Annotated in this window: 54 protein-coding genes, 1 other RNA gene, 2 pseudogenes and 1 riboswitch (1 of these 58 cut by a window edge); of the genes and pseudogenes, 37 read left to right on the top strand and 20 right to left on the bottom strand. The window is 59.0% G+C overall.

The window, feature by feature from the left end; genetic code table 11:
• Positions 1-158: 158 nt before the first annotated feature.
• Together WLY71_RS09170 and hemH are read left to right on the top strand one after the other, a co-directional pair.
• Positions 159-1061 (top strand): TIGR01777 family oxidoreductase, encoded by a 903-nt coding sequence (locus WLY71_RS09170; protein WP_347803317.1) that lies wholly within the window; start codon positions 159-161, stop codon positions 1059-1061.
• Between the two features lie 13 nt (positions 1062-1074).
• The gene (hemH, locus tag WLY71_RS09175; protein ID WP_347803318.1) at positions 1075-2100 is read left to right on the top strand and encodes a ferrochelatase; all 1026 of its coding nucleotides are present in this window, start codon (positions 1075-1077) and stop codon (positions 2098-2100) included.
• Between the two features lie 129 nt (positions 2101-2229).
• On the opposite strand, the gene WLY71_RS09180 is transcribed toward hemH, so the two are convergent.
• Together WLY71_RS09180 and upp are read right to left on the bottom strand one after the other, a co-directional pair.
• Positions 2230-3504, bottom strand: coding sequence for a uracil-xanthine permease family protein (locus tag WLY71_RS09180; protein WP_347803319.1), 1275 nt, complete (start codon positions 3502-3504; stop codon positions 2230-2232).
• 2 nt (positions 3505-3506) lie between these two features.
• Positions 3507-4145 carry a uracil phosphoribosyltransferase gene (upp, locus tag WLY71_RS09185; RefSeq protein ID WP_131059473.1) on the bottom strand — a complete coding sequence of 213 codons (639 nt, stop codon included), beginning with the start codon at positions 4143-4145 and terminating at the stop codon, positions 3507-3509.
• Positions 4146-4308: 163 nt separating this feature from the next.
• On the opposite strand from upp, the gene WLY71_RS09190 reads away from it, so the two are divergent.
• The 3 genes from WLY71_RS09190 to WLY71_RS09200 all read left to right on the top strand — a co-directional run bounded on the left by WLY71_RS09190 (position 4309) and on the right by WLY71_RS09200 (position 5867).
• A complete protein-coding gene (locus WLY71_RS09190; protein WP_347803320.1) occupies positions 4309-4866 on the top strand; it encodes a hypoxanthine-guanine phosphoribosyltransferase in 558 nt (185 codons plus the stop codon).
• 165 nt (positions 4867-5031) lie between these two features.
• Positions 5032-5517, top strand: coding sequence for a hypothetical protein (locus tag WLY71_RS09195; RefSeq protein WP_347803321.1), 486 nt, complete (start codon positions 5032-5034; stop codon positions 5515-5517).
• Between the two features lie 62 nt (positions 5518-5579).
• Complete coding sequence (locus WLY71_RS09200) at positions 5580-5867, top strand: PA4642 family protein (protein ID WP_008153397.1); 288 nt, start codon at positions 5580-5582, stop codon at positions 5865-5867.
• Between the two features lie 156 nt (positions 5868-6023).
• Here the strand turns inward: WLY71_RS09200 and mqo are convergent, their stop codons facing one another.
• Complete coding sequence (gene mqo, locus WLY71_RS09205; RefSeq protein ID WP_347803322.1) at positions 6024-7532, bottom strand: malate dehydrogenase (quinone); 1509 nt, start codon at positions 7530-7532, stop codon at positions 6024-6026.
• Between the two features lie 739 nt (positions 7533-8271).
• Positions 8272-8505 (bottom strand): hypothetical protein, encoded by a 234-nt coding sequence (locus tag WLY71_RS09210; protein WP_347803323.1) that lies wholly within the window; start codon positions 8503-8505, stop codon positions 8272-8274.
• Positions 8506-8699: 194 nt separating this feature from the next.
• Here WLY71_RS09210 and WLY71_RS09215 point away from each other — a divergent pair, with 194 nt between their 5' ends.
• Positions 8700-9284, top strand: a complete 585-nt coding sequence (locus WLY71_RS09215) for a YajG family lipoprotein (protein WP_033061281.1) — start codon at positions 8700-8702, stop codon at positions 9282-9284.
• Positions 9285-9335: 51 nt separating this feature from the next.
• On the opposite strand, the gene WLY71_RS09220 is transcribed toward WLY71_RS09215, so the two are convergent.
• Entirely contained in the window at positions 9336-9542 is a 207-nt protein-coding gene (locus WLY71_RS09220; protein WP_347803324.1) for a hypothetical protein, read from the bottom strand.
• Between the two features lie 190 nt (positions 9543-9732).
• Between WLY71_RS09220 and WLY71_RS09225 the strand changes: the two genes are divergently transcribed.
• Positions 9733-10017 (top strand): hypothetical protein, encoded by a 285-nt coding sequence (locus WLY71_RS09225; protein WP_347803325.1) that lies wholly within the window; start codon positions 9733-9735, stop codon positions 10015-10017.
• Positions 10018-10143: 126 nt separating this feature from the next.
• On the opposite strand, the gene WLY71_RS09230 is transcribed toward WLY71_RS09225, so the two are convergent.
• Complete coding sequence (locus WLY71_RS09230) at positions 10144-11307, bottom strand: 1-acyl-sn-glycerol-3-phosphate acyltransferase (protein WP_347803326.1); 1164 nt, start codon at positions 11305-11307, stop codon at positions 10144-10146.
• Positions 11308-11449: 142 nt separating this feature from the next.
• On the opposite strand from WLY71_RS09230, the gene WLY71_RS09235 reads away from it, so the two are divergent.
• From WLY71_RS09235 to WLY71_RS09245, 3 genes are read left to right on the top strand one after another with little or no spacing between them, the layout of a single operon-like run.
• Positions 11450-11632: a CPXCG motif-containing cysteine-rich protein gene (locus tag WLY71_RS09235; protein WP_008153387.1), complete on the top strand. Its 183-nt coding sequence runs from the start codon at positions 11450-11452 to the stop codon at positions 11630-11632.
• Positions 11633-11644: 12 nt separating this feature from the next.
• Complete coding sequence (locus tag WLY71_RS09240) at positions 11645-11905, top strand: putative signal transducing protein (protein ID WP_347803327.1); 261 nt, start codon at positions 11645-11647, stop codon at positions 11903-11905.
• 35 nt (positions 11906-11940) lie between these two features.
• Positions 11941-12564, top strand: a complete 624-nt coding sequence (locus WLY71_RS09245) for an SOS response-associated peptidase (protein ID WP_347803328.1) — start codon at positions 11941-11943, stop codon at positions 12562-12564.
• 106 nt (positions 12565-12670) lie between these two features.
• Here WLY71_RS09245 and WLY71_RS31305 read toward each other — a convergent pair whose 3' ends face one another.
• Positions 12671-13513, bottom strand: a complete 843-nt coding sequence (locus WLY71_RS31305) for a methyl-accepting chemotaxis protein (RefSeq protein WP_425589918.1) — start codon at positions 13511-13513, stop codon at positions 12671-12673.
• 15 nt (positions 13514-13528) lie between these two features.
• Positions 13529-14929: pseudogene (locus WLY71_RS31310) on the bottom strand (methyl-accepting chemotaxis protein); the annotation flags it as partial.
• A gap of 156 nt (positions 14930-15085) precedes the next feature.
• On the opposite strand from WLY71_RS31310, the gene WLY71_RS09255 reads away from it, so the two are divergent.
• Positions 15086-15904 carry a M48 family metallopeptidase gene (locus tag WLY71_RS09255; protein ID WP_347803330.1) on the top strand — a complete coding sequence of 273 codons (819 nt, stop codon included), beginning with the start codon at positions 15086-15088 and terminating at the stop codon, positions 15902-15904.
• A gap of 123 nt (positions 15905-16027) precedes the next feature.
• Here the strand turns inward: WLY71_RS09255 and WLY71_RS09260 are convergent, their stop codons facing one another.
• The 3 genes from WLY71_RS09260 to WLY71_RS09270 form a co-directional block, all read right to left on the bottom strand.
• Entirely contained in the window at positions 16028-16612 is a 585-nt protein-coding gene (locus tag WLY71_RS09260) for a TMEM165/GDT1 family protein (RefSeq protein ID WP_102615272.1), read from the bottom strand.
• 88 nt (positions 16613-16700) lie between these two features.
• A riboswitch (yybP-ykoY riboswitch) is annotated at positions 16701-16825 on the bottom strand.
• A gap of 49 nt (positions 16826-16874) precedes the next feature.
• On the bottom strand, positions 16875-17873 hold the full coding sequence (locus tag WLY71_RS09265; RefSeq protein ID WP_347803331.1) for a methyltransferase: 999 nt from the start codon (positions 17871-17873) through the stop codon (positions 16875-16877).
• A gap of 34 nt (positions 17874-17907) precedes the next feature.
• Positions 17908-18873 (bottom strand): 2-hydroxyacid dehydrogenase, encoded by a 966-nt coding sequence (locus WLY71_RS09270; protein WP_347803332.1) that lies wholly within the window; start codon positions 18871-18873, stop codon positions 17908-17910.
• Between the two features lie 91 nt (positions 18874-18964).
• Between WLY71_RS09270 and WLY71_RS09275 the strand changes: the two genes are divergently transcribed.
• Positions 18965-19594, top strand: a complete 630-nt coding sequence (locus tag WLY71_RS09275) for a LysE family translocator (protein ID WP_046048281.1) — start codon at positions 18965-18967, stop codon at positions 19592-19594.
• A 41-nt stretch (positions 19595-19635) separates the two neighbouring features.
• Here WLY71_RS09275 and WLY71_RS09280 read toward each other — a convergent pair.
• A pseudogene (locus tag WLY71_RS09280) lies at positions 19636-20502 on the bottom strand (glycosyltransferase family 2 protein); the annotation flags it as partial.
• Positions 20503-20837: 335 nt separating this feature from the next.
• Here WLY71_RS09280 and WLY71_RS09285 point away from each other — a divergent pair.
• The 4 genes from WLY71_RS09285 (at position 20838) to WLY71_RS09300 (ending at position 29304) form a co-directional block, all read left to right on the top strand.
• Positions 20838-22520, top strand: a complete 1683-nt coding sequence (locus tag WLY71_RS09285) for a fatty acid--CoA ligase (RefSeq protein ID WP_347803333.1) — start codon at positions 20838-20840, stop codon at positions 22518-22520.
• A gap of 337 nt (positions 22521-22857) precedes the next feature.
• On the top strand, positions 22858-24795 hold the full coding sequence (locus tag WLY71_RS09290; protein ID WP_347803334.1) for a DUF1302 domain-containing protein: 1938 nt from the start codon (positions 22858-22860) through the stop codon (positions 24793-24795).
• 27 nt (positions 24796-24822) lie between these two features.
• Positions 24823-26187 (top strand): DUF1329 domain-containing protein, encoded by a 1365-nt coding sequence (locus WLY71_RS09295; RefSeq protein ID WP_347803335.1) that lies wholly within the window; start codon positions 24823-24825, stop codon positions 26185-26187.
• A gap of 378 nt (positions 26188-26565) precedes the next feature.
• On the top strand, positions 26566-29304 hold the full coding sequence (locus WLY71_RS09300; RefSeq protein WP_347803336.1) for a winged helix-turn-helix domain-containing protein: 2739 nt from the start codon (positions 26566-26568) through the stop codon (positions 29302-29304).
• Between the two features lie 54 nt (positions 29305-29358).
• Here WLY71_RS09300 and WLY71_RS09305 read toward each other — a convergent pair whose 3' ends face one another.
• The gene (locus tag WLY71_RS09305; RefSeq protein WP_347803337.1) at positions 29359-30177 is read right to left on the bottom strand and encodes a PP2C family serine/threonine-protein phosphatase; all 819 of its coding nucleotides are present in this window, start codon (positions 30175-30177) and stop codon (positions 29359-29361) included.
• Positions 30178-30410: 233 nt separating this feature from the next.
• Here WLY71_RS09305 and WLY71_RS09310 point away from each other — a divergent pair, with 233 nt between their 5' ends.
• Together WLY71_RS09310 and WLY71_RS09315 are read left to right on the top strand one after the other, a co-directional pair.
• Complete coding sequence (locus tag WLY71_RS09310; protein WP_347803338.1) at positions 30411-31055, top strand: MBL fold metallo-hydrolase; 645 nt, start codon at positions 30411-30413, stop codon at positions 31053-31055.
• A gap of 117 nt (positions 31056-31172) precedes the next feature.
• Positions 31173-31901, top strand: coding sequence for a YiaD family glycine zipper/OmpA-like lipoprotein (locus WLY71_RS09315; protein WP_347803339.1), 729 nt, complete (start codon positions 31173-31175; stop codon positions 31899-31901).
• An 81-nt stretch (positions 31902-31982) separates the two neighbouring features.
• Here the strand turns inward: WLY71_RS09315 and WLY71_RS09320 are convergent, their stop codons facing one another.
• Positions 31983-32417 carry a Z-ring associated ZapG family protein gene (locus WLY71_RS09320; RefSeq protein ID WP_123365671.1) on the bottom strand — a complete coding sequence of 145 codons (435 nt, stop codon included), beginning with the start codon at positions 32415-32417 and terminating at the stop codon, positions 31983-31985.
• Positions 32418-32561: 144 nt separating this feature from the next.
• Between WLY71_RS09320 and WLY71_RS09325 the strand changes: the two genes are divergently transcribed.
• The 3 genes from WLY71_RS09325 (at position 32562) to zapE (ending at position 35772) form a co-directional block, all read left to right on the top strand.
• Complete coding sequence (locus WLY71_RS09325; RefSeq protein ID WP_347803340.1) at positions 32562-33206, top strand: alpha/beta hydrolase; 645 nt, start codon at positions 32562-32564, stop codon at positions 33204-33206.
• A gap of 24 nt (positions 33207-33230) precedes the next feature.
• Positions 33231-34586: a tryptophan--tRNA ligase gene (locus WLY71_RS09330; protein WP_347803341.1), complete on the top strand. Its 1356-nt coding sequence runs from the start codon at positions 33231-33233 to the stop codon at positions 34584-34586.
• A gap of 91 nt (positions 34587-34677) precedes the next feature.
• Positions 34678-35772, top strand: a complete 1095-nt coding sequence (gene zapE / locus WLY71_RS09335) for a cell division protein ZapE (protein WP_347803342.1) — start codon at positions 34678-34680, stop codon at positions 35770-35772.
• Between the two features lie 171 nt (positions 35773-35943).
• Here the strand turns inward: zapE and WLY71_RS09340 are convergent, their stop codons facing one another.
• Positions 35944-36840, bottom strand: coding sequence for a GlxA family transcriptional regulator (locus WLY71_RS09340; RefSeq protein WP_173860460.1), 897 nt, complete (start codon positions 36838-36840; stop codon positions 35944-35946).
• Between the two features lie 244 nt (positions 36841-37084).
• Here WLY71_RS09340 and WLY71_RS09345 point away from each other — a divergent pair, with 244 nt between their 5' ends.
• The gene (locus tag WLY71_RS09345) at positions 37085-38221 is read left to right on the top strand and encodes an acyl-CoA dehydrogenase family protein (protein WP_347803343.1); all 1137 of its coding nucleotides are present in this window, start codon (positions 37085-37087) and stop codon (positions 38219-38221) included.
• A 103-nt stretch (positions 38222-38324) separates the two neighbouring features.
• Here WLY71_RS09345 and WLY71_RS09350 read toward each other — a convergent pair whose 3' ends face one another.
• Complete coding sequence (locus WLY71_RS09350; RefSeq protein WP_347803344.1) at positions 38325-39365, bottom strand: NADP(H)-dependent aldo-keto reductase; 1041 nt, start codon at positions 39363-39365, stop codon at positions 38325-38327.
• A 245-nt stretch (positions 39366-39610) separates the two neighbouring features.
• Here WLY71_RS09350 and rplM point away from each other — a divergent pair, with 245 nt between their 5' ends.
• The 7 genes from rplM to WLY71_RS09385 all read left to right on the top strand — a co-directional run bounded on the left by rplM (position 39611) and on the right by WLY71_RS09385 (position 44496).
• A complete protein-coding gene (rplM, locus tag WLY71_RS09355; protein ID WP_007905295.1) occupies positions 39611-40039 on the top strand; it encodes a 50S ribosomal protein L13 in 429 nt (142 codons plus the stop codon).
• Positions 40040-40053: 14 nt separating this feature from the next.
• Positions 40054-40446 carry a 30S ribosomal protein S9 gene (gene rpsI / locus WLY71_RS09360; protein WP_003216038.1) on the top strand — a complete coding sequence of 131 codons (393 nt, stop codon included), beginning with the start codon at positions 40054-40056 and terminating at the stop codon, positions 40444-40446.
• Between the two features lie 267 nt (positions 40447-40713).
• Positions 40714-41307, top strand: a complete 594-nt coding sequence (gene petA, locus WLY71_RS09365; protein WP_008060255.1) for a ubiquinol-cytochrome c reductase iron-sulfur subunit — start codon at positions 40714-40716, stop codon at positions 41305-41307.
• Entirely contained in the window at positions 41307-42518 is a 1212-nt protein-coding gene (locus WLY71_RS09370; RefSeq protein WP_347803345.1) for a cytochrome b, read from the top strand. The genes petA and WLY71_RS09370 overlap by 1 nt, the downstream gene beginning before the upstream one ends.
• Positions 42518-43300, top strand: a complete 783-nt coding sequence (locus WLY71_RS09375; protein WP_347803346.1) for a cytochrome c1 — start codon at positions 42518-42520, stop codon at positions 43298-43300. The genes WLY71_RS09370 and WLY71_RS09375 overlap by 1 nt, the downstream gene beginning before the upstream one ends.
• Positions 43301-43448: 148 nt before the next feature.
• Complete coding sequence (locus tag WLY71_RS09380) at positions 43449-44066, top strand: glutathione S-transferase N-terminal domain-containing protein (RefSeq protein WP_008155978.1); 618 nt, start codon at positions 43449-43451, stop codon at positions 44064-44066.
• A 16-nt stretch (positions 44067-44082) separates the two neighbouring features.
• Positions 44083-44496 (top strand): ClpXP protease specificity-enhancing factor, encoded by a 414-nt coding sequence (locus tag WLY71_RS09385; RefSeq protein WP_008155980.1) that lies wholly within the window; start codon positions 44083-44085, stop codon positions 44494-44496.
• A gap of 106 nt (positions 44497-44602) precedes the next feature.
• On the opposite strand, the gene WLY71_RS09390 is transcribed toward WLY71_RS09385, so the two are convergent.
• From WLY71_RS09390 to WLY71_RS09405, 4 genes are all read right to left on the bottom strand, one after another.
• A complete protein-coding gene (locus WLY71_RS09390) occupies positions 44603-45181 on the bottom strand; it encodes a BON domain-containing protein (RefSeq protein ID WP_008147477.1) in 579 nt (192 codons plus the stop codon).
• Positions 45178-45771 carry a phosphoheptose isomerase gene (locus tag WLY71_RS09395; protein WP_008025961.1) on the bottom strand — a complete coding sequence of 198 codons (594 nt, stop codon included), beginning with the start codon at positions 45769-45771 and terminating at the stop codon, positions 45178-45180. The genes WLY71_RS09390 and WLY71_RS09395 overlap by 4 nt, the downstream gene beginning before the upstream one ends.
• 104 nt (positions 45772-45875) lie before the next feature.
• Positions 45876-46238 (bottom strand): YraN family protein, encoded by a 363-nt coding sequence (locus WLY71_RS09400; RefSeq protein WP_347803350.1) that lies wholly within the window; start codon positions 46236-46238, stop codon positions 45876-45878.
• Positions 46238-48049, bottom strand: coding sequence for a penicillin-binding protein activator (locus tag WLY71_RS09405; RefSeq protein ID WP_347803347.1), 1812 nt, complete (start codon positions 48047-48049; stop codon positions 46238-46240). Before WLY71_RS09405 ends, WLY71_RS09400 begins: the two co-directional genes overlap by 1 nt.
• Before the next feature lie 177 nt (positions 48050-48226).
• Between WLY71_RS09405 and rsmI the strand changes: the two genes are divergently transcribed.
• The 8 genes from rsmI to WLY71_RS09445 all read left to right on the top strand — a co-directional run.
• Positions 48227-49132: a 16S rRNA (cytidine(1402)-2'-O)-methyltransferase gene (gene rsmI / locus WLY71_RS09410; protein ID WP_161990822.1), complete on the top strand. Its 906-nt coding sequence runs from the start codon at positions 48227-48229 to the stop codon at positions 49130-49132.
• A 75-nt stretch (positions 49133-49207) separates the two neighbouring features.
• An RNA gene (gene rnpB, locus WLY71_RS09415) (RNase P RNA component class A) lies at positions 49208-49561 on the top strand.
• A gap of 357 nt (positions 49562-49918) precedes the next feature.
• Positions 49919-50374 (top strand): division/cell wall cluster transcriptional repressor MraZ, encoded by a 456-nt coding sequence (mraZ, locus tag WLY71_RS09420; protein WP_008147486.1) that lies wholly within the window; start codon positions 49919-49921, stop codon positions 50372-50374.
• Positions 50371-51318 (top strand): 16S rRNA (cytosine(1402)-N(4))-methyltransferase RsmH, encoded by a 948-nt coding sequence (rsmH, locus tag WLY71_RS09425; RefSeq protein ID WP_046048256.1) that lies wholly within the window; start codon positions 50371-50373, stop codon positions 51316-51318. Before mraZ ends, rsmH begins: the two co-directional genes overlap by 4 nt.
• Positions 51315-51608, top strand: a complete 294-nt coding sequence (gene ftsL / locus WLY71_RS09430) for a cell division protein FtsL (RefSeq protein ID WP_033053422.1) — start codon at positions 51315-51317, stop codon at positions 51606-51608. The genes rsmH and ftsL overlap by 4 nt, the downstream gene beginning before the upstream one ends.
• Complete coding sequence (locus WLY71_RS09435; protein ID WP_347803351.1) at positions 51608-53347, top strand: peptidoglycan D,D-transpeptidase FtsI family protein; 1740 nt, start codon at positions 51608-51610, stop codon at positions 53345-53347. The genes ftsL and WLY71_RS09435 overlap by 1 nt, the downstream gene beginning before the upstream one ends.
• A complete protein-coding gene (locus WLY71_RS09440) occupies positions 53347-54810 on the top strand; it encodes a UDP-N-acetylmuramoyl-L-alanyl-D-glutamate--2,6-diaminopimelate ligase (RefSeq protein WP_347803348.1) in 1464 nt (487 codons plus the stop codon). Before WLY71_RS09435 ends, WLY71_RS09440 begins: the two co-directional genes overlap by 1 nt.
• The coding region annotated (locus WLY71_RS09445) for a UDP-N-acetylmuramoyl-tripeptide--D-alanyl-D-alanine ligase (RefSeq protein ID WP_347803349.1) crosses the window boundary (this coding region is incomplete at its 3' end): on the top strand, positions 54803-55642 show 840 of its 1010 nt. The annotated region continues 170 nt past the right edge of the window. The genes WLY71_RS09440 and WLY71_RS09445, both read left to right, overlap by 8 nt.

The raw sequence follows: 55642 nt of genomic DNA on the forward strand, positions 1-55642 counted from the left end.
GTTTAAACCTGTACAATATTGTTTTTTGGTATAACTTTTAGCGTTCTCGTTCTGACAGCTTGGCCTATTGTTAATCACAGAGCCTGCCCGATACCAAAGATCCCTGCTTATAAAAATAGACTAGTGATCAGGGTAAAACGCTACGCGAGGAAGTAGTCATGCACATATTGCTGACCGGCGGTACTGGTTTGATAGGACGTCAACTCTGCCGCCTCTGGTTGAGTCAGGGTCATCGCCTGACGGTCTGGAGTCGCAAGCCTGAAAAAGTCGCGAAAATCTGCGGTGCCCAAGTGCGCGCAGTGGCCCGCCTCGAGGACATCGGCCAGGAGCCGGTGGATGCGATTATCAACCTCGCAGGTGCACCGATTGCCGACCGCCCCTGGACAACCAGACGCAAAGCGCTGTTGTGGAGCAGCCGCATCACCCTGACCGAAACCCTGCTGGCCTGGCTCGAAACCCGTGAACAAAAACCGCAGGTGTTGATTTCGGGGTCTGCGGTCGGTTGGTACGGTGACGGGGGCGAGCGGGAATTGACCGAGACGTCTCCACCGGTCATCGATGATTTCGCCAGCCAGTTGTGCATCGCCTGGGAAGAAACCGCCCAGCGTGCCGAAGGCTTGGGCATTCGCGTGATCTTCATTCGTACCGGGCTGGTGTTGTCGGCCGAGGGCGGCTTTTTGTCGCGGCTGTTGCTGCCGTTCAAAGTGGGGCTGGGCGGGCCTATCGGCAATGGCCGGCAGTGGATGCCGTGGATCCATATCAACGATCAAATCGCCCTGATTGATTTTCTTCTGCATCAGGAAGACACCAGTGGTCCTTATAATGCCTGCGCGCCCAAGCCGGTGCGCAACCGCGAATTTGCCAAGACGTTGGGCAGCGTGCTGCACCGCCCGACGTTCATGCCCATGCCGGCCCTGGCGTTAAAGGTGTGTCTGGGCGAGTTGTCATTGCTGTTGCTGGGTGGCCAGAAGGCCGTACCGGCTCGCTTGCTGGAAGCGGGTTTCACTTTCCAGTTCACTGATTTGCGCGCGGCTCTGGACGACCTTTCCAGCCGCCTTTGAAATAGGACGTTGCATGACCGATCACGCATTGCTTCTGGTCAATCTGGGCTCACCGGCCTCCACCTCGGTGGCGGATGTGCGCAGTTACCTCAACCAATTTCTGATGGACCCGTATGTGATCGACCTGCCATGGCCGGTGCGACGTTTGCTGGTGTCGCTGATCCTGTTCAAGCGCCCGGAGCAGTCTGCCCACGCCTACGCCTCGATCTGGTGGGAGGAGGGCTCGCCATTGGTGGTGCTCAGCCGTCGCCTGCAACAGGCCATGACTGCCCAGTGGACCCACGGCCCGGTGGAACTGGCGATGCGCTACGGTGAGCCGTCGATTGAGTCGAAATTGGTGCAGCTGGCCGCCCAGGGCCACAAAAAAATCACTCTCGCGCCGCTTTATCCACAGTTCGCTGACAGCACCGTGACGACGGTGATCGAAGAAGCCAAACGAGTGGTGCGCGAGAAGAAGCTCGACGTACAGTTCTCGATTCTCCAGCCGTTCTACGATCAGCCGGAATACCTCGATGCGTTGGTCGCCAGTGCCAAGCCTTATTTGGAGCAGGATCACGATCACCTGCTGCTGAGTTTTCACGGTTTGCCGGAAAGGCACCTGACCAAGCTCGATCCGACCGGGCAGCATTGCTTCAAGAATGAAGACTGCTGCAAGAGCGCTTCCCCCGAAGTGTTGGCCACCTGTTACCGCGCCCAGTGCCTGCGCACCGCGTTCGAGTTTGCTAAGCGCATGGGCTTGGCAGACGGCAAGTGGTCGGTGTCGTTCCAGTCGCGTCTGGGGCGAGCCAAATGGATCGAACCCTACACCGAAGCGCGCCTCGATGAGTTGGCTGGGATGGGTGTGAAGAAGGTGCTGGTAATGTGCCCGGCGTTCGTTGCCGATTGCATCGAGACACTGGAAGAGATCGGTGATCGTGGCAAAGAGCTGTTCCGCGAGGCGGGGGGAGAGGAGTTGGTGCTGGTGCCATGTCTTAACGACGATCCGCAGTGGGCGCGGGCGTTGAGCACCTTGTGTGAAAGGGCGCCGCTGGCGCTTTAAAAGCATCGCGAGCAAGCTCGCTCCCACATTTGATCTTCTGTGAACACACTTTTTGTGAGCAACATAGATCAATGTGGGAGCGAGCTTGCTCGCGATAGCTATCTAACTGGCAGCTAAGTCCTCAAGCCGTTACAACAACGACTCATTCGCCTTCTTGTGCTTCCAGCTGTCATTACCCGGCAGCAACAGGTTCAGCGCAATCGCCGTCACCGCGCACAGCGCAATGCCTTTAAGGCCGAAGTCGTCCGGCCCGGTGCCGGTGCCGACTAATACGCCGCCAATCCCGAACACCAGGGTCACCGAGACAATCACCAGATTGCGCGCTTCGCCCAGGTCGATCTTGTGGCGAATCAGCGTGTTCATGCCCACCGCCGCGATCGAACCGAACAACAGGCACAGAATCCCGCCCATCACCGGCACCGGAATGCTTTGCAGCAGCGCGCCGAACTTGCCGACGAACGCCAGGCTGATGGCGAATATCGCCGCCCAGGTCATGATCTTAGGGTTGTAGTTCTTGGTCAGCATCACCGCGCCCGTCACTTCGGCATAGGTGGTGTTGGGTGGACCGCCAAACAGGCCGGCTGCGGTGGTGGCAATGCCATCGCCGAGCAGGGTGCGGTGCAGGCCGGGTTTCTTCAGGTAATCGCGACCGGTCACGCTACCGACAGCGATCACGCCGCCGATGTGCTCGATGGCCGGGGCCAGGGCCACCGGAACGATGAACAGAATCGCCTGCCAGTTGAATTCCGGCGCGGTGAAGTGCGGGATCGCAAACCACGGTGCGGCGGCGATTTTCGCGGTATCAACGACGCCGAAGTAGAACGCCATCGCAAAACCCACCAGCACACCCGAGATGATTGGCACCAGGCGGAAAATGCCTTTACCGAACACCGCGACGATCAGGGTGGTCAGCAGCGCGGGCATCGAGATCAGCATTGCCGTCTGATAATGAATCAGTTCGGTGCCGTCGCCAGCCTTGCCCATCGCCATGTTGGCGGCGATTGGTGCCATGGCCAGGCCGATGGAGATGATCACCGGGCCAATCACCACTGGTGGCAGCAGACGGTCAATGAAACCGGTGCCTTTGATCTTCACCGCAAGGCCGAGGAAGGTGTAGACGAAACCGGCCGCCATCACGCCGCCCATGGTCGCCGCGAGACCGAATTGGCCCTTGGCGAGGATGATCGGGGTGATGAAGGCAAAACTCGATGCCAGGAATACCGGCACCTGACGCCCGGTGACGATCTGGAACAGAATCGTCCCCAGGCCGGCGGTGAACAGCGCCACGTTCGGGTCGAGACCGGTAATCAGCGGCATCAACACCAGGGCGCCGAAGGCCACGAACAGCATCTGCGCACCCGACAGCACCGTGCGCCAGAGCGGATCGTTGAACTCATCCTGCATGCTCAAGCGTCCTTCTGCTTGGTGCCGAAGATCTTGTCGCCGGCATCGCCCAGGCCTGGGATGATGTAACCGTGTTCATTGAGTTTCTCGTCAATGGAAGCGGTGTAGATCATCACGTCCGGGTGAGCTTTCCCTACAGCAGCGATGCCTTCAGGGGCCGCCACCAGCACCATCGCGCGGATGTCCCGGCAACCGGCCTTTTTCAGCAGGTCGATGGTCGCGACCATGGAGCTGCCGGTGGCGAGCATCGGGTCGATGATCATCGCCAGGCGTTCGTTGATTTCCGGAACGAGTTTTTCCAGGTAGGTGTGGGCCTGCAAGGTTTGCTCGTTGCGGGCCACACCGACGGCGCTGACTTTGGCGCCCGGGATCAGGCTCAGCACGCCTTCGAGCATGCCGATGCCGGCGCGCAGGATCGGTACTACAGTAATTTTCTTGCCGGCGATTTTCTCGACCGACACAGTGCCGCACCAACCTTCGATATCGTAGGATTCCAGCGGCAGGTCTTTGGTGGCTTCATAGGTCAGCAGGGCACCGACTTCTTGAGCGAGCTCACGGAAATTCTTCGTGCTGATGTCGGCGCGACGCATAAGGCCGAGTTTATGACGGATCAGCGGATGGCGGATCTCGAGGATGGGCATGGGAAAGGCTCCGGCGGCGGGCAAAAAAACCGGCCTAGATTAATCTATCCGAGGGTGTTGTCCTATAGACATACAGTACGTTAGTCCACAAACGCTTGATCTGGCCTCGCTTGATGCGTACCTTTGCCCGCTTTTCCCGAATCCGTCACCCCTGGAGAGCGCCATGTCTGCTGATCTCGAGCATATCCGTCAAATCATGCGAGAGGCTGACTGCCTGTACACCGAAGCTGAAGTCGAGGCGGCCATCGCCCGCGTCGGTGCACACATCAACGACCAGCTGGCTGAAAGCAATCCGGTGGTGTTCTGCGTGATGAATGGCGGGCTGATTTTCTCCGGCAAGCTGCTGACCTATCTGAACTTCCCGCTGGAAGCGTCCTACCTGCACGCCACCCGTTATCGCAACGAAACCAGCGGCGGCGATCTGTTCTGGAAAGCCAAGCCGGAAGTCTCATTCCTCGACCGCGACGTGCTGATCATCGACGACATCCTCGATGAAGGTCACACCCTGGGCGCGATCATCGACTATTGCAAACACGCCGGCGCCCGCGCTGTGCATACCGCTGTGCTGATCGACAAGGACCACGATCGCAAGGCTCGCCCGGACCTGAAAGCCGATTTCGTCGGCCTGCCATGCATCGACCGTTACATCTTCGGTTACGGCATGGACTACAAAGGCTACTGGCGTAACGCCAACGGGATTTTTGCTGTTAAAGGCATGTAAGACCGCAGCGCCCCAAAAGATCGCAGCCTGCGGCAGCTCCTACATGATCGAATTCACCCGTAGATTATCGGGTGTATCCGGTTCTCTGTAGGAGCTGCCGAAGGCTGCGATCTTTTGCTTTTAAACCCATGCTAGAGTGCTCGGCCTCGCCCTCCGGAGCCTGTCATGAGCCTTTTGATCCGCAGCTGCGCCGCCCTGTTGCTGACCGTCAGCCTGCCTCTGGCTGCCGCCCCGGCACCGATGCACGCGCAGTTCCTGCCCCCCGATGACCTGACCCTGCGTGACGCGGAGCCCGAGCAGCAACAGCTGTTGCAGGTCACCGAGTACTCGGTGGTGGTCGGCAGTCAACGCCAGTCCAACCAGCAGCCGATTCCGGTGACCTCACCCTTGCTGATCCGTCTCAAGGGCAAATCCTTGAACAAGGGCGCGACCATCAACCAGGTGCTGGTCAATTTCGATGGCGAAAGCAAAAGCCTGAAAAAGCCGATCTACGACGACAAAAGCAAAACCCTGACGCTGTTTTACCCGATGGCCCAGTACCGGGTGGTGATCGACTTGTTACGCAATGACACGGTGTATTGCCAGTTCCTCAGCTATGCCAACGGCCATGTCTGGGCCGATCTGCACACCGGCAGCGTTCGTCCGCGTTGAGCCCGGTGGCAAGGGAGGGGTAAACTGCCCGCCCGTGAAATGTCTGCGAGCTGGAGTCGGCAATGCGTAAAGATAAGAAGCAAGTGATTGGTGACGAGATCGGCGATGAGCAGATCAAGCTGTTCCTCGATTTCGAACCGGTCGACGCCACGTCGCCGTCGCTGCACAAACTGATCAAGGCCTATCGCGGCCTGCGCATCGATGACTTCGGGCGATTTCTGACGTTCTTCGTCGAAGCCGGTCTGGATCTGGACGGCAAGGATGAGCACGGCAATGACTTCGTCGCCCTGATCAAGGATCAGCGCAACGCGGCCGAGTACATCGAACTGATCGAAAAGGCTCGCGGTTAAGATCAACAGATCGCAGCCTCGCTGCGCTCGACAGCTCCTACAAATGGTTCGCTTGCACCTGTAGGAGCTGTCGAGCGTAGCGAGGCTGCGATCTTTTAAAGGCACAAAAAAACGCCCCGCTCTCAATGAGAACGGGGCGTTTTTTATGCGGCCGAATCAAGCGTAGCTTTCGGTCTCGTTGCTGGCTTCAACCAGTTCCAGCGCGACGTTGTTCTGCACATTGATCTTGCGATACAGCGCAGCGTCGGTTTCCAGAACCTTTTCCCGAGCCGGGAAGATTTCCGCGAGCTTGGCAGCCCATTCACCAGAAGTTTTGTTCGGGAAGCATTTCTCGATCAGTTCAAGCATGATCGAAACAGTCACCGACGCACCTGGCGAAGCGCCGAGCAGGGCAGCAAGAGTCCCGTCCTTGGCCGCGACCAGTTCGGTACCGAACTGCAGAACGCCGCCCTTTTTCGGGTCTTTCTTGATGATCTGCACGCGTTGGCCGGCCACTTCCAGGCGCCAGTCTTCGGCTTTCGCTTCAGGGTAGAAGCGACGCAGCGAGTCCAGACGCTGTTCCATCGACTGCATCACTTCGCTGACCAGGTACTTGGTCAGGTCCATGTTGTTTTTGGCCACAGCCAGCATCGGGCCGATGTTGCCGGCGCGAACCGACATCGGCAGGTCCATGAAGGAGCCGTGCTTGAGGAACTTGGTGGTGAAACCGGCGTAAGGTCCGAACAACAGGGACTTCTTGCCATCGACGACGCGGGTGTCCAGGTGCGGCACCGACATCGGTGGCGACCCCACGGCCGCCTGGCTGTAAACCTTGGCCTGGTGGTGTTTGACCACTTCGGGGTTGTCGCAACGCAGCCACTGGCCACTGATCGGGAAGCCGCCGAAGCCTTTGCTTTCTTCGATGCCCGAAGCTTGCAGCAGCGGCAGTGCCGCGCCGCCAGCACCGAGGAACACGAATTTCGCGTCGACGTCACGGGAGTTACCGCTGTTGACGTCCTTGATGCTGACGGTCCAGCCGTTGCCGTTACGCTTGAGGCCGGTCACGCGCTTGCAGTACTTGACCTGGGCATCGGGTGCGCAGGTCAGGTGCTTGAGCAGTTGATTGGTCAGGGCGCCGAAGTTGACGTCGGTGCCGTTCATGACGCGGGTGGCGGCGACGACTTCGTCGGCCGGCCGGCCAGGCATCATCAGCGGCATCCACTCGGCCATGGTGGCCTTGTCTTCGGTGTATTCCATGTCCGAGAAGGCGTGGTGCTTGCTCAGCGTCTTGAAGCGTTCCTTGAGGAAGGAAACGCCATCGTCGCTCTGGACGAAGCTCAGGTGCGGCACCGGGCTGATGAACGTCTTGCACGAGCCGAAGGTGCTTTTCTTGGTCAGGTAGGACCAGAACTGCTTCGACACCTCGAACTGGGTGTTGATGTGCACGGCTTTCTTGATGTCGACGGTGCCGTCGGCGGCCTGCGGCGTGTAGTTGAGCTCACACAGCCCGGCGTGACCGGTACCGGCGTTGTTCCACGGGTTCGAACTCTCCGCGGCACCGGAATCCATCAGCTCGACGACTTCCAGCTTGATCGCGGGGTCGAGCTCTTTGAGCAGTACAGCGAGGGTGGCACTCATGATGCCGGCCCCAACCAGTACTACGTCGACTGCTTCGTTATGCGCCATTTAACGCGTCTCCAAAATCTGCAGCACCAAATTGTCGGCATGGCTGCCAGGCGTTCAGGGGCGTGTCAGTGATGCCCCAGGTACCCATGGCAGTATCGCCATGTCCGAATCTTCGCAATTTTTCGCAACTTCGACGGACGCTACCGGCCGGGTCTAAAAGAGTTACATGAACTCACTTCAACGCGCGGCTGGCAATTCGACTTATGGTCGATACATCCGTTTGTGCAACCAAATCCGTAGAGGACAGGCTTCAGGCTCCGGTGTTCGAGGCGTACTCGGTCCTGTGTCGTTGGGCTGTTTCAGACGCTAATGGTGCATATTCAGACGCAAAACTATTCATTTGCTCGCCACACTCTTGTGAAGTTGTGAAAACCCGTTTTTTTCACGCTCTTTTGAAGACGTGAACCTCAAAAAAGGGCTGCCCCAGCCTGGCACCGTGCCCGGATGGATTGCCGCCATGGGATACATGACAGGCAAAACGGGCAAACAGCTCAGTGACCGAGCGTAATGACAGCTCTGCAGATTCGCGAAAAGTGGGGGTTTTGCTCAAGGAACAGCAAGCGCGCCAGCTTCACTCGATCTGTGTGGGCGGCTCTCTGTGGGCGGTGCGGGGTGTCAATACAAGCGCATTGACGATGCTGCGAGGCCCGATCAGGAGACGTCCTTATAATCGGGGGGAGATTGTAGCGAAGAAACGCAGGGAAATGGTCGTGTTTAATGACTTTTATTAGGTGTTCGGTCAGGTGGTCAACAGTTGCTGAGCCCGCGCACGTGGCTGGCGCTGGCTGACACGGGCGCTAGGGGGCAGGGGGTGGTGCAACCAGTTGAGACGGATTTCTTCGATTTCGACCCAGCCGTCGCCCATCGGCTGGAGGCTGCACTGTTTGAATGCCTGGCAGTGGCCGTTGCGGTCGAGCAGGGCGAAGCAGCGATGCAAAGGACGTGGAGCGAACAGCGAGATGAGATATCGCATGGCGAAGTACCGTGTGGGGTGACTGCTGTAAAGGTTGCCAGCGAGCCGTGACGTGCACGTGTATGGGGGGTGACAGATGTGTGACAGGAACCGCGGTGTCAGAGATTTCAGTATTCACTGTGAGGTGCTAGTTACCCGCAGTGGCGCACCGCTATACTGCGGGCCTGTTTGTGCCTGATTCTGGAGAGAAGAGCATGTTGCAACGCCTGTTGTTCGGTTTGATCACTGTGACCAGTTTGACGCTGGTCGGCTGCGCCCACAGCCCGCAACAACTGAATCCGGAACCCAAGCTGACGACTCAGCTGGCACCGGTCGGCCATGGTCAGCCGGTGGTGGTGCGAGTGGTGGATGGTCGTCCGTCGCCGACCCTGGGCACCCGTGGTGGCCTGTACCCTGAGACCAGCGCGATTACCGTGCAGGGCGCGCAGATTCTGCCGAAGTTGCAGGCTCAGGCTGAGGCGGCCGTGCGGTTGCTGGGCTTTACCCCAACCTCCAATGCGCTGAACGCTCCGCAGTTGACCGTGACCCTGGCGGAGCTGAAGTATCAGTCGCCTAAAGAAGGCATGTATGTGACTGAGGCCACCATTGGCGCGACCTTCCGCTCCGATGTACAGAATGCCAATCGTCGTTACAGCGGTCGTTATGGTGCGTCCCTGGATCAGCGTTTTGGTATGGCGCCGAATCAGGAAACCAATACCAAGCTGGTCAGCGATGTGCTGAGCGATGCGTTGACGCGTCTGTTCAAGGATCCGACGATTGGTCAGATTCTCGGCGAATAAACGTTCGCTGAATTCAAAAAAGCCCGGTGCCAGCAATGGTCCCGGGCTTTTTCATGCTGCCTCGGAGTAAAAATCCAGAACACTCACGCCCGTCAGCAAATCCGTCTCCGGCAAATCCGCATGTTGATGCCCACCCAATGCGCAATACACCAGCCAGTGGCGGTCCTGAACGTTGAAGGCGAGGCTGCCAACGAGGTTTTGTTGTTCGTCGCTTTGGGCAACGAGGTAGAGGCGATCCTGGTTTTCGGCGTGCAACATGACGGTTTCCGTGTCGGTTTCGAGGGGCGCCAGACTGGCGTATTCAGATGACGGCGCCGTGACACAGGACAGGAATCGGTCAAATGGTTCGTTATTTGTCGGATAGCAAGGGCAGGTGGCGAGGCTTTCGGTAGAATCCGCGCCGCGGTCGTCGGTTCGGCGTCTGCCACCTGTTTTGCTGAGGTTCGTGATGTCGTTGCATTTGATTTCGCTGTTTACCAACCATCCCGCCAAGTTGATCAACCTGTTGGCCTTGTTGTTTGCCTTTCCGGGCGGCTGGTTGCTGCATGCCACACGTCGCCGCGAACAGCGCGCGCTGGCCATTCTCGAAGCGCAAAGCCAGAGCCGTCGTATCGATGAACCGACGTTGATGCTGGACGGCGCGACCTTGCGCATGAACCGGTTTTTCTATCGATTCGGTTTTGCCTGCCTGGGGTTGGCGCTGCTGGTGTCGTGGATCAGTACTCGGGTTTGAATCGCTAAAAAGCAAAAGATCGCAGCCTCGTTCCACTCGACAGCTCCTACAGGGGATAGCGTTCGCCCTGTAGGAGCTGTCGAGTGGAACGAGGCTGCGATCTTTTGATCTTGCTTCAAAAAAACCTTACAGCGGCAAACCTGCTTTCACACGGTACTGATTGCGCACCGGCGTCGCGTATTGCAGGACCATGAACGGACGATGCTCCTCAGGGCACGCGTCCAGACGCTGTTGCCATTGCTCCTGAGCCTTGGCCAGTTCGTCTGCCGCAAACACCTCAGCGGCTTTCGGCACCTGCAATTGCGGGTCAACGTCTTTCCACTGGGCGTAGGCCAGGTAGTGCACCGGGAACAGGCGATAGCCGCCAAGGATCTGCCGGTCCATCTCGATCGCCAATTGCTTGGTGTCATCGAACAACTCGGTGATCGGCGAGGCGAAGTTCACATGCACGCGGCCCTTGTAGCCGGTGATGCCCTTGGCAATGCTCACATCGTCCTCGCCCGGCACTTTGGTGTAGCTGCCGGTGGTGGCGCGGATGAACAGTTCGCGAGCCTTGGCTTGATCGCACGGGTCGTATTCGTAGCTGATCGACACCGGGGTGAGGTTCAACGACTGAATGACTTCGCCGAACGGCTCGTCCTTGCGGCTCATGTGGAACATCTTGAGGATGGCCGACTCGGTGCGGTCGTCGCCGTCCTTGGCCCGGCCTTCGGCCTGGGCGATCCAGATCGAGGCGCAATCGTTGCGGATCGAGTGGTTGATGTAGGCCGACAGCAACTGATACGCCGCCATCTTCTCGCGTCGACCGCTGATCGAACGGTGCACGATAAAGCTCTTGTTCAGACGCATCAGATCGCTGACGAAGGGCTTTTGCAGCAGGTTGTCGCCGATCGCGATGCGCGGTGTCGGCAGTCCGGCGTGGTACACGGCGTAGTTGACGAAGGCCGGGTCCATCACGATGTCGCGGTGGTTGGCGATGAACAGATAGGCGCTGCCGGACTTGAACTGCTCGACGCCGGTGTACGTCACACCGTCCGTGGCTCGCTCGATGGTGTGGTCGACGTACATCTCTACTTTATCCTGCAACGTGGCCACCGACGTAACGCCGGCGAACTCACGGCGCAGCCGATGAGCTATAAGAGGTTTGAGCGCCCAGCCGAAAGCACCGGCAAAGCGCGGGAAGCGGAAGTGGATGAGGATGTCTAGAAACGCCTTGTCGCCGAGCAGCCTGTCCAGCACCGCAGGGACTTCGCTATCGTCGTACGGTCGGATGGCATCGAATTCGCCCATCATGCTCTCTTGTTAGAAACGGCTAGGGTAAGTAAAGGTTTTGATCGAAAACCAACGGGGCACGGTCTGAAAAGTTAGCCAGACAAAAATAGCCCTGCAAATAGACCGGCGATTATACGCACAAGTCACCTGGGAGACCGCGATGCTGGAAACCGAGCGCTACGAATGTCCGTATTGTGGTGAAGAGGCTGAGGCCGTTCTGGACTTGTCCGGAGGCGATCAGACCTATATCGAAGACTGTCCGGTGTGTTGTCGCCCCATCACGTTTGTTCTGCAGACTGACGGTCAGGAATGGTTGCTCGAAGTTCATAGCGAAAACGAATGAAAGGGGCACCCCATGCAGCGAATCTACGAGCCGGAAAACCTCATGGAAGGTGAGTTGCTGCAAAGCATGTTGGCCAGTGAGGGCATCGAGGCCCATTTGGTGGGGCGCGATTTGCTCGGTGGCACCGGCGAATTGCCGATCTTTGGCCTGCTGGGCCTGTCAGTCGATAACGACGAGGCCGAGTACGCCCGGGAGCTGATCGCCGCGTACAAATCCGCGCTGCCACTGCCCGGCGATGAACCGGAAAGTTTTCCCGGCACGCTGGTCTGTTAGGCTGGTGTTCGTTTTATCAAGAGTCGTGTTGCCCCATGTGTGGACGTTATGCCCTGTTTCGCTGGAACCCCGCCTTCGCGGCCCTGCCTGGCTTCCCCGCCGATCAGCAGGCCCAGTGGAATATTTCTCCCAACGATTCGGTGTTGATGCTGCGCGAGGGTGTTGACGGCCAGCGCGAGTTGGCCCGCGCGCGTTGGGGTTTGACGCCGCCATGGCTGACCGATTTGTCCCGCACGCCAGCCCATGCCCGGGCCGAGACCGTTGCTGAACAACCGATGTTTCGCCAGGCCCTGCGCGAACGCCGTTGCCTGCTGCCGGCCAACGGTTTTTACGAATGGCGCGGCACGACCCGCAAGCGTCCGTATTGGCTGACACCGGGGGAGGGCTCGACGCTGTTCTTTGCGGCGATTTGGGAAGCGTATCCGGTGCAGGAGCAGGTGTGGCTGAGCACGGCGGTGATCACGCAACCGGCGGCGAGTCAGCGTCGGCCGTTGATTCTCGATGCGGCGGGGCAGGAGGCGTGGCTCAATCCAGAGACTCCGTTGCATGCGTTGCAGGCGTTACTCGCCAGTGAACCCGCGGCGTTGCGCGAGCGAGTGCTGGCGAATCTGGTGAATGATCCGAAGCTGAATGGGCCGGAGTGTTTGACGCCGGGTTGAGTGGCGCCATCGAAAAGATCGCAGCCTTCGGCAGCTCCTACGTAGGGCGATGTACACCCTGTAGGAGCTGCCGAAGGCTGCGATCTTTTGATCTTGTTCTTAAACGCTAAACCTTGAACTGATTGATCAACCACCGCTGCTGCTCTGCCAACTTGGTCAGATCCGCACTCGCCACACTCGACTCATCCGCTCCGCCCGCCACTTCATTGGCCACTTGCCCGATGTTGATCACGTTACGGTTGATGTCGTCAGCCACCGCACTCTGTTCCTCGGCCGCACTGGCAATCTGGGTGTTCATGTCGTTGATCACCGACACCGCCTGCGTAATCGTCTCCAGTGCCTCGGCCGCTTTCGCCGCATGCTGCACGCTTTCATCGGTGCGGCTCTGACTGTCCTCCATCACCCGCACCACATCGCGCGTGCCTTGTTGCAGTTGCTGAATCATGGTCTGAATTTCTTCAGTGGCTTTCTGGGTTTTCTGCGCCAGGTTGCGCACTTCATCGGCCACCACCGCAAAACCACGTCCCTGTTCGCCGGCTCGTGCCGCTTCGATGGCGGCGTTCAAGGCCAGCAAATTGGTTTGTTCCGCGATCCCGCGAATGGCGGTGAGGATGGCGTTGATGTTCTCGCTGTCCTTGGCCAGGGTCTGTACCACGCTGACGGCCTTGCCGATTTCCACCGCCAGTACACCGATCGAGTTCGACGTATCGCGCACGATTTGCATGCCTTGCGCTGCTGCCTGATCCGCATGGCTGGCAGCTTGCGCAGCCTGGGTCGCGTTGCGCGCCACGTCCTGGGCGGTGGCAGTCATTTCATGCACCGCCGTGGCGACTTGATCAATCTCGGCCATTTGCTTGTGCACGCCGATGTTGGTGCGGATGGCGATGTCGGCGGTGTGTTCCGACGAATCACTGACGCTCTGCACCGAAGTCACCACCTGGGTGATCATCACCTGCAACTTGGCCAGGAATGTGTTGAAGCCTTTGGCGATCGAGCCCAGTTCGTCGGCGCGGTCGCTGGTCAGGCGTCGAGTCAGGTCACCTTCGCCCTGAGCGATGTCGTCGAGCATGGCAACCATCTGCTTCAGCGGCCGGGCAATGCCGTGGCCCACCAGCCAGATCACCAGCAAGCCGATACCGGCAATCAACAAGCCGACCATGGCCATGCCGAAGGTGTCGGACTTGCGCTGGGCGTCCAGATCGCCCTGAAGCTTTTGCAGGTCGGCCATTACCGCGTTCAGTGGCAGTTGCAGCATGAGGGTCCAGCGAGCGTCGGTCTGACCGATGCCAAACGGCAGGTACAACTCGATCCGGCCCTGGGCTTTGTCGACGGTGTAGGTGACTTCGCCGCGCTTGAGATTGGCCATATTGGCGATCTGCTGGCTGTCGAGGATGTCGCTGACCTTCTCGCCGAATTTACTCGGGTCCTTGGTGTAGGCAACGATCCGGCTGTTGCCGCCGATCAGGGCCATTTCACCAGCGCCGCTGTACAACTTCTGATTCGCGCCGAGGAGCATTTCCTGGATGAAGTTCACCGAGAGGTCGGCGCCGACGATGCCCTGGAAGGCCCCGTTGAGCATGATCGGTTCTATAAAGGAGGCGAGCATGACGATCTTGTCGCCGACCTTGTAGGGCGCCGGATCGATCACACAGGACTTTTTGGTTTCTTTCGAGCACAGGTAGTACTCGCTGGCGCGCACGCCGGTGGACAGGGTTTTCTGGTCGTCGACGTCCACCAGTTTGTCCAGGCCAAGGCTGCCGTCTTCGTTGCGGAACCACCACGGTAGAAAGCGACCGTTGCTGGCGTCGATGCCAACCACCTGGGTGTCGACGTAGGCCGCGTCGTTGTGATCGAGGGCGTTTTTTTCCCAGCCGATGTAGGTGCCAAGAATTTTCGGGTTTTTGGTGACGTTTTCCTTGATCAGGCTGATCAACTGCTCACGGCTCAGGCTCAGCTGTGGCTGACCATCGGCGCCCGGTGTGCCGATCAATGCGTTGACTCGCACCAGTCCGCCGGCAATCAGCAGCGGCGCTTCGAGCTCGCGCTGGATCTGGCTGACCTGGGTTTGCGCCAGTGACGTCAGGCGTTGTTCGATGACTTGCTCGAATTGTGCCTGGGTCCGCTGCTGGACCATGTCTTGTGTCCGTGCGCCGGAAAACAGCGCGTACAGCACCAGGGCTGCCACGACACTAAGAACGATGGCGCCAGCGAGGGCCGCCACGGAAAACTGGATCGACTTGAATTTCATGGGTGCTCCGCACGCAAGAGGACGTCTGCGGTGCTGTATCGGCAGGGGGGTCGATGGCCATGAGCGGAGGTTGGCGAATTGGCTGTTTTGGAGGGTTTGATGTCGCAAACGAATCATTGCGGGCCGTTATCGACCGCGGTGGGCACCGTTATGTGAATTTTTTCCTACGTCCATGAGATCTTTGTCTGAAATGTGCGTCTACACCTCTGTTGTATCTGGCGTCGATACAATTCCACGCCTAGGATACACGGCATGTTTTAAGGGAGTTTTTTGATGAGCAAGACATTGGTTGTGTGTGCACTGAGCGCAGGTCTGCTGCTCGCCGGTTGTCAGTCGGTCAATACCACCAGCGGTGGCGCGGTGGGCGTTGAGCGCAAACAGTACATGTTCAGCATGCTGTCGACCGATCAGGTCAATCAGATGTACGCCCAGTCTTATCAAAAGACTGTCGGCGAGGCGAACACCAAAGGCGTGCTGGACAAGACCAGTAACGAGGCCAAACGCGTCCAGGCGATTGCCGACCGGCTGATTGCCCAGGCGCCGATTTTCCGTCCGGATTCGGCCCAGTGGAAATGGGAAGTCAACCTGATCAAGAGCGACGAACTCAACGCCAACTGCGGGCCTGGCGGCAAGATCATTTTCTACACCGGCCTGATCGACAGCCTGAAACTGACCGACGATGAAATCGCCGCGATCATGGGCCACGAAATCGCCCACGCCCTGCGCGAGCATGGTCGTGAAGCGATGTCCAAGGCTTACGGCATCGAAATGGCCAAGCAGGGCGCCGGTGCCTTGTTCGGCCTGGGTCAGGGCAGCCTGGCGCTGGCGGACACCGTGGCCAACTACGGCATGACCTTACCCAACAGTCGCTCCAATGAAAACGAGGCGGACCTGATCGGCCTGGAACTGGCCGCTCGCGCCGGTTACAACCCGAACGCCGCGATCACCCTATGGAACAAGATGACCAAGGCCTCGGAAGGTTCGCCACCGGAGTTCATGAGTACTCACCCGGCGTCGTCGAGTCGTATTGCTTCTTTGCAGGCGGCGATCCCGAAAGTCATGCCGCTGTACGAGAAAGCCAAAAAGTCCTGATAGTCATACGGTGCTGCCACTGACGCCTTCGCGAGCAGGCTCGCCCCCACATTGGAACGCGATCATCTGTGGGAGCGAGCCTGCTCGCGAAGAACGATGGCGCGGAGTCACTGACTTACCGCGTCAAACCCAACCACTGCTCTGCATCGCCTTGTACACCGCGACAATGGCGAGGATGAAGAACGCCGACGCCGCCAGGCGACGTATCAGGGTGAGCGGCAATTTATCCGCGGCAAAGTTACCCGCCAAAACCACCGGCACGTTGGCAATCAACATCCCGACGGTGGTGCCGATAATCACCAGCCACAGTTCCGGGTATTGCGCAGCGAGCATCACCGTGGCGACTTGAGTCTTGTCGCCCATCTCCGCAAGGAAAAACGCGATCAGCGTGGTCAGGAACGGCCCGAACTTGCGGGCGGTGCTGGCTTCGTCGTCATCCATCTTGTCCGGCACCAGGGTCCACAATGCGGTCGCGGTGAAGCTCGCGGCGAGGATCCAGTGCAGCGTCGCATTCGAGAAGAAACTACCGACCCAGGCACCTACCGCGCCGGCGGCCGCGTGGTTGGCCAGGGTTGCAGCGACGATACCGGCGATGATCGGCCAGGGTTTACGAAAGCGAGCGGCGAGAATGAGCGCGAGCAGTTGCGTCTTGTCGCCGATTTCGGCCAAGGCAACGATTGCGGTGGGAACGAGAAGTGAATCCAGCATCAGGGTTTTCCTAAGGGGCGGGTCGACACGGCTATGACACGTACAGCCTTCCCGCCCCGGGTAAGGTGTTCGTGTCATAGGTCTTGTCAAACCCTGCGATCCGTCTGATGCGGACGCTTGGGTCGCATACGCCATGGTCTGTTGACCAAGTATGTTGACGTATGCCGGACGAGCATGGCGCTCGTGGGAGACTACTCCCCTAGGACGGAGCGGATTCTGCCTAGGCAAATCCGATTGGGCAAGCCTCTTTTTTAAAGAGGTTCTAGCCGCGTTTGGCTCGGTAGATCCTGAAACCCTGTCCTTCAGCCTTGATCGCACATACGCCCAGATGCTCTTCGATCAGCGGTTGGTACTTGAGGAAGCTGTTCGCCACCAAGCGCAGTTCGCCACCGTTTTTCAGATGTTTAGCTGCTTTTCGCAGCAAGTTCTCGGTAGCGAAGTAATCGGTGTGTACGCCGACATGGAACGGTGGGTTGCTCAGAATTGCACTCAAGCCCATCGGTGCTGCGTCGATACCGTCACCGGTAATCACGTCAGCTTCCAGACCGTTGGCAGCCAATGTCAGGCGACTGCTGGCAGCCGCAAACGCATCCACATCAAGCAAGGTGACCTGGTTGTGTGGATAACGACGTTTCACCGCTGCTCCCAACACACCGGCGCCGCAACCGAAGTCCAGCAAATGGCCGCTCGGCAATTTGTCCAGATGCTCCAGCAACAGCGCGCTGCCGCGATCCAGCCGACCGTGGCTGAACACGCCCGGCAGGCTGATGACTTTTAGCGGACCTTCGGCCAGCGGCAACTCATAAGTCTGGGCCAGGCTTTCCAGCGACTTGGCTTGCGGCGCAGTGGCCACGGTCACCTGCCACAGCTGGCAATGCCGCGCGCTGTCGAGCTTGCGCGGTTTGCCGAAGGGAATCAGTTGCTTGGCCGCGCCTTCGATGCCGCTGCGTTTTTCACCCACCAGATACAGTTCACGACCGGCCAGTCTGGAGGCGAGGGCGTTGAGGATGTAGTCGGTCAGGTCTTTGGACTTGGGCAGAAACACCACGGCGGTGTCGAACGCGCGCTCCGTTACAGTCACACCGAAATGGCTGCGCTCGGCGAAGCGGGCATCCAGCGCTGCTTGATCGCCGGCATGCCAGCACCAGCCATGAGCGTCGGGCAGACGGCCCAGCAGGTCATCGGCGGGCAAACCGGCCAGCAGCACCGAACCCTGGAATAACTCGGCCTGACGAAGCAGTACTTCACTGCGCGGATCCATACTCTGCTCCTGTGAAAAAAAGTGCCGCAGTCTATCAACTGACGACCCGCAGCGCTTTACCACTGAAGTAACCCTGAGCGTTTTCGGTCAACTGGCCCACGATTCGCTGGCGTGCCTCGCGACTGCCCCAAGCGTTGTGCGGAGTGACAATCAACCGTGGAATGTCTTGGGCCAGCAGCGGATTGCCGGCGGTCGGTGGCTCGACGCTCAACACGTCGGTGGCCGCGCCACCCAGGTGGCCGTTGCGCAAGGCATTGGCCAGGGCCTGTTCGTCGATCAGGCCGCCGCGTGCGGTGTTGACCACGAACGCACCGGGTTTCATCGAGGCCAGCTCACGGGCTCCGATGAAGTGGCGGGTGTGTTCGTTGAGCGGACAGTGCAGGGTCAGCGCGTCGATCTGCGGCAGCAGCTCATCCAGTGGCAAACGATCCGGCCGGGCAGGGCGCCCGGGAATCTGACCGAGCAGTACACGCATGCCAAAGGCTTCGGCCAGTCGTGCGACCGCGCCGCCCAGTTCGCCGTGACCGAGCAGGCCGAGGGTTTTGCCTTCCAGTTCGACAATCGGGTAATCCAGCAGGCAGAACTGTTTCGCCTGCTGCCAGCGACCTTCGCCGACAGCCTTTTGATAATCGGCCAGGCGCGTTGCCAGATTGAGCAGCAACATGATCGTGTGCTGCGCCACCGACGGCGTGCCGTAACCCTGGCAGTTGCAGACGGTAATCCCGTGGGCGCGGGCAGCCGCGAGGTCAACGTTGTTGGTGCCGGTGGCCGTGATCAGGATCAGTTTCAGCTCGGGGCTGGCAGCGATGGCGGCGGCGTCGATCAGGATTTTGTTGCTGATGGCAACGGTGGCGCCCTTGAGGCGTGCGATCACCTGGTCCGGCGTGGTCTGGGCGAAAAGCTGTAAGTCGCTGAAACACTCTTGCAGCGGGCTGAGGTCGAGGTCGCCCAGGTCCAGGGACGGATGGTCGAGGAAAACGGCGCGGTGAGTGTTCGTCATCAACTGTACCTTTTGTGCGATGAACTGAAGGCGTAATCTGCCGAGCCTACCAGATGAAACAAACAGTTACGCTTGGCCAAAAGGATCCCCCATGTACTGGACAGAGTTTTTGACCGTTGCCCTGATTCACTTGCTGGCCGTGGCCAGCCCCGGCCCGGACTTTGCCGTGGTGGTGCGTGAGAGCGTGACCCATGGTCGACGCGCTGGCACCTGGACGGCGCTGGGTGTCGGCACGGCCATTTTCCTGCACGTCGGCTATTCGTTGCTCGGCATTGGCCTGATCGTGTCCCAGTCGATCGTGTTGTTTAATGCCCTGAAATGGGCGGCGGCCGCGTACCTGCTGTACATCGGCTTCAAGGCCTTGCGAGCACAGCCGGCCCAACCTGCGGCTGACGATCTGCACAAGGAAGCGGGCGAGCGCACTGCTCGCGGCGCTTTCACTTCGGGTTTCGTGACCAACGGTCTGAACCCGAAAGCGACGCTGTTCTTCCTCTCACTGTTCACCGTGGTGATCAATCCGCACACGCCGCTGGCGGTACAGGCGGGCTACGGCATCTACCTCGCGGTGGCCACCGCTGTGTGGTTCTGCCTGGTGGCGATGCTGTTCAGCCAGCAGCGCGTGCGCGCAGGTTTTGCCCGGATGGGCCACTGGTTCGATCGGACGATGGGCGCGGTACTGATCGCCATTGGTGTCAAACTCGCGTTTACCGAGATGCACTGAGGCCCTGTGAGGCGGCTAGCGATGTAATACCAGCCGCTGAAGCGTTTGAAGCTGGTTCTATTGAGGTGCCGCCAGGGAATCGAGCGCAACAGCTGCCAGGCTTCTTTCTTGTCTTCGACCACGGCATATTTGAGGGCCTTGTTCACCAGTTTGGTGCGGGCGCTGTGGTAGCCGGGATGGTTCACGTACGGTTCGATGGCCTCAAGGTCCGCCTGGAGCAATATCCGGTATTTTCTCGACAGGTTGTTGGCATGGCGGCGATAGCGGGTCATGCAGATCGGCAATTCATGGATCTCATAACCCAGCCGGGCAATCCGCAACGTCATCTGAAAGTCTTGAACCCGCAGCTTCGGCGCTTAGAAGTCGGCACTTCGCATGGCTTTCATGCGATAGAGCGCAACAGGGGCGCCGATCACGACGGCACCTCTGAGGACCTGATCGAAGTTGTAGGTGTGGATCTTGTCGCGTTGTTGCTGCTTGATGGTGTTGCCATCGCTGTCCATGTAGCTGATCAGCGCACCCACGCAGCCGACGTGCGGGTGCTGATCCAGATACTCGGCACGAGTGCGCACCGACCCCGGCAACATGATGTCATCCAGGTCCGGCGTCGACACCTAGACGCCTTTGGCGTATCGCAAGCCGTGGTTGAGCGCTGCGCTCACGCCCCGGTTCGGTTGCGAGTACAGCTGGAAGTCATAGGTTTGTTGCAAGCGCTTGAGTATGGCGAGGCTGTCGTCGCTGGACCCATCGTCCACGATGATGACCTCGAAGTTCGGGTAGTCCTGGGCGAAGATGCTCTTGATGGCGTCTTCCAGGTACTTTTGCGCGTTGAAACAGGGCGCCACGATGGAAACCAGAGGCACTTGTGTGGAGGTGCCGTTCTCGGGGGCGGTCAATTCAATAGTCATTGTTATATGCAATACCGATGGCGTGTAGTGAACAAGATCCTTCTCTTGAAGATGAGGTAGAAGGTCGGGCGCCCCGGGGCAACTGTTCGGCTGCCAACCGATCGGCTCATCGTGTCCGTATGGTACGTAGGCTCACAGACAAGTGTTACGTGCATGCGTTGCAGCGTTTTACAGCGCAGATCCCGAATTTCCGACGAAACACGCCAGAGGCAGTGGCGCAAAGCTAGCATTATGCCCGGTTCTGCAAATCATTCCTTTGGCTGATTTGGCTGGCGTCCAAGGGCACTAAAGTGCTTACTTTCAGCCACGACCGTGCAGTCAGAAAAGGGACTCTTATGTTGCAGACTCGCGTTATCCCTCCAGCCGAAGGCGCTTACCAGTATCCGCTGCTGATTAAACGGCTGCTGATGTCCGGCGCTCGTTATGAAAAAACCCGCGAGATCATTTACCGCGACCAGTTGCGCTACAGCTATCCGACCCTGATCGAGCGGGTCGCAAGGCTGGCCAATGTGCTGACGGCGGCCGGCGTCAAGGCCGGGGATACCGTGGCGGTGATGGACTGGGACAGCCATCGTTATCTGGAATGCATGTTCGCCATCCCGATGATCGGCGCGGTGATCCACACCATTAACGTGCGCCTGTCACCGGAACAAATCCTCTACACCATGAACCACGCCGAGGACCGCTTTGTGCTGGTCAACAGCGAGTTCGTGGGGCTTTACAACGCGATTGCCGGGCACCTGACCACCGTCGAAAAAACCCTGCTGCTGACTGACCTGCCGGAAAAAACCGCCGACTTGCCGAACCTCATCGGCGAGTATGAGCAGTTGCTGGCGGCGGCGAATACGCAGTACGACTTCCAGGATTTCGACGAAAACTCGGTCGCGACCACGTTCTACACCACCGGCACCACCGGTAATCCCAAAGGTGTGTACTTCACCCATCGGCAACTGGTGCTGCACACAATGGGTGTGTCGACCATCATGGGCGCCATCGACAGCGTGCGGTTGCTGGGCACCAACGACGTTTACATGCCGATCACCCCGATGTTCCATGTGCACGCCTGGGGCCTGCCGTATGTGGCGACCATGCTCGGGCTCAAGCAGGTCTATCCCGGTCGCTATGACCCTGAGTATCTGGTGGAGCTGTGGCGCAAGGAGAAGGTCACTTTTTCCCATTGCGTACCAACCATTCTGCAAATGGTCCTTAATTCCAAGGCCGCGCAAGGCACCGACTTTGGTGGCTGGAAAATCGTCATCGGCGGCAGTGCGTTGAACCGCACGTTGTACGAAGCCGCCAAGGCCAATGGCATTCAGCTGACCGCCGCTTACGGCATGTCGGAAACCGGACCGCTGATCTCATGCGCGCACCTCAACGATGAGCTGATGGCCGGCACCGAAGACGAGCGCACCACGTACCGGATCAAGGCCGGTGTGCCGGGGCCATTGGTGGAGGCGGCGATCGTTGACACCCACGGCAACTTCCTGCCCGCCGATGGCGAGACCCAAGGCGAGCTGGTGCTGCGTGCGCCGTGGCTCACCGAGGGCTATTTCAACGAACCGCAAAAGGGTGCCGAGCTCTGGGCCGGGGGCTGGCTGCACACCGGTGACGTAGCGACCCTTGACAGCATGGGTGTGATCGACATTCGCGACCGGATCAAAGACGTGATCAAGACCGGCGGCGAGTGGATCTCCTCCCTGGACCTTGAAGACTTGATCAGCCGCCACCCTGCGGTACGCGAAGTAGCAGTTGTGGGGATCGCCGATCCGCAGTGGGGCGAACGTCCGTTCGCACTGCTGGTGGTCCGCGAAGGCCATGAGATCGGGGCCAAAGAACTGAAGGAACACCTCAAGCCGTTCGTGGAACTGGGGCACCTGAGCAAGTGGGCCATCCCGAGCCAGATCGCCCTTGTTACTGAAATTCCCAAGACCAGTGTCGGCAAACTCGACAAGAAGCGTATTCGCGTCGACATCACCGAATGGCAAGCCAACAACAGTACCTTCCTCTCGACGCTTTAAGCGTCACTTGGCGTGCCCAAAAAGGCACGCCAGCCCCACCAAGCAAGCGCTTGGCTTGTCAAATCCGAAATTTCAGCCATCCTTGACGGGCCGACAGGTGTCGGACTGGCGAAAGGACTGTTCCAGAGTGGCTGGCAGCTGCAAATCACACTTTAGAGGGATCAAGCAGTACTACCTGCTGGCTATAGTCCGCTCAAGGATTTTTAAGAACGGAGCAAACGCACAAACCGGGGCGATGCAACTTTGGAATGACTTAGGGACACCTTGGCTCCCAGTCATCCACAGCGTTTTTAAAAGTGCTCACTGCCATAACAATAATGCACATGGAGTAGCGTCGATGACATCAGTAAACCAGTTCTGGCGCCGGGCAAAACTGCCTTTGGCCGTCAGTCTTGCCTCTACGCTCGCCGGGCCAGCATTCGGCGTCAGTTTCAACGTTGGTGAAATCGAAGGTCAGTTTGACTCGTCCCTGTCGATCGGTGCCAGTTGGTCTACTGAAAGTGCCAACAAGAACCTTATCGGCGTCAACAACGGCGGCCGCGGCCTGTCCCAGACTTCCGACGACGGTCACCTGAACTTCAAGAGCGGCGAAACGTTCTCCAAGATCTTCAAGGGCATCCATGACCTTGAATTGAAATATGGCGATACCGGCGTTTTCGTCCGTGGCAAATACTGGTACGACTTTGAACTCAAGGACGAAAGTCGTCCGTTCAAGGACATCAGCGACAGCAACCGCAAGGAAGGCGCCAAGTCCTCCGGCGGCCAGATCCTCGACGCCTTCGTCTACCACAACTATTCCGTTGCCGATCAGCCGGGCTCCGTACGTCTGGGCAAGCAAGTAGTGAGTTGGGGTGAAAGTACCTTCATCGGCGGCGGTATCAACTCGATCAACCCGATCGACGTGTCCGCGTTCCGTCGCCCCGGTGCCGAGATCAAGGAAGGCCTGATCCCGGTCAACATGTTCTACGTGTCCCAGAGCCTCACCGAGAACCTCTCGACCGAAGCCTTCTACCAGCTTGAATGGGACCAGACCGTTACCGACAACTGCGGCACCTTCTTCTCGCAACCGGACGTGATTTCGGATGGCTGCGACAACAACCTGGCCGTACTGCGCACCCGTAACGGACTCAACAGCGCATTGACGGCTGCGGGGCTGCCGGCTTCGCTGCGTAATGCCAGCATCAACACCCTGGCTGCCAGGGGCGTGACCTGGGGTGACCCGGATGAAGGTGTAATCGTTCGTCGCGGTCCGGATCGCGATGCCCGTGACAGCGGTCAATTTGGCGTGTCCTTCAAATACATGTTCGATCCGCTGGACACCGAGTTCGGCGCCTACTTCATGAACTACCACAGCCGTGCGCCGATTTTCAGCGGCAAAGGTGCTCCGGCGAGCGCTTACAGCGCGGCGGGCCTGGTGGGCTCGCTGGTGGCCAGGGGTGTTCCTCTCGCTGTCGCGCGTAACCTGGCACCGACCTTGTTGCCATTGAATGTGGCCGGGAACTCCAGCTACTACGTCGAATACCCTGAAGATATTCGCCTGTATGGCTTGAGCTTCTCCACCACGTTACCGACAGGTACTGCGTGGAGTGGTGAAGTCAGCTACCGGCCGAATGCGCCGGTTCAGCTCAACACCACTGACATTCTCTTTTCCGGTCTGACACCTCTGAACCCTAACGTTTCCGTGCTCCAGGGTACGCCAGGGGCGGATCAAAAAGGCTATCGCCGCAAGGAAGTGACCCAGCTCCAGACGACCCTTACTCACTTCTTCGACCAAGTGATGGGCGCCGAGCGACTGACCCTGGTGGGCGAGGTCGGCTTTACTCACGTTGGCGGTCTGGAAAGCACTAACAAAGCGCGTTACGGCCGTGACCCGAGCTACGGCCCTGGTCCATTGCCAGGTGGTCAGTGCCAGACATTGAACAGCGGCACTTTGGCCGGTGGACCACAAAACAACGTGAGCCGCTACTGTGAAAACGACGGATTCACCACCGCAAACTCCTGGGGCTACCGCGGTCGTGCCATCTGGGAATACAACAGCGTATTCGCCGGCGTGAACCTCAAGCCGAACGTGGCCTGGTCCCATGACGTGAGCGGTTACTCGCCAGGCCCTGGCGGCAACTTCGAGGAAGGTCGCAAAGCGGTCAGCCTGGGCGTTGATGCCGAATACCAGAACACCTACACCGCAAGCCTGGCGTACACCAACTTCTTCGACGGCAAGTACACCACCGTGGATGACCGCGACTTCGTTGCGCTCAGCTTCGGCGTGAACTTCTAAGCACTGATTATCAGGACGAACACACCTATGAAAATAACCAAGAGTCTGTTCCACATCGGTGTTCTGGGGCTTTCGCTGCTGGCGACCGGTGTCATGGCGGCGGTCCCTGCGGCTGAAGCGGACAAACTGGGCAAGAGCCTGACCCCGATGGGCGCCGAAATGGCCGGCAATGCTGACGGTTCGATTCCGGCCTGGAAACCATTGCCGAAAAACGCCGGCGCTGTCGACGGCAAAGGCTTCCTGTCCGACCCGTTCGCCAGTGAAAAGCCGCTGTTCACCATCACGGCGCAGAACGTCGACCAGTACAAGGATAAGCTCGCTCCGGGTCAGTACGCGATGTTCAAGCGCTACCCGGAAACCTTCAAAATGCTGGTCTACCCGTCCCATCGCGGCGCGACCGTGCCGGATGCCGTGTTTGCCTCCATCAAGAAAAACGCCACCGCTACTAACCTGGTGTCTGGCGGCAACGGTCTGGAGAACTTCGAAACCGCAGTTCCATTCCCGATTCCGAAGACCGGCGTCGAAGTCATCTGGAACCACATCACCCGCTATCGCGGTGGCAGCGTGACCCGTCTGGTGACCCAGGCCACGCCGCAGCCGAACGGTTCGTACAGCCTGGTGTACTTCCAGGACCAGTTCGTGTTCCGCGACAAGATGAAGGATTACGATCCGGCGAACCCGGGCAACATCCTGTTCTACTTCAAGCAGAAAGTGACCGCGCCGGCACGTCTGGCCGGTGGTGTGCTGCTGGTACACGAAACCCTCGACCAGGTAAAAGAGCCACGTTCGGCGTGGGTCTACAACGCCGGTCAGCGTCGTGTGCGTCGCGCACCACAAGTGTCCTATGACGGGCCGGGTACCGCAGCCGATGGCCTGCGTACCTCCGACAACCTGGACATGTACAACGGTGCACCGGATCGTTACGACTGGAAACTCGAAGGCAAGAAAGAGATGTACATCGCCTCCGACGCCTACAAACTCGACTCGCCGCAACTCAAGTACGACGACATCATCAAGGCCGGTCACATCAACCAGGACCTGGCGCGTTACGAGCTGCGTCGGGTCTGGCATGTGGTGGCTACCTTGAAGGAAGGTCAGCGTCACATCTACGCCAAGCGTGACTTCTACATCGACGAAGACACCTGGCAAGCGGCCGTGATCGACCACTACGACGGTCGTAATCAACTGTGGCGTGTGGCGGAAGCTCACTCCCAGAACTACTACAACGTTCAAGTGCCGTGGTACACCCTGGAAACCTTGTACGACCTGCAATCGGGCCGCTACCTGGCGCTGGGCATGAAGAACGAAGAGAAATCGGCGTATGACTTTGGCTTCACTGCCACCACCAGCGACTTCACTCCGGCGGCTCTGCGCCAGGATGGTGTTCGCTAAGCTGCCCTGAACAGAGGCCGCATCCTCGAAAAACGCCCCGACTGGTTCGGGGCGTTTTTTTTGTATGGCCATAACAATCCGTTGTAGCAGCTGCCGAGCCTGCGAGGCTGCGTCCGGCTGCGCAGCAGTCGTGAAGTCAAACGCTGCGGTGTTTCAGGACAACCTTGCATTCAGGTTTTACGACTGCTTCGCAGCCGGACGCAGCCTCGCAAGCTCGACAGCTGCTACGAGGGCGGTGTGACTGTCGGGTTTGCTCGACATTTCTGCTTGTATTCTTTTTGTAGCCATTTGTAGCAATAACCTTCATTCCCTCTTCGTTTACCGCTAGGCTGCGGACATCTGCAACGCCGCCAACCGCCATTCAAACAAGAGCCGGCCATGACTGATCTGTCCCCACACCCGGGCCCTGCAAGCGTTGCCGTCGCGGCACTGGACGGGCGTTTTTTTCGGCCTCCGTTGCCTGACGGCCATGTGCTGCGGCCTCGTCTGTGCGAGCGCCTGAGTGCGGGGCTCGGTGGCAGGCTGTTGCTGGTCAGCGCACCGGCGGGGTTTGGCAAAAGTTCGTTGGCAGTGGAGTTCTGTCAGGGCTTGCCGGCTCACTGGCAAAGTCTGTGGCTGGGGTTGAGTCCGCGAGACAGTGATCCCGGACGTTTTCTTGAGCGGTTGCTCGAAGGCCTCCAGGACTTTTTTCCGCAACTGGGCAGCCAGTCCCTGGGACTGCTGAAAATGCGGCAGCGGCATCAACCGTTTGCTTTTGAAGAATGGCTGGACGGTTTACTCGATGAGTTGGCCGTGCACCTGTCTTTGAGTACGCCCCTGCTGTTGGTGCTTGATGACTACCATCTGGCGCAGGGCCCGGTTCTTGATCGCTGCCTGCAATTTTTCCTCAATCACCTGCCTGACGGCTTGCTGGTCATGGTCACCAGTCGGCAGCGTCCGGACTGGCATCTGGCGCGCCTGCGGCTGTCGCGGCAACTGCTCGAGTTGAATGAACAGGACTTGCGCCTGACTCACGATGAAGCCTTGACCCTGCTCGATCGGCACAGCAGCTCCTTGCGCGGCGAAGCGCTGGAGAGCCTCATCCAGCGTAGCGAAGGTTGGGTTGCCGGACTGCGTTTCTGGCTGCTGGCGGCGTCTGAAGCGGGCTCCCAGGGTGCTTTGCCGCAGGCCTTGCATGGCGGGGAAGGGCTGATCCGCGATTATCTGCTCGAAGAAGTCATCGATTGTCTGCCCGCCGAGGTGCAGTCATTCCTTTACGACACAGCACCTCAGGAACGCTTTTGCAGCGAACTGTGCGATGCCGTTCGCGAAGCCCATGACAGTGCCGAGATCCTGCGTTTTCTGCTGGCCCATCAGGTGTTCCTGGTGCCACTGGATGAAAACGGTCACTGGTATCGCTACCACCATTTGTTTTCCGACCTGTTGCGCACCCGGCCTACCGCGCAAGCGATGGTACCGGCGGCCAGCCTGCACCTGCGCGCCTGTCGCTGGTTCAATGCCCAGGGGCTGCTCGATGAAGCGGTGGAGCAGGCATTGCGCGCCGGGCACCTGGACGTCGCGGCGAACCTGGTGCAGAACCTCTCCGAAGAACAACTGTTGGCCGAGCAGAACGTCGGCATGTTGCTGCGCTGGAAAATGGACTTGCCCGACAGCCTGCTGATCAGCACGCCACGGTTGATCGTGCTGTACAGCTGGGCGCTGGGGCTGGCCTGTCAGCTGGACGCCGCCGAGGAGCTGGCCAGTCATTTGAGCCGCTTCCTGCCGGCCCCGTCGGCCACTGCGCAGAAATCCATGCTGGCGCAATGGCTGGCCCTGAGCGGGATCATCGCTCGCGGACGCGGCAATCGCGAGCTGACGCTGCTCTATTGCACCGAAGCGCAGGAGAGCCTGCCCGCCAAACGTTACGGGCAGCGCCTGATGTGCCTCTCGACCCTGTCCAACCTGGCCATTGCCGACGGCGATTTGTGGCGTGCGCGCGGGTTGAACCGTGAATCTCTGGAGTTGGCGCAACGGGTCGGCAACCCGCTGTTCGAAGCGCTGGCCCACTACGACCGCGCTCGCGTGCTGCAAGCACGAGGGGAAATCCTTCGTGCGCTGGATGAAGTGCGCCAGGGGCTGCAACGCCTGCAACGGTTATCCCCGCAACGGCTCTATGCAGTGCGCGCCCGACTGATTTTGTACGAAGGCTTTTTGCTAGCCCTGCGCTTGCAGCCCCAAGCCGCGCGGGCACGCTTGCAAGCCGGCTTGAATGAAGCACGCGCCTGTCGTGATATCAGCGTATTGATCGGTCACTGCGTGATCGCCAGGCTTGAGGGCAGCAGCGGCGAATTCGCCAAAGCCTTCGCCGAACTCGCCGAAGCCGAGCGCCTGATGCACATCTGGGACGTGCCACCAATCTACTACCTGGCGATGATCACGCTGGTCAAATGCGAACTCTGGCTGGCTCAGGGGCGTACCGACCTGGCCGAAGCCTGGCTCGCTCGCTTGGGCCAGACCTACAACGGCGAACACGCGGCAGCCCCTCCGGAGTTCCATCCGCAACTGCCGTTGCATATCGAGTTGCAACAGGCCTTGCTGGAGGTCATTCAAGGGCAGCCGATGCTGGCCGAAGGACGATTGAATGCGTTGCTTGAGCATGGGCAGCAAACCGGCAGGCAGCTGCTCAGCGTGATGGCACTGACTCAGAAAGTGACGTTATTGCTGGGGGGCGGACGCGAACCCGAAGCCCGCAAGGCCCTTGGTCAGGCGCTGGAAGCGGCGGCCGGTGGCGTGTTGCAACCGTTTGACAGGTTGTTGGCTGAACATCCTGACTGGCTACGTAACCAACTTCAACTCGGTGCGCCGACGCCCGTGTCTCAGAGCCTTTCAGAAAAACTTCCGACGGTGGCAGCCCGTCCCGCAGCGGAGTCATCCGCCGCGGCGGAACAACTCAGTACGCGGGAAATGGCCGTCCTGCGCCTGATCGCCCAGGGTTGTTCAAATCAGGAAATCAGCGATCAGCTGTTTATCTCGCTGCACACGGTGAAAACCCATGCCAGCCATATCAACAGCAAGCTTGGGGTGGAGCGGCGAACGCAAGCGGTCGCCAGGGCGAAAGAGTTGGGTGTGTTGCAGTAATCACCGTTTGAAGACCTCCGAAACAAGTTGGGCCTTGCGATCAGAGGTTTTCGGTCATTTCTCCTCTGAGACAGTCACTCCGGATGTCTGCCCCACGTCGATGGAGTGCTTCAGGATCGACAGTAAGCCTATGGAGCAGTCATCTCCGGTTTTATTGGCAATGGACTGTTGCAAGTTGTCACCCAATACTTCCCTCATTTTTTTTCTGGGCAACGTTGCATTCCACTCCAGCAGCTTTTGGATCGCCGGGGCGGGGACGCCGCTGGATTTGTCATAGAGACTTTGCGCGGTGCCGTCGCTCATGATCGCGAAGCCAGTCGTGGCTTCGATTTGCCCACGGTACAACCTGAGCCGCGACGCCGCTTTATGATCAGTCAGAAACAGGGTGGTATTGGCGAACTCGCCATTTTCTGGATGAGAAAGGGCCTGAAGTTGTCCGTCCGCGTCAACGCTTGCGATGACGCCATCGCCCAAGTGGCCTGCCAGGTAGCGGCCTCGTGAGTAAGCGACGAACGACAAGGTACAGGCCAGGTCGTTGATATCGCCGCCAAGCTTTGCAGATTTGCGTCTGAACGCGTCCAGGCAGCGATTAACCAGTCGCTGGGCTGCCTTCGCGTTGTGTTTGTCCATGTTTTGCCAGAGGCTTTCAAAGTTTTTGCAGACAAAGGCCAGGGTGGCCGTGACCGCTACTTGGGCGCCGATGTCGGATCTGGCTCTGGAGTCAGCCCCATCGGCCAATGAAATGCACGTCACTTCGTTGGACTCTCTGGCCGCGACATAGTCCTGGCAAGGCGTTTGAGTTCTGAGGTGCTCGCGTCCTGCCACAAACGCGCAGGTCGTTTTACAGCTGAAGTCTACCGGGATCTCAGGCATGGTTCAGACCTGTGCCCAGGCTTCAATACCTTTAATTTCCTGACGAAGGAGATAGTCTTCTTGCATGGGATTATCCTTTTTAGGCTGAGCGTTACAAATACCGCTTCAAGAATCGTTTGAACCAGGCATTGGCTTCCTGCCGTCTTGTTTCAAAATAGGCGCGGCGCGAGGATAACCTATCAATTTTGCGGATCATAACCGCAGTACCCAGCCTTGGCACCAGGATTAAACCCATGCAAACCCCGAATACAGTCCTCATCCGCGAAACCTTCCCCGTCGGCCCTTTGCAGTGCAACTGCACGATCATCGGCGACCCGATCACCAAAAAGGCCATCGTCGTTGATCCGGGCGGTAATCACGAACTGATCCTCGCGCGGCTCGACGCACTGGGCCTGAAGGTGGTCAGCATCATTCACACCCACGCGCACCTCGATCACTTCCTGGCTTCCGGTCAGTTGAAGGAAAAAACCGGTGCAACCCTGCACCTGCATAAAGAAGATCAATTTCTCTGGGACAACCTGGAGATGCAGTGCCAGATGTTCGGTGTGCCCTACACGCCGGTGCCGCCGCCGGATCGCTGGTTGGCCGATGATGAAGAACTGGCCTGCGGCTGCGGCGTGGCGTTGCACACACCGGGTCATACGCCGGGTTCCATGAGCTTTTGGTTTTCAGAGGCTAAGCTGCTGATTGCCGGTGACACGTTGTTTCGTCGCGGGGTAGGGCGCACGGATTTGTGGGGTGGTGATCAGGCGACCATCGTGCGGTCGATCAAGCAGCGGCTGTACACCCTCGATGAAGAGGCGACGGTTGTGACCGGGCATGGTCCGGACACACGTCTGGGCGATGAAATGCGCGAGAACCCTTTTGTGCGGGCCTGATTTGTGCAGTTGTGTGGGCACGCCGCGGAATTATTTTCATCCGCAATGATCCAACACCCGCAAAGGTTTAATGCCTTAGTCCGTTGCACCACAGAATGCAAAAAGTAGGAGCTCTTCATGTTCACCAAGCAGCGTTTGATTATTGTCGCTACGGCTGTGGCCTTGCTGTCTGGCTGCGCCTCGCCTAACCCTTACGACAACCAGGGCCAGGCCGACGGTGGTTCCACGGGCATGAGCAAAACCGCTAAATACGGTGGCCTCGGCGCTCTGGCCGGTGCTTTGGCCGGTGCCGCCATCGGTCACGATAACCGTGGCAAGGGCGCGCTGATTGGCGCTGCGGTGGTGGGTGCTTCCGCCGCCGGTTACGGTTATTACGCCGACCAGCAAGAGAAAAAGCTGCGCGCCAGCATGGCCAACACCGGGGTGGAAGTGCAGCGCCAGGGTGATCAGATCAAACTGATCATGCCGGGTAACATCACCTTCGCCACCGATTCGGCGAACATCGCGTCGGGTTTCTATCAGCCGTTGAACAATCTGGCAGGCTCGCTCAAGGAGTTCAGTCAGAACCAGATCGAGATCGTCGGTTTCACCGACAGCACCGGCAGCCGCCAGCACAACATGGACCTGTCCCAGCGTCGCGCCCAGAGCGTGGCGACTTACCTGACGTCGCAAGGCGTGAGCGGTGCCAACCTGTCGGCTCGCGGTGCCGGGCCGGATAACCCGATTGCCAATAACGGCGACGTCAATGGCCGGGCGCAGAACCGTCGGGTCGAGGTCAACCTGAAGGCGATTCCGGGTCAGCAGTATGGCGGCCAGCAGCAAGGCACTGTTCAGCAGTATCCATAATCGTCTGACTGAACCCCAGGCGTAAAAAAGCCCTCGGACGATCACTCATCCGAGGGCTTTTTCATGTCGCGCGAAACCTGATTACTTCTTCAGGCCGTAATGCTCATCGAGCATGCCCGGTGCGTTCGGGGCTTTGGGGGCGTAGTCGCGAGGTGGCTCCTGATTGCGCGGCGGCGTCAGGCGTTCCCGTGGGGCGGCTGCCGCATCGGCGTGCAGCGAGGCCAGCAGGCGTTGGCGGGTTTGCTCGTCCAGGGCCAGGCGGTTGGCACCCTCGGCGAGGTGATCCTGCACTTCCTGATAGCTCTGAGTCAGCTTCTTGACCAGTGTTGCAGTGCTGTTGAAGTGGGTAACCACCTCGTTCTGATAACTGTCGAAACGTTCCTGAACGTCATCCAGCTGACGTTGTGTGCTGCTAGGCGCGGCATTCGGCACCAGGCGAGCGATCAGGAAACCAATGGCGACACCCACAACCAGGGCAAGAGTCGGCAACAACCAAACTAAGAGCGAGTGTTCCACGAGTCCTTCCTCTATAAACGGCTTTGCTTTACGTTAACGGCTCGAACCTGCGCTGTATACCGCGATTCACTCGCAATAGATTGGCACAGACAATTTGCTAGACGAGTCGACCCGATTCGAGGTCACGGAGTTCCTTCCTTGCTTATGCGCGAAACCCCTGTAGTGATTGATGGCCCGGTCGGCCAACTGGAAGCCCTGTATTTGGAAAACAAGGGCCTGGATAACGAACAGCCCCGCGGCCTGGCGCTGATCTGCCACCCGAACCCGGTGCAGGGCGGCACCATGCTCAACAAAGTCGTCTCGACCTTGCAGCGCACTGCGCGTGACGCCGGTTTGATTACTGTGCGCTTCAATTATCGTGGCGTGGGTGCCAGCGAAGGCACCCACGACATGGGCACGGGTGAAGTTGACGATGCTCAAGCGGTCGCCGAGTGGCTGCGGGCCAAACATCCTAACTTGCCGCTGACCCTGTTCGGTTTCTCCTTCGGCGGTTTTGTTGCAGCAAGTCTCGGTGGACGTCTGGAAGCCAAGGGTGAGCAGCTCAAGCACCTGTTCATGGTCGCGCCTGCGGTGATGCGTCTGGGCGATCAGGATCAACTGCCGCAGCAAGGCGAGCTGACCCTGATCCAGCCGGAAACCGACGAAGTCATCGATCCGCAAGCTGTCTACGACTGGTCCTCGAAACTCGAGCGCCCCCATGAGCTGCTGAAAGTGGCAGAATGCGGACACTTTTTTCATGGCAAGCTGACCGATCTCAAGGATCTGATCCTGCCGCGTCTTTCGAATTGATTGCAGTCTGACAAGCGATTACCCATGACGACTCGTACCCGTATCCTCACCGGCATCACCACCACCGGCACGCCGCACCTGGGCAACTACGCCGGCGCCATCCGCCCGGCGATCATCGCCAGCCGTGACAGCAATGCCGATTCGTTCTACTTCCTGGCCGACTACCACGCCCTGATCAAATGCGATGACCCGCTGCGCATCCAGCGCTCGCGTCTGGAAATCGCCGCGACCTGGCTGGCCGGTGGCCTGGATGTGGACCGCGTAACCTTCTATCGCCAGTCCGACATCCCGGAAATCCCAGAGCTGACCTGGCTGCTGACCTGCGTTGCTGCCAAGGGCCTGCTCAACCGCGCCCACGCCTACAAGGCCTCGGTGGACAAGAATGTCGAAACCGGCGAAGACCCGGACGCCGGCATCACCATGGGCTTGTACAGCTACCCGGTGCTGATGGCCGCGGACATTCTGATGTTCAACGCCCACAAGGTGCCGGTCGGTCGTGACCAGATCCAGCACGTGGAAATGGCCCGTGACATCGGCCAGCGCTTCAACCATCTGTTCGGTCAGGGCAAAGAATTCTTCACCATGCCCGAGGCGCTGATCGAAGAAAGCGTCGCCACGCTGCCAGGCCTCGACGGTCGCAAGATGTCGAAGAGCTACGACAACACCATTCCGTTGTTCAGCAGCGCCAAGGAAATGAAGGACGCGATTTCGCGGATCGTCACCGACTCCCGTGCGCCGGGCGAGGCGAAGGATCCGGATAACTCGCACCTGTTCACCTTGTTCCAGGCCTTCGCCACACCGGCGCAGTCCGACGAGTTCAGCAGCGAATTGTTGCAGGGGCTGGGTTGGGGCGAGGCGAAGAATCGTCTGTTCCAGCTGCTGGATAACGAGTTGGGCGAGTCCCGCGAGCGCTATCACCAGCTGATCGAACGCCCGGCGGACCTGGAAGACATCCTGCAGGTCGGCGCCAAAAAGGCTCGTTCGGTGGCGACACCGTTCCTTCATGAACTGCGTGAAGCGGTTGGTCTGCGTTCTTTCGTCGCTCAGACCCAGGTCGCGACCACCACCAAGAAGAAAGTCGCGAAAGCCGCGCGCTTTGTCAGTTTCCGCGAAGACGACGGCAGTTTCCGCTTCCGTCTGCTGGCGGCCGACGGCGAGCAACTGCTGCTGTCGCGCAACTTCGCCGACGGTAAAACCGCAGGCCAGGTGACCAAGCAACTGCAATCGGGTCAGCCATTGGACGTGCGCAACGAAGACCTGAGTTTCAGCGTCTGGCTGGAAGGCGAGTGCGTTGCCGACAGCCCGGCCTTCGCTGACGGTGCGGCTCGCGATGTCGCCATCGACACCCTGCGGGTTGCTCTGACGCCGGTTCAGGAATAAATCAGCGGCTCGGCCCGACCAAGGGCCGATTGCCATTCCCACGGGCCGTCGCTACAGTGACGGCCCGTTTTTGTTGCCTTGCTAACGAATTATGACGCCCCTAGAACGATATCAAGCTGATCTGAAACGCCCGGAATTCTTCCATGACGCTGCGCAGGAAACTGCGGTGCGCCATTTGCAGCGCCTGTACGACGATCTGGTCGCGGCCTCGCACAGCAAACCGGGTCTGTTCGGCAAACTGTTTGGCAAGAAAGACGCGGCGCCGGTCAAGGGTCTGTACTTTTGGGGTGGCGTCGGTCGCGGCAAGACCTATCTGGTAGACACCTTCTTCGAAGCGTTGCCGTTCAAGGAAAAGGTCCGCACTCACTTCCACCGCTTCATGAAGCGCGTGCACGAAGAGATGAAGACCCTCGGTGGCGAGAAAAACCCGCTGACCATCATTGCCAAGCGCTTTTCCGACGAGGCCCGGGTGATTTGCTTCGATGAATTCTTCGTGTCCGACATCACCGACGCGATGATCCTCGGCACGTTGATGGAAGAGCTGTTCAAGAACGGCGTGACCCTGGTCGCGACCTCGAACATCGTGCCGGACGGTCTGTACAAGGACGGCCTGCAACGTGCGCGCTTCCTGCCGGCCATTGCGCTGATCAAGCAGAACACCGACATCGTCAATGTCGACAGCGGCGTCGATTATCGTCTGCGCCACCTTGAACAAGCGGAGCTGTTTCACTTCCCGCTCGACGATGAATCCCACGAAAGTTTGCGCAAGAGCTTCCGCGCCCTGACGCCGGAATGCACGGCAGCCATCGAAAACGACGTGCTGATGATCGAGAACCGCGAAATCCGTGCCCTGCGCACCTGTGATGACGTGGCCTGGTTCGACTTCCGCGAACTCTGTGATGGCCCGCGCAGCCAGAACGATTACATCGAGTTGGGCAAGATCTTCCACGCCGTGTTGCTCAGCGGTGTCGAGCAAATGAGCGTCACCACCGACGACATCGCCCGACGCTTTATCAACATGGTCGACGAGTTCTACGACCGTAACGTGAAGCTGATCATTTCTGCTGAAGTCGAGCTCAAAGACCTCTACACCGGCGGTCGCTTGAACTTCGAGTTCCAGCGCACCCTGAGTCGTTTGCTGGAAATGCAGTCTCACGAATTCCTGTCCCGGGCGCACAAGCCGTAGGGCGATTCGGAAATGAAAAAGGGCCTGCAAATGCAGGCCCTTTTTCGTTCACCGCAGAATCCTTGTGGGAGCGAGCCTGCTCGCGAAAGCGGTGTGTCAGTCAACAGAGATGTTGAATATGACGACCTCTTCGCGAGCAGGCTCGCTCCCACACATTGAATCTCTGTTGTATCAGGCAGCTTGCTGGAACTGCTGCCGATACTGGTTCGGCGACAGCTCGGTGTGCTGGCGGAATAGCCGAGCGAAGAAGCTCGCATCGTCGTAACCGACTTCATAGCTGATGGTCTTGATGCTCTTGCGGCTGCCGGACAGCAAGCCTTTGGCCGTCTCGATACGCAGTCGTTGCAGGTAATGCAGCGGCTTGTCGCCGGTGGCGGTCTGGAAGCGCCGCATGAAATTGCGGATGCTCATGCCGTGTTCGCGAGCCACGTCTTCGAAGCGGAATTTGTCGGCGAAGTGTTCTTCGAGCCAGTGCTGGATCTGCAGGATGATCACATCCTGGTGCAGCTTCTGACCGCCGAAACCGATTCTTCCTGGCGAGTAGCTGCGCTGCACTTCATAAAGAATGTCCCGCGCCACGGCCTGGGACACGTTGGCGCCGCAGAAGCGTTCGATCAGGTAGATGTAAAGGTCGCAGGCCGACGTGGTACCGCCCGCGCAATACAGGTTGTCGGCATCGGTCAGGTGCTTGTCCTGATTGAGCTGAACCCGTGGGAAGCGCTCGGCGAAGGCGTTGAAGAAGCGCCAGTAGGTGGTCGCTTCCTTGCCGTCTAGCAACCCGGCCTCGGCGAGCCAGAACACCCCGGTGGCTTCGCCGCAGAGTACTGCGCCGCGAGCATGTTGCTGACGCAGCCAGGGCAGGACCTGTGGGTAGCGTTGGCAAAGGGTGTCGAAATCGTCCCAGAAGGCTGGAAGGACAATGATGTCGGCGTTTTCCAGGCCGCCGTCCACCGGCATGATCACGTCACTGAAGCTGTTCACCGGTTTGCCGTCGGGGCTGACCAGGCGGGTTTCGAACGCCGGAGTCAGGCCTTGGCCCAGTTGTTTGCCGTAACGCAGGCTGGCCAGGTGGAAGAAATCCTTGGCTTGCATGAGGGTGGAAGCGAAAACCCGGTCGATAGCCAGGATGCTGACGCGCCGCAAGGGCGTGGAGACTTGGTTGGACATAATTCAACTTTATTCTTATAGGGGAAAGTGGTCACCAGACGGCTGGATCGTCTTATTTTTTGTCTGATGTGTCCAGTGTCCTGTGTCGGATGCGAGGCATAGTCTCTGAAGGTCAATTCCGGCTAACAATAACGACAGGTGCCGCATGATCCCCAGAACCTTGTTCAGCTCCGAGCACGAACTTTTTCGCGACAGCGTGCGAACGTTCCTCGAAAAAGAAGCGGTGCCGTTTCACGGGCAATGGGAGAAGCAGGGCTATATCGACCGTAAACTTTGGAACAAGGCAGGGGAGGCGGGAATGCTCTGTTCGCACCTGCCGGAAGAGTACGGCGGGCTAGCAGCGGACTTTCTCTACAGTGCAGTGGTGATCGAAGAGGTGGGGCGTCTCGGCTTGACCGGTATCGGTTTTTCGCTGCATTCGGACATTGTCGCGCCTTACATCCTGCATTACGGCAGTGAAGCGCTGAAACACAAATACCTGCCGAAGCTGGTGTCTGGCGAGATGGTCACGGCGATTGCCATGACCGAGCCTGGTGCCGGTTCCGACCTGCAAGGGGTGAAAACCACCGCGGTGCTCGATGGCGACGAGTATGTGATCAACGGTTCGAAGACGTTCATCACCAACGGCTTTCTCGCTGACCTGGTGATTGTCGTGGCCAAGACCGATCCGAAGGCTGGCGCGAAAGGCACCAGCCTGTTTCTGGTGGAAGCCAACACCCCAGGCTTCGCCAAGGGCAAGCGTCTGGAAAAAGTCGGCATGAAGGCTCAGGACACCTCGGAACTGTTCTTCCAGGACGTTCGGGTGCCCAAGGAAAACCTGTTGGGGCAGGCCGGGATGGGCTTCGCGTACCTGATGCAGGAATTGCCTCAAGAGCGTCTTACCGTTGCCATCGGCGGGCTTGCTTCGGCTGAAGCTGCGTTGCAATGGACGCTGGATTACACCCGCGAGCGCAAGGCCTTCGGCAAGGCAATTGCCGACTTCCAGAACACCCGCTTCAAACTGGCGGAGATGGCGACCGAGATTCAGATCGGTCGGGTCTTCGTCGATCGCTGTCTGGAACTGCACCTGCAAGGCAAGCTCGACGTGCCGACCGCGGCGATGGCCAAGTATTGGGGCACCGACCTGCAATGCAAGGTGCTCGACGAGTGCGTGCAGTTGCATGGCGGTTACGGTTTCATGTGGGAATACCCGATCGCCCGGGCGTGGGCGGATGCGCGGGTGCAGCGGATTTATGCCGGGACCAATGAAATCATGAAGGAGATTATTGCGCGGTCGCTGTAATGCAGCGTGATCGTTAGACCGCCTTCGCGAGCAGGCTCGCTCCCACAGGTATTGCGCAAAACCTGTGGGAGCGAGCTTGCTCGCGATGGGGTCTATGAATCAATCAAGGTGCTGGGTTCGGGTGATCCTTGTGAATCGCCTCGATCCCCTCCAGTACTTCATCCGACAGTTTCAGCTCGAAGCTCGCTAAATTGCTTTCAAGCTGCTCCATCGTCGTCGCGCCAATGATGTTGCTGGTCACAAATGGCTGCTGGGTTACAAACGCCAACGCCATTTGCGCCGGGTCCAGGCCGTGTTCACGCGCCAGTGCGACATAACGGCTGCACGCTGCTTCCGACTGCGGGTTGAAATAGCGGCTGAAGCGGCTGTAGAGGCTCAGGCGGCCTTTAGGCGGACGCGCGCCACCTTCGTACTTGCCCGACAGGAAACCGAACGCCAGCGGCGAATAGGCGAGCAAGCCGCACTGTTCGCGGATAGCGATTTCCGCCAGACCGACTTCGAAGCTGCGGTTGAGCAGGTTGTACGGGTTCTGGATCGACACGGCGCGCGGCCAGCCACGGGCTTCGGCCAGGGCGAGGAAGCGCATGGTGCCCCATGGCGTTTCATTGGACAGGCCGATGTGGCGGATCTTGCCGGCCTTGACCTGCTCGTCCAGCGCTTCGAGGGTGTCCTCCAGCGGCGTGAGGTTGGCTTCGGTCTGGTGTTTGTAACCGAGCTGGCCGAAGAAGTTGGTGCTGCGTTCCGGCCAATGCAACTGGTAGAGGTCGATGTAGTCGGTCTGCAAGCGCTTGAGGCTGGCGTCCACGGCTTCGGTGATGTGCTGGCGGTTGTGCCGCAGGTTTTTGTCGCGGATGTAGTCGATGGTGTTGCCGGGGCCGGCGATCTTGCTGGCCAGGATCCAGTCGGCGCGATCACCGCGGCTTTTGAAGTAATTGCCGATGTAGCGCTCGGTGGTGGCGTAGGTTTCGGCCTTGGGCGGCACCGGGTACATCTCGGCAGTATCGATGAAATTGATCCCGGCTCTTTTGGCCCGTTCAATCTGGGCGAAGGCTTCAGCCTTGCTGTTTTGCTCGCCCCAGGTCATGGTTCCGAGGCAGATGGCGCTCACGTTCAGATTGGTTCGGCCTAGCTGGCGATAGTCCATCGGGTGCTCCTTGGGCAAAACAATCATAAAAGCAGGTTGAATTATTTTTCGCAATCTGCATAATTGCGCACCTCTTTCTGCAGTGGAAGTGATGCGCCGCCGCCGAAGAATCTTGCCGTTGAACGGACGCGCCGACCCGAGCCCCCGAAAGCGTCTGTATCCGGCTGCCTTTGACTTGTCAAAGTACGCACTATTCAGTAAGATCCGCCGTCTAATTTACAGGGCGGCCCCTGAGGCTATAAAGAATGAAAACTTTTACTGCTAAACCGGAAACAGTACAGCGCGACTGGTTTGTCGTCGACGCTGCAGGTCAGACCCTGGGTCGTCTGGCCACCGAAATCGCGAGCCGTCTGCGTGGCAAGCATAAAGCTGAGTACACTCCTCACGTTGACACCGGCGATTACATCGTCGTTATCAATGCCGAGCAGATTCGTGTAACCGGTGCTAAAACCACCGACAAAATCTACTACTCCCACTCCGGTTTCCCGGGCGGCATCAAGTCGATCAACTTCGAAAAGCTGATTGCTAAAGCCCCTGAGCGCGTGATCGAGACCGCGGTCAAAGGCATGCTGCCTAAGAACCCGCTGGGTCGCGACATGTATCGTAAGCTGAAAGTCTATGCGGGCGCTGTACACCCTCATACTGCTCAGCAGCCCCAAGAACTGAAGTTTTAACGGAATAGTTCATTATGTCGGCGACTCAAAATTACGGCACTGGCCGTCGCAAGACCGCAACCGCACGCGTTTTCCTGCGTCCGGGTACTGGTAACATCTCCATCAACAACCGCACCCTGGAAAATTTCTTCGGCCGCGAAACTGCCCGCATGGTAGTTCGTCAGCCGCTGGAACTGACTGAGACTGTCGAGAAATTCGACATCTACGTCACCGTGATCGGTGGTGGTGTAAGTGGTCAAGCTGGCGCAATCCGCCACGGTATCACTCGCGCACTGATGCAGTACGACGAAACCCTGCGTGGCGCTCTGCGCAAAGCTGGCTTCGTTACTCGCGATGCACGTGAAGTTGAACGTAAGAAAGTTGGTCTGCGTAAAGCGCGTAAGCGTCCGCAGTACTCGAAGCGTTAATTCGCTTTTACGTTCAAAAAGAACGCCCAGTTTCCTCGCGAAGCTGGGCGTTTTTTTATGGGCGCGACTTATCAAAGAATTGCTCTGTGACAACTTGCCACAGCCGTAGAAGCCCTATACTGCAAGGCTTGGCAGTGGAGCCCCTCGGTAATTACCTTGTCAGAATTGGGGCTTTTCATTACCATTCGGCAAAATTTTTATAAGTTCAGATTTTTACTTAGTAGACGCCTGATTTAACAGGCCACAAAGCTGATGGGAGAGGACTGAATGAGCAATGACGGCGTGAATGCAGGCCGGCGTCGCTTCTTGGTAGCAGCCACATCCGTGGTGGGTGCTGCAGGAGCGGTGGGGGCTGCGGTCCCGTTCGTGGGGTCATGGTTTCCCAGTGCCAAGGCGAAAGCCGCAGGTGCACCGGTGAAGGTGAATGTCAGCAAAATCGAGCCAGGCCAGCAGATGATTGCTGAGTGGCGCGGTCAGCCGGTGTTCATTGTCCGCCGTACCGAGGAAATCCTGGGGAATCTGAAAAAGATCGAGGGCCAGCTGTCTGACCCGACCTCCAAGAACTCGACACAACCGACCTATGTCGACCCGGAAACGCGTTCGATCAAGCCAGAGGTTCTGCTGCTGATCGGTATCTGCACGCACCTGGGTTGCTCGCCGACCTTCCGTCCAGAAGTGGCACCTGCGGATCTGGGCAAGGACTGGGTAGGTGGTTATTTCTGCCCTTGCCACGGTTCCCACTACGATCTGGCTGGCCGCGTCTACAAGTCGCAACCTGCGCCTTTGAACCTGCCAGTTCCCCCGCATTCCTATGAGACCGATGACATCATTGTCGTTGGCGTCGATACGGAGAAAGCGTGATGAGCAAGTTCATGGATTGGGTTGATGCGCGCTTTCCCGCGACCAAAATGTGGGAAGACCATCTCAGCAAGTACTACGCCCCGAAGAACTTCAACTTCTTCTATTTCTTTGGCTCCCTCGCGCTGCTCGTTCTGGTCAACCAGATCGTTACCGGTGTCTGGCTGACCATGAGCTACACCCCGTCGGCGGAAGAGGCGTTTGCTTCCGTCGAATACATCATGCGCGACGTCGAGTACGGCTCGATCCTGCGTCTGCTGCACTCCACCGGCGCCTCGGCGTTCTTCGTCGTGGTCTATCTGCACATGTTCCGTGGCTTGCTCTACGGTTCGTACCAGAAGCCGCGTGAGCTGGTGTGGGTCTTCGGCATGCTGATCTATCTGGCGCTGATGGCTGAAGCCTTCATGGGTTACCTGCTGCCGTGGGGTCAGATGTCCTACTGGGGTGCCCAGGTGATCATCTCGCTGTTCGGTGCGATCCCGGTCATCGGCGACGACCTGACCCAGTGGATCCGTGGTGACTACCTGATTTCCGGTATCACCCTGAACCGCTTCTTCGCCCTGCACGTTGTTGCCTTGCCGATTGTGATCCTCGGTCTGGTGGTGCTGCACGTTCTGGCGCTGCACGAAGTCGGTTCGAACAACCCGGACGGCGTGGACATCAAGAAATTCAAAGACGAAAACGGTGTACCCCTGGACGGCATTGCCTTCCACCCGTACTACACCGTGAAAGATATCGTCGGCGTGGTGGTGTTCCTGTTCATCTTCTGCTCGATCGTGTTCTTCTTCCCGGAAATGGGTGGTTACTTCCTCGAGAAGCCGAACTTTGAAGTGGCGAACGCCTTCAAGACGCCAGAGCACATCGCTCCGGTCTGGTACTTCACACCGTTCTACGCGATTCTGCGGGCGATTCCGGACAAGCTCCTGGGCGTTATCGCCATGGGCGCGGCCATCGCTGTGCTGTTCGTCCTGCCATGGCTGGACCGCAGCCCCGTCAAGTCGATGCGCTACAAAGGCTGGATGAGCAAAATCTGGCTCTGGGTGTTCTGCATTTCGTTCGTGATCCTGGGCGTGCTGGGCGTATTGGCCCCAACCCCTGGTCGGACATTGCTGTCGCAGGTATGTACTTTTCTGTACTTCGCCTACTTCATTCTGATGCCGTTCTACACCAGGCTCGAGAAGACCAAACCGGTTCCGGAAAGGGTGACTGGCTGATGAAAAAGCTATTTGCTGTACTGATTCTTGCGGCGATGCCTGTGTTCTCGTTCGCCTCGACAGCTGGCGCTCCCGAGTTGGAAAAGGTCGATATCGACGTATCCGACAAAGCGGCCATGCAGGACGGCGCGCGTACGTTCGCCAACTACTGCATGGGCTGCCACAGCGCCAAGTTCCAGCGCTATGAGCGTGTCGCCGATGATCTGGGTATTCCCCATGATCTGATGCTCGGCAATCTGGTGTTCACCGGCGCCAAGATCGGCGACCACATGAGCATCGGCATGCAGCCGGCTGACGCCAAGGCCTGGTTCGGTGCGGCGCCGCCCGACCTGACCCTGGTCGCCCGCGTTCGTGGCACTGACTGGCTCTACGGTTACCTGAAATCTTTCTACGAAGACCCATCGCGTCCTTGGGGCGTGAACAACAAGGTGTTCCCGAACGTCGGGATGCCTAACGTTCTGGTCGGCCTGCAGGGGCGTCAGGTGGTAGGCTGTAAACAAGTTCAAATCGTCGAAGACGGCAAGAAGCAATACGATCCGCTGACCGGCACGGCTTTGACTCATGAAGCCTGCGACCAGCTGACCATACTGCCGAAAACCGGCACGCTGAACGAAGAGCAGTTCGACGAGAAGGTCAAGAATCTGGTGACCTTCCTGGCCTACTCGGCCAACCCGGTGAAGCTGCAGCATCAGCGCATCGGTACCTATGTGTTGCTGTACCTGGCGTTCTTCTTCGTATTCGCATACTTGCTCAAGCGTGAATACTGGAAAGACGTCCATTGATATTTCTGTAAAATTGCTGTCAATCGCGCGCGCCCAAGGGCGTCTCTGAAGGTGTAACGAGCCTGGTGATCCAGGCGTTACGGGAGGCGCCCTCTGGGCGCGCGCGTTTTTCCGTTTCCGATAATTTCAACAAGCGAGGAGGACCGCCATGGGCGTGACCAATCGGTTGGCCTGTTACTCCGACCCCGCCGACCACTATTCCCACCGAGTGCGTATCGTACTTGCAGAGAAGGGTGTCAGCGCCGAGATCATTTACGTGGAAGCTGGTCGCCAGCCGCCTAAACTGATTGAAGTGAACCCTTACGGCAGCTTGCCCACCCTGGTCGATCGTGACCTGGCGTTGTGGGAGTCGACCGTGGTGATGGAATATCTGGATGAGCGTTACCCGCACCCGCCTTTACTGCCGGTTTATCCAGTGGCGCGTGCCAACAGCCGTCTGCTGATTCATCGTATTCAGCGTGACTGGTGTGGTCTGGTGGATCTGATCCTGGATTCCCGGTCCAAGGAAGCAGCCCGTGTCGTGGCTCGTAAAGAGCTGCGCGAAAGCCTGACCGGCGTGTCGCCGTTGTTCGCCGACAAGCCGTTTTTCCTCAGTGAGGAACAAAGCCTGGTGGATTGCTGCCTATTGCCAATACTCTGGCGATTGCCGATTCTGGGTATAGAACTGCCGCGGCCTGCCAAGCCGCTGCTTGATTACATGGAGCGCTCGTTTGCGCGTGAGGCTTTCCAGGCGAGTCTGTCTGGTGTCGAACGCGATATGCGCTAAGGCTTAAGGAGCCGCTATGAACTCCAGTCGACCTTATCTGGTCCGCGCGCTCTACGAGTGGATTGTGGACAACGATTGCACCCCGCACATGCTGGTCAATTCCGAGTATCCGTCGGTGCAGGTGCCTCAGGGTTTTGCCAGTGACGGACAGATTGTCCTGAACGTATCGCCGGCAGCCGTGCGTCATCTGCACATGGACAACGAGGCGGTTAGCTTCGAAGGGCGCTTCGGTGGCGTGCCGCACACCCTGTATGTGCCTATCGCATCGATCCTGGGCATTTACGCCCGGGAGAACGGTCAGGGCATGGTGTTCGATCTGGAATCGCCTATGGAAGACGAGGAAGAGATCGAGCCGGATGACGACATTCCGCCACCCGACAGCGAGCCGCCGCGTCCCAGCGGTCGACCCAGTTTGAAGGTGGTGAAGTAATAAAAAAGGCGATCCGGATGGATCGCCTTTTTTGTGCCCTGTGGGAGCGAGCTTGCTCGCAATGGCGGCCTCAAGAACACCATCGCCAGCCGTGCTCCTGCTGGTATCAATCGATGTATTCGAACAACTTCACGATCTTCTGCACCCCGGAAACGCCTTGCACCAGGTTGGTGGCTTGGGCAGCTTCCTGCTTGGTCAGCAGGCCCAGCAGGTAGACGATGCCGTTCTCGGTGACAACCTTGATGCGCGAGCCCGGAATGTTCGGATCGGTGAGCATCTGGGTCTTGATCTTGGAGGTCAGCCAAGTGTCGTTCTGGCGGGCAAGGAAGCCGGAAGGTGGCAGGACTTGCAGTTCGTTGTGGACTGTCTTCACCCGCTGAACAGCCGCAGCGGCCTGTTCGGCCTTGGCCTTGAGGTCGGCACGCGGGGTTTGCCCGGCGAGCAGCACGACGCCATTGAAGCTGGTGACGACGATGTGCGAGTCGTTATCCAGGGCTGGATCGGCCTTGGCAATGTTCACGCCGACCTTGGTGTCGATCAGAGAGTCGTCGATCTTGCTGCCGAAGGTGCGGGTTCCGCGGTCATCTTCAATCGGTGCTTCACGGCTGGCGTTAACCACCGAGGTGCAGCCGCTGATGCCGAGGCACAGGGTCAAGGCCAGAAGGCCTAGGCGATTAGGGGTCATTCTTCACTCCCGAACAGTTGGCTGTCGATCAAATCGCAAAGGCAATGGATCGCCAGCAGGTGGACTTCCTGAATACGTGCGGTGACGTTGGCCGGTACGCGAATCTCGACGTCCTCGGGCAATAGCAGCGACGCCATGCCGCCGCCATCACGACCGGTCAATGCTACGACAATCATTTCGCGATCATGTGCGGCCTGGATCGCTTGAATAATGTTTGCCGAGTTGCCGCTGGTGGAAATCGCCAGCAACACATCACCCGGCTGGCCGAGGGCGCGGATCTGTTTGGAGAAGATTTCGTTGTAGCTGTAGTCGTTGGCGATCGAGGTGATCGTCGAGCTGTCGGTGGTCAGCGCAATCGCTGGCAGGCTCGGGCGCTCGCGCTCGAAACGGTTGAGCAGCTCGGATGAGAAGTGCTGGGCATCACCGGCAGAGCCGCCGTTGCCGCAGGACAGCATTTTACCTTCGTTGAGCAGGGCGTTGACCATCACCTGGCTGGCTTGCTCGATGTGCGGTGCAAGTACGTCCATCGCCATTTGCTTGGTATCGATACTGGCCTGAAAAAGCTGGCGAATTCGGGATTGCATGTCCATCTGTGTGACCTTAATTAGCGCGGCTACTCGGCACATGAATGTGCAGCCCGCAAAGCAAAGAGCAAAAGTGTTGGGTGAAAGTGTCCGGTTCGGGGCGCACGCGATCAGCTGTCGAAGGCATTCTGCAACCAGTTCAACTGATCGAGGTTGCTGTCGATGGCAACCACGTCGAAACGGCAAGGGGAATTGGCCCAACGCGACTCGCGCTGAAGAAAATACTGCGCGGCAACTATCAGTTTCTGCCGTTTGCGCTCATCGATGCTACCGAGCGCGCCACCCCATTGAGTGTTTTTTCTGTAGCGGACTTCAACGAATACTACTGTATCGCCATCAAGCATGACCAGATCAAGCTCGCCGCGTTTACACAACCAGTTCTGCGCCAGCAGGCGCAGACCTTGTTTTTGAAGATGCTCGAGCGCATGGCGCTCGGCATCTTTACCGCTTTGCTGGCGTGACCTGTCGGGCATCAGCGTGGGGTGTCCGGCAGGCGTTGAACCTGGCCGCTGACGAACTGTGCCCACGGCAATTGGCGGACCACACGTTGGTTCTGAGTCATGCCCAGGCTGCCCGATTGACCTTCGATGCGGCTGTCCGGCAGAGCCTTGAGTTGCCCCAGGCGTGGTGCCAGTCGATAGGCATCGACACCCATTGCGTACAGACGGCCCAGGCTGCCAGCAGCTTGCGGCCACTGAGCGGTCACTTGTTTGCGCAGTGGATCGTTGGCCTCCAGCAACCATGGGGTTTCGCAGAAGCGAATGCCGTTCATGTCGTTGTACTGGTTCACATCGCCGCTGGCGCTGAACACGTGGGAGGTGGCATAAACCGGCACGTCGCCGGCGTACTGGAAGTTCAGGGTCGGCTTGATCTGCTGGGCTTGTTGAGGTGTTGCGGCCAGGAAGATGAACTCGATGTCCTGGCGACGCGAAGGCTGGGCGGCTACCTGCCCGCCAACGGTGCTTTGCAGGCTCTTGGCGCGACCTTCGCTCTGACGCAGCTGGAACATGTCGGCAATCTGTTGTGCCAGTTGAACTGGTTGGTCGACGCGCTCGGTGGCGACGATGCTGCCACCGTTAGCCTGCCAATCCTGGCTGAATGCTCTCAAGACGCGATCGCCCCATTCGCCTTTCGGCACCATGATGGCTGCGCGATGCAGGCCATCGGCGCGAGCACGGCGGGACACTTCACGGGCTTCGTCTTCAGCCGCAAGACCGAACTGAAACAGCTGGGCCGGACCTTGTGCGCCTTCGCTGTAATTCAGCGCCAGGGTGGTGATCGGCAGTTGCGGGCGAGCGCTGAGCTGTTTGACCAGCGGTTTCTCCAGCGGGCCGACGACCAGTTGCACGCCGTCGGCCTGAGCCTTGCGATAGAACTCGTCGAGGGACGTCAGGCGCGAGCTGTCATAGAACTCGATGGCTGGCGGCTTCTGCCCGGCTTGTTGGGCCTGGTAGTGAGCAGCCATGAAACCTTCGCGCAGTGCTTTGCCGACCGACGCCAGCGGGCCGTCTTGAGGCAGCAGCAGGGCGATTTTGCTCAGGGGCTGGCTGGCCAGTTCCTTGAGCTTGGTCAGTGGCAGCGGCAATTGAATGGCGGCCGGGTGCTTTGGATTCTGTGCGCGCCAGTTGTCAATCGCTGCTTGCTGCTGTTCCAGGGTGCCGGCAGTTTTCACCGCCAGCGCCAGGCCCATCCAGCCGCCGAGGTCGTCGGTGGCGGTTGGCTGCAACTGGTCGGTCGGCAGCGAGGCGATCAGGGTCCAGATCGCTTCGTGGTTTTTGCTGGCGGCTTCACCTTCAAGCATTGGCGCGATGAAGATGCGCTCCCGTGCGGCGGCCAGCGTCTGGCCATCGGCTTCAAGGGCGCGGGCATGAACAGTGCCGGTGCGAACCTGTTGCTCAACCGGCAGTTCGCTCAGGCGTTGCAGGCTCGGATGACTCAAAGCTGTCAGCGCCGCTTTGGGCTGATTGCGAACCATGGCCAGTTCCGCCGCCAGGGTACTGGCGAAAACCTGTTGGCCAGGCTTGAGGGTTTCGACGGGGACTTGTTGCAGGATTTGCGCGGACTGGCCGGCATTCCCCTGACGATAGGCCAGGTCTGCCGCGCTCAGGCGCAACAGGGAGGCTTTTTCCGGGTCTTTGCTTTGGGCGGCCTGTGCGAGCAATTGCTCGATACTGGCATCCGGGGTCCGTGGAAGTTCGCCAAGGCTGGAGGAGGGCGAGCTGGCGCAAGCCGCCAGCAAGGCAGCGAGGCAGAGGGCAGTGAGCAGCCGCAGGCAAGCGATCATGTAAGTGTTCCTGATACTCGATCAAATTAGCGTGGAATTGTACCCAAGCACTGGCCGGGGCGCGATGTTACTGGTGTGAATCGATCAATTTAGCTCGTGCAAATGTTGCGGCACTGCACAAAAGGGCGCAAAACCGAGGGTTGCTTGCGCGTATCGCGAACGTCACGACGCGCTACAATGGCGGCTTTTACCGATCATGAGGTGTGCGCTTTGACTGCTCCAGGTGCTTTGAATTCCGCTGCTGGCTCGCTTTATGTGGTGGCGACGCCCATCGGCAACCTGGACGACATCAGTGCGCGTGCGCTGAAAATCCTGCGCGAGGTCGCCCTGATCGCCGCCGAAGATACCCGTCACTCACAGCGATTGATGCAGCATTTCGGCATTCCTACACCGCTGGCGGCCTGTCATGAACACAATGAGCGGGATGAAGGTAGCCGCTTTATCACCCGCTTGCTCGCCGGCGACGATGTGGCGCTGATTTCAGATGCCGGTACGCCGTTGATTTCCGATCCTGGTTATCACCTCGTGCGTCAGGCGCGTGCTGCGGGTATCAATGTGGTGCCGGTTCCGGGCGCCTGCGCGTTGATCGCAGCGTTGTCGGCGGCGGGGTTGCCGTCGGACCGTTTCATCTTCGAAGGCTTCCTGCCGGCCAAGGCTGTCGGTCGGCGCGCCCGTCTTGAGTTGGTAAAGGAAGAGCCGCGCACGCTGATTTTTTATGAAGCCCCACACCGGATCCTTGAGTGCCTTCAAGACATGGAGTTGGTGTTTGGTGGTGAGCGTCCGGCGTTGCTGGCGCGCGAGCTGACCAAGACTTTCGAAACCCTTAAAGGCTTGCCGCTGGCTGAGTTGCGCGAGTTCGTCGAGTCAGACAGCAATCAGCAGCGCGGTGAGTGCGTGGTGTTGGTGGCGGGTTGGTCTGCCCCCGAGACCGAGGACGCCGTCAGCAGTGAAGCAATGCGCATTCTGAATCTGTTGCTTGAAGAAATGCCGCTCAAGCGAGCCGCGGCGTTGGCGGCGCAAATTACCGGCGAGCGCAAGAATGTGCTGTATCAGGTCGCGCTGGATAAACAGAAGGGTGAGTAAAAACCGACGTGCAGGCGTAGCCCAAGGCGTTTAGCGCTTGTCCTTCGGCCGCTCTGCCGTTAATCTTCGCGGCGGAGAGTCGATCGGACAGTCGCTGCCCTCTATGAAAATTAGGGGGGGGAGGAAAGTCCGGGCTCCATAGGGCGAAGTGCCAGGTAATGCCTGGGAGGCGTGAGCCTACGGAAAGTGCCACAGAAAATAACCGCCTAAGCGCTTCGGCGCCGGTAAGGGTGAAAAGGTGCGGTAAGAGCGCACCGCACGTCTGGCAACAGTTCGTGGCTAGGTAAACCCCACTTGGAGCAAGACCAAATAGGGTCCCAAGGCGTGGCCCGCGCTGGGACCGGGTAGGTTGCTAAAGATGTCCAGTGATGGCCATCGTAGACGAATGACTGTTCAAGACAGAACCCGGCTTACAGATCGACTCTCCACCTTTTTCCCCCTCCCTGCTTTAATCATTGAGCAGGGCGCCTGTAGTAGCAATTTCCCTCCTTACAGAATCAACAGCAGAAGCACTTTCCTAATACCGAAAAAATCTTACTCTTAACAAATTACTTTAACTTTCGAACGCAGCCTTCAGTGCTGATTCAAGTTATTGAGCAGGATGACACGTCAGATTCTCGCTACCCCTCCTTTTACGCTCCTAAATCTCAGTTCTGTAAGGGTTTTCCTTTAATCCGCGCCTTGACGGTGCGGTGGCCGCATTCCTATAGTGTGCGCAAGTGGCGGAAAGTGGCATGAAGTGGGTTTTTTTGAGCTCAAAACGCTAATATTTGGAGAAGCGCTGACGTGTTTCGCGGAGCTAACGCTATCAGTCTCGACGCAAAGGGCCGTCTCGCTATGCCGAGCCGGTACCGTGACGAGCTCGTTTCGCGTAGTTCCGGTCAGTTAATCGTCACAATTGATGCCGTTGATCCGTGTTTGTGTGTTTACCCCCTCGATGAGTGGGAAATTATTGAAACCAAACTGCGCGCACTGCCTTCGCTTCGCGAAGAGAACCGCCGCCTGCAACGTTTACTGATTGGTAATGCCGTCGACCTCGAGCTCGATGGCAGTGGTCGTTTTCTGGTTCCGCCGCGTCTTCGTGAATATGCCAAGTTGGATAAACGCGCGATGTTGGTAGGCCAACTGAACAAGTTCCAATTGTGGGACGAGGATGCCTGGGATGCGGTTTCTGCCGCTGACCTGGCTGCCATTCAACAACCGGGCGCCATGCCTGATGAACTGCGTGATTTGATCCTGTGACTATTGATAGCGGCTTTAACCACATCACCGTACTGCTTGACGAAGCCGTGGAGGCTCTCGCCGTACGTCCTGATGGCTGCTATCTGGACGGTACGTTCGGGCGCGGCGGACACAGCCGGTTGATCCTCAGCCAGCTCGGTCCCGATGGTCGGGTGCTCGGATTCGATAAAGATCCTCAAGCGATTGCCACCGGGCAAACGCTAGCGGCCGAAGACGGCCGCTTTGTCGTTGTGCAGCGCAGCTTTGCCGAGCTCGGTTCGGAAGTCGCCGAACGTGGTCTGGACGGCAAGGTCAGCGGCGTTTTGCTCGACCTCGGCGTGTCCTCGCCGCAGCTCGACGACCCTGAGCGCGGCTTCAGTTTTCTCAATGATGGCCCGCTGGACATGCGCATGGATCCGTCCCGCGGGATCAGCGCTGCCGAATTCGTCAACACCGCCCCCGTGGAAGAAATCGCGCGGGTGTTCAAGCAATACGGCGAAGAACGTTTCTCCGGCCGCATGGCCCGTGCCGTGGCCGAGCGTCGCGACATCAAGCCGTTCGAGCGCACTGCCGATCTGGCTGAAGTCCTGAAAGTCGCCAACCCTGCATGGGAAAAGGGCAAAAACCCGGCGACCCGTGCGTTCCAGGGCTTGCGTATTCACGTCAACAACGAACTGGGTGATCTGGAAGCCGGCCTTGAAGCCGCGCTGGAATGCCTGGAAGTCGGCGGCCGTCTGGTCGTCATCAGCTTCCACTCGCTGGAAGACCGCATCGTCAAACTGTTCATGCGCAAACTGGTGAAAGGCGAAGCCGACAACCTGCCGCGCAACCTGCCGGTACGTCACGTCGCCTTCGAACCAATAATCAAAATCCATGGCAAAGCACAGTCCGCCTCCGAGGCCGAACTAAAAGCCAACCCACGTTCCCGTAGCGCCGTCATGCGCGTCGCGGAGAAGCTGCGGTGAGCAAGCTTTTCGCCAAGCCACTTCCCGGCGGAAGCTTTTTCATGTTTCTGCTGTTTATTGGCGTGCTCGTGTCGGCCATCGGCGTTTCCTACAGCGCCCACTGGAACCGTCAACTGCTGAACTCCCTGTACAACGAGTTGAGCGTGCGCGACAAGGCGCAAGCGGAGTGGGGCCGTTTGATTCTCGAACAGAGCACCTGGACCGCCCACAGCCGTATCGAAGTCCTGGCGACCGAGCAACTGAAGATGCGCATTCCAGGCGCAGCTGAAGTGCAGATGGTGGCGCCATGATGAAACTCGAGGGTGCACTCTTTCCATGGCGGTTCCGCCTGGTGCTGGGTTTGCTCGGCGTCATGGTCGCGGCGATTGCCTGGCGCATTATCGATCTGCAAGTAGTCGACCGTGCCTTTCTTAAAGGTCAGGGCGATGCGCGCAGTGTTCGTCATATTCCTATTCCGGCTCACCGTGGTCTGATCACCGACCGTAACGGCGAGCCTTTGGCCGTGAGTACCCCGGTCACCACCCTTTGGGCCAATGCCAAAGAAATGCAAACGGCCAAAGAGAAGTGGCCTGCACTGGCGGCTGCCTTGGGGCAGGCCCCGAAAGCTCTGGCCGAACGTCTCGAGGCCCAGGCCAACAAAGAATTCATTTATCTGGTGCGCGGGCTGACCCCCGAGCAGGGCCAGTCCGTGCTCGATCTGAAAGTACCGGGCGTTTATGGCATCGAAGAATTCCGGCGTTTCTACCCGGCCGGTGAAGTCACTGCCCATATGGTCGGTTTTACCGACATCGATGACCACGGTCGTGAAGGCGTCGAGCTGGCCTACGACGAATGGCTGGCCGGGGTCCCCGGCAAGCGGCAGGTGATCAAGGATCGGCGTGGCCGACTTATCAAGGATGTTCAGGTCACCAAAAACGCCAAGGCCGGAAAGCCCTTGGCGTTGTCCATTGACCTGCGTCTGCAATACCTGGCCAACCGTGAACTGCGTAACGCGATCATCGAGAACGGCGCCAAGGCCGGCAGCCTGGTGATCATGGACGTGAAGAGCGGCGAGATCCTCGCCATGGTCAACCAGCCGACCTACAACCCGAACAACCGTCGCAACCTGCAACCGGCGATGATGCGCAACCGCGCGATGATCGACGTGTTCGAACCGGGTTCGACCATGAAAGCGATTTCCATGAGCGCCGCGATTGAAACCGGGCGCTGGAAGCCGACCGATACCGTTGAGGTGTACCCGGGCACCTTGCAGATCGGTAAATACACCATCAAGGACGTATCCAAGAGCGAAGGTCCGGTGCTCGACCTGACTGGCATTCTGATCAACTCCAGTAACGTCGGCATGAGTAAGGTCGCCTTCGATATCGGCGGCGAAACGATTTTCCGTCTGGCGCAAAAAGTCGGCCTCGGCCAGGACACCGGCCTGGGCTTCCCGGGCGAGCGCGTCGGCAACCTCCCGAACTACCGCGAATGGCGCAAGGCTGAAACCGCCACGTTGTCGTACGGCTACGGTATCTCGGTGACCGCGATCCAGTTGGTCCACGCCTTCTCGGCCCTGGCCAACAATGGTCGCCTCGCGCCGCTTACCCTGATCAAAACCGACAAGGCGCCGCAAACCACACAGGTATTGCCGGAAGCTGTCGCGAAAACCATGCAAACCATGCTGCAACAAGTGATCGAAGCCCCGCGCGGTGTATTCCGTGCGCAAGTGCCGGCGTATCACGTGGGCGGCAAGTCGGGTACCGCGCGTAAAACGTCGGTCGGCACCAAGGGCTACGCCGAGAATTCCTACCGTTCGCTGTTCGCAGGCTTCGGCCCGATGAGCGATCCGCGTTACGCCATCGTGGTGGTGATCGATGAGCCGACCAAGGCCGGTTACTTCGGTGGTCTGGTCTCGGCGCCGGTGTTCAGCAAAGTGATGTCCGGGACCTTGCGCCTGATGAACATCACCCCGGACAACCTGCCACCTACTCAACAAGCGAACGCAGCACCGGTCGTTCCGCTGAAAGCCAATGGAGGGCGAGGCTGATGTCTCTGAGTCTGAACAAGATATTCGCCCACGCAGGCCGCGATCTGTTGATCCGCGAACTGACCCTGGACAGCCGCAACGTGCGGGCTGGCGATCTGTTTCTCGCCGTTCCTGGCGGCAAGTTCGACGGTCGCGCGCACATTGCCGACGCCCTGCAACGCGGCGCTGCCGCTGTGGCGTATGAAGTCGAAGGCGCGACGGTACTGCCGATTACCGATGTTCCGCTGATTCCAGTCAAAGGCCTGGCGGCGCAGCTGTCGGACATCGCCGGGCGTTTTTACGGTGACCCTAGTCGTCACCTGAACCTGGTCGGCGTGACCGGCACCAACGGCAAAACCAGCGTGACGCAGTTGGTTGCGCAAGCATTGGATTTGCTCGGCCAGCACTGCGGCATCGTCGGCACGTTGGGCACCGGTTTTTACGGCGCGCTCGAAAGCGGCTTGCACACCACGCCGAACCCGATCGCCGTGCAGGCAACCCTCGCCGACCTGAAAAAGGCGGGTGCCAAAGCCGTCGCCATGGAAGTTTCTTCCCACGGTCTGGATCAGGGCCGCGTGACCGCACTGGCGTTCGATGTGGCGGTGATGACCAACCTGTCCCGCGATCACCTGGATTACCACGGCACCATGCAGGCCTATGGTGAAGCCAAGGCCAAGCTGTTTGCCTGGAATGATTTGAAGTGCCGGGTGGTCAACCTCGACGACGATTTCGGCCGGCAATTGGCCGCCGAAAAATGCGAATCGCGCTTGATCACCTACAGCCTGGAAGACTCCAGTGCCTACCTTTATTGCCGTGAAGCGCAGTTCGATGACGAAGGCGTGCGCGCCACGTTGGTCACGCCGCAGGGTGAGCATCATCTGCGCAGCACCTTGCTCGGTCGCTTCAACCTTAGCAACGTGCTGGCCGCGGTCGGCGCCTTGCTGGGTCTGGACTACGCGCTGGACGAAATCCTCAAAGTGTTGCCGAAACTCGAAGGCCCGGCTGGCCGCATGCAGCGCCTTGGCGGTGGCACCCAGCCGCTGGTGGTGGTCGATTACGCCCACACCCCGGATGCACTGGAAAAAGTCTTGATGGCCCTGCGCCCTCATGCCAAAGGCCGTTTGCTGTGCCTGTTCGGTTGCGGTGGTGATCGCGATCGCGGCAAACGCCCGCTCATGGCCGAAGTGGTCGAGCGTCTGGCTGACAGCGTGCTGGTGACCGATGACAACCCGCGCACCGAAGACCCTGCAGTGATCTTCGACGACATCCGCGCCGGTTTTACCGCTGTGGATAAAGTCACCTTCGTCGCTGGCCGTGGCCAGGCGATTGCCCAATTGATCGCCAGCGCTTCGGCGGATGACGTGATTGTCCTGGCCGGTAAAGGTCACGAGGACTATCAGGAAATCAACGGCCAGCGTCACGCGTTCTCCGATCTGGTCGAGGCCGATCACGCCTTGACCGCGTGGGAGGTGGCCCATGTTTAAAGCCCTGAAACTGAGCGAGCTGACCGGCGCGCTGAATGCCCGCTTGGTCACTGCCGATGCCAGCTTCGACGGCGTCAGCATCGACAGCCGCGCGATCAAATCAGGCCAGCTCTTTATTGCCCTGACCGGCCCGCGTTTCGATGGCCATGACTATCTCAATGACGTCGCCGCAAAAGGCGCCGTAGCGGCGTTGGTCGAGCGCGAAGTCGCCGACAGCACACTGCCGCAGTTGCTGGTGAAAGATACTCGTCAGGCGCTGGGGCAACTCGGCGCGTTGAACCGTGCGGCTTACACCCATCCTGTCGCAGCGATTACCGGTTCCAGCGGCAAGACCACGGTCAAGGAAATGCTCGCCAGCATCCTGCGCACGCGCGGTCCGGTGTTGGCGACCCGTGGCAACCTGAACAATGATCTCGGCGTTCCGCTGACCCTGCTCGAGCTCGCGCCGGAACATACCGCAGCGGTGATCGAGCTGGGTGCTTCGCGTCTCGGCGAAATTGCTTACACCGTCGACATGACCAAGCCTCATGTGGCCGTGCTCAACAACGCCGGGACCGCCCACGTCGGCGAGTTCGGCGGACCGGAAAAAATCGTTGAAGCCAAGGGCGAGATTATTGAAGGGCTGGATGCCGATGGCGTCGCCGTTCTCAATCTTGACGACAAGGCGTTCGACATCTGGAAGACCCGCGCTTCCGGTCGCAAAGTGCTGACCTTCGCCCTGAGCAATGTCAGCGCCGATTTCTACGCCAGTGATCTGGATCGCGACGCTCGCGGTTGCCCGGCGTTCAACCTGCACACTCCTGAAGGTATGGAGCGCGTTCAACTGAACCTG

Origin of the sequence: Pseudomonas rossensis, assembly GCF_039888995.1 — a bacterium.
In the GTDB taxonomy this organism is placed as follows: domain Bacteria; phylum Pseudomonadota; class Gammaproteobacteria; order Pseudomonadales; family Pseudomonadaceae; genus Aquipseudomonas; species Aquipseudomonas rossensis.

Excerpts from the sequence above, each read along its gene's own strand:
- WLY71_RS09315 (WP_347803339.1), top strand. The coding sequence starts at position 31,173 with ATGTTCACCAAGCAGCGTTTGATTATTGTCGCTACGGCTGTGGCCTTG.
- WLY71_RS09265 (WP_347803331.1), bottom strand. The coding sequence starts at position 17,873 with ATGGATCCGCGCAGTGAAGTACTGCTTCGTCAGGCCGAGTTATTCCAG.
- WLY71_RS09440 (WP_347803348.1), top strand. The coding sequence starts at position 53,347 with ATGTCTCTGAGTCTGAACAAGATATTCGCCCACGCAGGCCGCGATCTG.
- WLY71_RS09200 (WP_008153397.1), top strand. The coding sequence starts at position 5,580 with ATGCGTAAAGATAAGAAGCAAGTGATTGGTGACGAGATCGGCGATGAG.
- WLY71_RS09370 (WP_347803345.1), top strand. The coding sequence starts at position 41,307 with ATGAGCAAGTTCATGGATTGGGTTGATGCGCGCTTTCCCGCGACCAAA.
- WLY71_RS09270 (WP_347803332.1), bottom strand. The coding sequence starts at position 18,873 with ATGACGAACACTCACCGCGCCGTTTTCCTCGACCATCCGTCCCTGGAC.
- WLY71_RS09290 (WP_347803334.1), top strand. The coding sequence starts at position 22,858 with ATGACATCAGTAAACCAGTTCTGGCGCCGGGCAAAACTGCCTTTGGCC.
- WLY71_RS09380 (WP_008155978.1), top strand. The coding sequence starts at position 43,449 with ATGGGCGTGACCAATCGGTTGGCCTGTTACTCCGACCCCGCCGACCAC.
- WLY71_RS09275 (WP_046048281.1), top strand. The coding sequence starts at position 18,965 with ATGTACTGGACAGAGTTTTTGACCGTTGCCCTGATTCACTTGCTGGCC.
- petA (WP_008060255.1), top strand. The coding sequence starts at position 40,714 with ATGAGCAATGACGGCGTGAATGCAGGCCGGCGTCGCTTCTTGGTAGCA.
- WLY71_RS09210 (WP_347803323.1), bottom strand. The coding sequence starts at position 8,505 with ATGCGATATCTCATCTCGCTGTTCGCTCCACGTCCTTTGCATCGCTGC.
- WLY71_RS09195 (WP_347803321.1), top strand. The coding sequence starts at position 5,032 with ATGAGCCTTTTGATCCGCAGCTGCGCCGCCCTGTTGCTGACCGTCAGC.
- WLY71_RS09285 (WP_347803333.1), top strand. The coding sequence starts at position 20,838 with ATGTTGCAGACTCGCGTTATCCCTCCAGCCGAAGGCGCTTACCAGTAT.
- upp (WP_131059473.1), bottom strand. The coding sequence starts at position 4,145 with ATGCCCATCCTCGAGATCCGCCATCCGCTGATCCGTCATAAACTCGGC.
- rpsI (WP_003216038.1), top strand. The coding sequence starts at position 40,054 with ATGTCGGCGACTCAAAATTACGGCACTGGCCGTCGCAAGACCGCAACC.
- WLY71_RS09350 (WP_347803344.1), bottom strand. The coding sequence starts at position 39,365 with ATGGACTATCGCCAGCTAGGCCGAACCAATCTGAACGTGAGCGCCATC.
- rsmI (WP_161990822.1), top strand. The coding sequence starts at position 48,227 with ATGGCGGCTTTTACCGATCATGAGGTGTGCGCTTTGACTGCTCCAGGT.
- WLY71_RS09400 (WP_347803350.1), bottom strand. The coding sequence starts at position 46,238 with ATGCCCGACAGGTCACGCCAGCAAAGCGGTAAAGATGCCGAGCGCCAT.
- WLY71_RS09405 (WP_347803347.1), bottom strand. The coding sequence starts at position 48,049 with ATGATCGCTTGCCTGCGGCTGCTCACTGCCCTCTGCCTCGCTGCCTTG.
- WLY71_RS09345 (WP_347803343.1), top strand. The coding sequence starts at position 37,085 with ATGATCCCCAGAACCTTGTTCAGCTCCGAGCACGAACTTTTTCGCGAC.
- WLY71_RS09170 (WP_347803317.1), top strand. The coding sequence starts at position 159 with ATGCACATATTGCTGACCGGCGGTACTGGTTTGATAGGACGTCAACTC.
- WLY71_RS09305 (WP_347803337.1), bottom strand. The coding sequence starts at position 30,177 with ATGCCTGAGATCCCGGTAGACTTCAGCTGTAAAACGACCTGCGCGTTT.
- mqo (WP_347803322.1), bottom strand. The coding sequence starts at position 7,532 with ATGGCGCATAACGAAGCAGTCGACGTAGTACTGGTTGGGGCCGGCATC.
- WLY71_RS09235 (WP_008153387.1), top strand. The coding sequence starts at position 11,450 with ATGCTGGAAACCGAGCGCTACGAATGTCCGTATTGTGGTGAAGAGGCT.
- WLY71_RS09390 (WP_008147477.1), bottom strand. The coding sequence starts at position 45,181 with ATGACCCCTAATCGCCTAGGCCTTCTGGCCTTGACCCTGTGCCTCGGC.
- WLY71_RS09435 (WP_347803351.1), top strand. The coding sequence starts at position 51,608 with ATGAAACTCGAGGGTGCACTCTTTCCATGGCGGTTCCGCCTGGTGCTG.
- WLY71_RS31305 (WP_425589918.1), bottom strand. The coding sequence starts at position 13,513 with ATGATCACCCAGGTGGTGACTTCGGTGCAGAGCGTCAGTGATTCGTCG.
- WLY71_RS09215 (WP_033061281.1), top strand. The coding sequence starts at position 8,700 with ATGTTGCAACGCCTGTTGTTCGGTTTGATCACTGTGACCAGTTTGACG.
- WLY71_RS09310 (WP_347803338.1), top strand. The coding sequence starts at position 30,411 with ATGCAAACCCCGAATACAGTCCTCATCCGCGAAACCTTCCCCGTCGGC.
- WLY71_RS09245 (WP_347803328.1), top strand. The coding sequence starts at position 11,941 with ATGTGTGGACGTTATGCCCTGTTTCGCTGGAACCCCGCCTTCGCGGCC.
- rplM (WP_007905295.1), top strand. The coding sequence starts at position 39,611 with ATGAAAACTTTTACTGCTAAACCGGAAACAGTACAGCGCGACTGGTTT.
- WLY71_RS09255 (WP_347803330.1), top strand. The coding sequence starts at position 15,086 with ATGAGCAAGACATTGGTTGTGTGTGCACTGAGCGCAGGTCTGCTGCTC.
- WLY71_RS09330 (WP_347803341.1), top strand. The coding sequence starts at position 33,231 with ATGACGACTCGTACCCGTATCCTCACCGGCATCACCACCACCGGCACG.
- WLY71_RS09385 (WP_008155980.1), top strand. The coding sequence starts at position 44,083 with ATGAACTCCAGTCGACCTTATCTGGTCCGCGCGCTCTACGAGTGGATT.
- WLY71_RS09180 (WP_347803319.1), bottom strand. The coding sequence starts at position 3,504 with ATGCAGGATGAGTTCAACGATCCGCTCTGGCGCACGGTGCTGTCGGGT.
- WLY71_RS09300 (WP_347803336.1), top strand. The coding sequence starts at position 26,566 with ATGACTGATCTGTCCCCACACCCGGGCCCTGCAAGCGTTGCCGTCGCG.
- WLY71_RS09190 (WP_347803320.1), top strand. The coding sequence starts at position 4,309 with ATGTCTGCTGATCTCGAGCATATCCGTCAAATCATGCGAGAGGCTGAC.
- WLY71_RS09230 (WP_347803326.1), bottom strand. The coding sequence starts at position 11,307 with ATGGGCGAATTCGATGCCATCCGACCGTACGACGATAGCGAAGTCCCT.
- WLY71_RS09325 (WP_347803340.1), top strand. The coding sequence starts at position 32,562 with ATGCGCGAAACCCCTGTAGTGATTGATGGCCCGGTCGGCCAACTGGAA.
- WLY71_RS09375 (WP_347803346.1), top strand. The coding sequence starts at position 42,518 with ATGAAAAAGCTATTTGCTGTACTGATTCTTGCGGCGATGCCTGTGTTC.
- WLY71_RS09295 (WP_347803335.1), top strand. The coding sequence starts at position 24,823 with ATGAAAATAACCAAGAGTCTGTTCCACATCGGTGTTCTGGGGCTTTCG.
- WLY71_RS09225 (WP_347803325.1), top strand. The coding sequence starts at position 9,733 with ATGTCGTTGCATTTGATTTCGCTGTTTACCAACCATCCCGCCAAGTTG.
- WLY71_RS09220 (WP_347803324.1), bottom strand. The coding sequence starts at position 9,542 with ATGTTGCACGCCGAAAACCAGGATCGCCTCTACCTCGTTGCCCAAAGC.
- WLY71_RS09395 (WP_008025961.1), bottom strand. The coding sequence starts at position 45,771 with ATGGACATGCAATCCCGAATTCGCCAGCTTTTTCAGGCCAGTATCGAT.
- WLY71_RS09240 (WP_347803327.1), top strand. The coding sequence starts at position 11,645 with ATGCAGCGAATCTACGAGCCGGAAAACCTCATGGAAGGTGAGTTGCTG.
- WLY71_RS09260 (WP_102615272.1), bottom strand. The coding sequence starts at position 16,612 with ATGCTGGATTCACTTCTCGTTCCCACCGCAATCGTTGCCTTGGCCGAA.
- zapE (WP_347803342.1), top strand. The coding sequence starts at position 34,678 with ATGACGCCCCTAGAACGATATCAAGCTGATCTGAAACGCCCGGAATTC.
- hemH (WP_347803318.1), top strand. The coding sequence starts at position 1,075 with ATGACCGATCACGCATTGCTTCTGGTCAATCTGGGCTCACCGGCCTCC.